The 57,671-nt window shown below is 61.7% G+C and carries 54 protein-coding genes (1 of these 54 cut by a window edge); 29 read left to right on the top strand and 25 right to left on the bottom strand.

The window, feature by feature from the left end; translation table 11 throughout:
• The first annotated feature begins 103 nt into the window (after positions 1-103).
• Positions 104-2,263 carry a phosphoribosylformylglycinamidine synthase subunit PurL gene (gene purL / locus K3762_RS08575; protein WP_120350930.1) on the top strand — a complete coding sequence of 720 codons (2,160 nt, stop codon included), beginning with the start codon at positions 104-106 and terminating at the stop codon, positions 2,261-2,263.
• Between the two features lie 209 nt (positions 2,264-2,472).
• Here the strand turns inward: purL and K3762_RS08570 are convergent, their stop codons facing one another.
• Both K3762_RS08570 and K3762_RS08565 read right to left on the bottom strand, forming a co-directional pair.
• The gene (locus tag K3762_RS08570) at positions 2,473-3,732 is read right to left on the bottom strand and encodes a VWA domain-containing protein (protein ID WP_260008908.1); all 1,260 of its coding nucleotides are present in this window, start codon (positions 3,730-3,732) and stop codon (positions 2,473-2,475) included.
• Between the two features lie 5 nt (positions 3,733-3,737).
• Positions 3,738-4,646 carry a MoxR family ATPase gene (locus tag K3762_RS08565; RefSeq protein WP_067629100.1) on the bottom strand — a complete coding sequence of 303 codons (909 nt, stop codon included), beginning with the start codon at positions 4,644-4,646 and terminating at the stop codon, positions 3,738-3,740.
• Positions 4,647-4,831: 185 nt separating this feature from the next.
• Here K3762_RS08565 and K3762_RS08560 point away from each other — a divergent pair, with 185 nt between their 5' ends.
• The 10 genes from K3762_RS08560 (at position 4,832) to K3762_RS08515 (ending at position 15,772) form a co-directional block, all read left to right on the top strand.
• Positions 4,832-5,851, top strand: a complete 1,020-nt coding sequence (locus K3762_RS08560; RefSeq protein ID WP_260012770.1) for a glycosyltransferase family 2 protein — start codon at positions 4,832-4,834, stop codon at positions 5,849-5,851.
• Positions 5,848-6,474 carry a sulfotransferase gene (locus K3762_RS08555; protein ID WP_132443513.1) on the top strand — a complete coding sequence of 209 codons (627 nt, stop codon included), beginning with the start codon at positions 5,848-5,850 and terminating at the stop codon, positions 6,472-6,474. The genes K3762_RS08560 and K3762_RS08555 overlap by 4 nt, the downstream gene beginning before the upstream one ends.
• A complete protein-coding gene (locus K3762_RS08550) occupies positions 6,474-8,828 on the top strand; it encodes a glycosyltransferase family 2 protein (RefSeq protein WP_132443728.1) in 2,355 nt (784 codons plus the stop codon). Before K3762_RS08555 ends, K3762_RS08550 begins: the two co-directional genes overlap by 1 nt.
• Before the next feature lie 3 nt (positions 8,829-8,831).
• Positions 8,832-9,521, top strand: a complete 690-nt coding sequence (locus K3762_RS08545) for an FkbM family methyltransferase (protein WP_132443514.1) — start codon at positions 8,832-8,834, stop codon at positions 9,519-9,521.
• On the top strand, positions 9,511-10,575 hold the full coding sequence (locus K3762_RS08540; protein ID WP_132443515.1) for a glycosyltransferase family 2 protein: 1,065 nt from the start codon (positions 9,511-9,513) through the stop codon (positions 10,573-10,575). The genes K3762_RS08545 and K3762_RS08540 overlap by 11 nt, the downstream gene beginning before the upstream one ends.
• Before the next feature lie 142 nt (positions 10,576-10,717).
• Positions 10,718-11,677, top strand: a complete 960-nt coding sequence (locus K3762_RS08535; protein ID WP_132443516.1) for a phosphoadenosine phosphosulfate reductase — start codon at positions 10,718-10,720, stop codon at positions 11,675-11,677.
• A gap of 46 nt (positions 11,678-11,723) precedes the next feature.
• Positions 11,724-12,755, top strand: coding sequence for a dihydroorotase (gene pyrC / locus K3762_RS08530; RefSeq protein WP_132443517.1), 1,032 nt, complete (start codon positions 11,724-11,726; stop codon positions 12,753-12,755).
• A 55-nt stretch (positions 12,756-12,810) separates the two neighbouring features.
• Positions 12,811-13,488, top strand: a complete 678-nt coding sequence (locus K3762_RS08525) for an orotate phosphoribosyltransferase (RefSeq protein ID WP_132443518.1) — start codon at positions 12,811-12,813, stop codon at positions 13,486-13,488.
• A 150-nt stretch (positions 13,489-13,638) separates the two neighbouring features.
• Positions 13,639-15,141 (top strand): replicative DNA helicase, encoded by a 1,503-nt coding sequence (locus tag K3762_RS08520; RefSeq protein ID WP_132443519.1) that lies wholly within the window; start codon positions 13,639-13,641, stop codon positions 15,139-15,141.
• A 175-nt stretch (positions 15,142-15,316) separates the two neighbouring features.
• Positions 15,317-15,772: a DsrE family protein gene (locus tag K3762_RS08515; protein WP_132443520.1), complete on the top strand. Its 456-nt coding sequence runs from the start codon at positions 15,317-15,319 to the stop codon at positions 15,770-15,772.
• 48 nt (positions 15,773-15,820) lie between these two features.
• On the opposite strand, the gene K3762_RS08510 is transcribed toward K3762_RS08515, so the two are convergent.
• Both K3762_RS08510 and K3762_RS08505 read right to left on the bottom strand, forming a co-directional pair.
• Positions 15,821-17,128, bottom strand: a complete 1,308-nt coding sequence (locus K3762_RS08510) for a dienelactone hydrolase (RefSeq protein WP_132443729.1) — start codon at positions 17,126-17,128, stop codon at positions 15,821-15,823.
• A 100-nt stretch (positions 17,129-17,228) separates the two neighbouring features.
• Complete coding sequence (locus K3762_RS08505; RefSeq protein WP_240791530.1) at positions 17,229-17,936, bottom strand: sterol desaturase family protein; 708 nt, start codon at positions 17,934-17,936, stop codon at positions 17,229-17,231.
• 147 nt (positions 17,937-18,083) lie between these two features.
• Between K3762_RS08505 and alr the strand changes: the two genes are divergently transcribed.
• The 5 genes from alr (at position 18,084) to purF (ending at position 23,991) form a co-directional block, all read left to right on the top strand.
• A complete protein-coding gene (alr, locus tag K3762_RS08500; protein WP_132443522.1) occupies positions 18,084-19,127 on the top strand; it encodes an alanine racemase in 1,044 nt (347 codons plus the stop codon).
• Between the two features lie 280 nt (positions 19,128-19,407).
• Positions 19,408-20,205 (top strand): DNA repair protein, encoded by a 798-nt coding sequence (locus K3762_RS08495; RefSeq protein WP_120350917.1) that lies wholly within the window; start codon positions 19,408-19,410, stop codon positions 20,203-20,205.
• A 104-nt stretch (positions 20,206-20,309) separates the two neighbouring features.
• Positions 20,310-21,677 (top strand): DNA repair protein RadA, encoded by a 1,368-nt coding sequence (radA, locus tag K3762_RS08490; protein ID WP_120350916.1) that lies wholly within the window; start codon positions 20,310-20,312, stop codon positions 21,675-21,677.
• Positions 21,678-21,706: 29 nt separating this feature from the next.
• The gene (locus tag K3762_RS08485) at positions 21,707-22,261 is read left to right on the top strand and encodes a CvpA family protein (protein ID WP_067629130.1); all 555 of its coding nucleotides are present in this window, start codon (positions 21,707-21,709) and stop codon (positions 22,259-22,261) included.
• A gap of 245 nt (positions 22,262-22,506) precedes the next feature.
• On the top strand, positions 22,507-23,991 hold the full coding sequence (gene purF / locus K3762_RS08480; RefSeq protein ID WP_067629132.1) for an amidophosphoribosyltransferase: 1,485 nt from the start codon (positions 22,507-22,509) through the stop codon (positions 23,989-23,991).
• 88 nt (positions 23,992-24,079) lie between these two features.
• Here purF and K3762_RS08475 read toward each other — a convergent pair whose 3' ends face one another.
• Positions 24,080-24,349, bottom strand: coding sequence for a hypothetical protein (locus K3762_RS08475; RefSeq protein WP_067629134.1), 270 nt, complete (start codon positions 24,347-24,349; stop codon positions 24,080-24,082).
• A gap of 199 nt (positions 24,350-24,548) precedes the next feature.
• On the opposite strand from K3762_RS08475, the gene infC reads away from it, so the two are divergent.
• Positions 24,549-25,097, top strand: a complete 549-nt coding sequence (infC, locus tag K3762_RS08470; RefSeq protein WP_067941840.1) for a translation initiation factor IF-3 — start codon at positions 24,549-24,551, stop codon at positions 25,095-25,097.
• Between the two features lie 111 nt (positions 25,098-25,208).
• Here the strand turns inward: infC and K3762_RS08465 are convergent, their stop codons facing one another.
• The 6 genes from K3762_RS08465 to K3762_RS08440 form a co-directional block, all read right to left on the bottom strand.
• Positions 25,209-27,152, bottom strand: coding sequence for an OmpA family protein (locus tag K3762_RS08465; RefSeq protein ID WP_132443523.1), 1,944 nt, complete (start codon positions 27,150-27,152; stop codon positions 25,209-25,211).
• A gap of 162 nt (positions 27,153-27,314) precedes the next feature.
• Positions 27,315-28,103 carry a xanthine dehydrogenase family protein subunit M gene (locus tag K3762_RS08460; protein ID WP_132443524.1) on the bottom strand — a complete coding sequence of 263 codons (789 nt, stop codon included), beginning with the start codon at positions 28,101-28,103 and terminating at the stop codon, positions 27,315-27,317.
• Positions 28,104-28,174: 71 nt separating this feature from the next.
• Positions 28,175-30,550 (bottom strand): xanthine dehydrogenase family protein molybdopterin-binding subunit, encoded by a 2,376-nt coding sequence (locus tag K3762_RS08455; RefSeq protein ID WP_260012760.1) that lies wholly within the window; start codon positions 30,548-30,550, stop codon positions 28,175-28,177.
• Positions 30,551-30,665: 115 nt separating this feature from the next.
• The gene (locus tag K3762_RS08450; protein WP_120350911.1) at positions 30,666-31,151 is read right to left on the bottom strand and encodes a (2Fe-2S)-binding protein; all 486 of its coding nucleotides are present in this window, start codon (positions 31,149-31,151) and stop codon (positions 30,666-30,668) included.
• A gap of 86 nt (positions 31,152-31,237) precedes the next feature.
• Positions 31,238-32,239, bottom strand: coding sequence for a molybdopterin-binding protein (locus tag K3762_RS08445; protein ID WP_132443526.1), 1,002 nt, complete (start codon positions 32,237-32,239; stop codon positions 31,238-31,240).
• Positions 32,236-33,195 carry an XdhC family protein gene (locus K3762_RS08440; RefSeq protein ID WP_132443527.1) on the bottom strand — a complete coding sequence of 320 codons (960 nt, stop codon included), beginning with the start codon at positions 33,193-33,195 and terminating at the stop codon, positions 32,236-32,238. The genes K3762_RS08445 and K3762_RS08440 overlap by 4 nt, the downstream gene beginning before the upstream one ends.
• Positions 33,196-33,337: 142 nt before the next feature.
• Between K3762_RS08440 and K3762_RS08435 the strand changes: the two genes are divergently transcribed.
• Genes K3762_RS08435 through grxD form a run of 3 tightly spaced genes read left to right on the top strand, consistent with a single transcriptional unit; the run spans position 33,338 to position 34,285 of the window.
• On the top strand, positions 33,338-33,574 hold the full coding sequence (locus K3762_RS08435) for a BolA family protein (RefSeq protein ID WP_067629149.1): 237 nt from the start codon (positions 33,338-33,340) through the stop codon (positions 33,572-33,574).
• 2 nt (positions 33,575-33,576) lie between these two features.
• A complete protein-coding gene (locus K3762_RS08430) occupies positions 33,577-33,921 on the top strand; it encodes a hypothetical protein (protein WP_260012755.1) in 345 nt (114 codons plus the stop codon).
• Position 33,922: 1 nt separating this feature from the next.
• Entirely contained in the window at positions 33,923-34,285 is a 363-nt protein-coding gene (gene grxD / locus K3762_RS08425) for a Grx4 family monothiol glutaredoxin (RefSeq protein ID WP_120350907.1), read from the top strand.
• Between the two features lie 176 nt (positions 34,286-34,461).
• Here grxD and rpiB read toward each other — a convergent pair whose 3' ends face one another.
• The 4 genes from rpiB to K3762_RS08405 form a co-directional block, all read right to left on the bottom strand.
• Complete coding sequence (rpiB, locus tag K3762_RS08420; protein WP_260012754.1) at positions 34,462-34,911, bottom strand: ribose 5-phosphate isomerase B; 450 nt, start codon at positions 34,909-34,911, stop codon at positions 34,462-34,464.
• Between the two features lie 102 nt (positions 34,912-35,013).
• Complete coding sequence (locus K3762_RS08415; RefSeq protein ID WP_260012753.1) at positions 35,014-35,349, bottom strand: MliC family protein; 336 nt, start codon at positions 35,347-35,349, stop codon at positions 35,014-35,016.
• Entirely contained in the window at positions 35,346-35,738 is a 393-nt protein-coding gene (locus tag K3762_RS08410) for a cell division protein ZapA (RefSeq protein WP_259981209.1), read from the bottom strand. Before K3762_RS08410 ends, K3762_RS08415 begins: the two co-directional genes overlap by 4 nt.
• A complete protein-coding gene (locus tag K3762_RS08405) occupies positions 35,738-36,274 on the bottom strand; it encodes a hypothetical protein (RefSeq protein ID WP_260012751.1) in 537 nt (178 codons plus the stop codon). The genes K3762_RS08410 and K3762_RS08405 overlap by 1 nt, the downstream gene beginning before the upstream one ends.
• A gap of 323 nt (positions 36,275-36,597) precedes the next feature.
• On the opposite strand from K3762_RS08405, the gene tkt reads away from it, so the two are divergent.
• Positions 36,598-38,613 (top strand): transketolase, encoded by a 2,016-nt coding sequence (gene tkt / locus K3762_RS08400; protein WP_132443531.1) that lies wholly within the window; start codon positions 36,598-36,600, stop codon positions 38,611-38,613.
• An 82-nt stretch (positions 38,614-38,695) separates the two neighbouring features.
• On the opposite strand, the gene K3762_RS08395 is transcribed toward tkt, so the two are convergent.
• Positions 38,696-39,670: a DUF808 domain-containing protein gene (locus K3762_RS08395; RefSeq protein WP_132443532.1), complete on the bottom strand. Its 975-nt coding sequence runs from the start codon at positions 39,668-39,670 to the stop codon at positions 38,696-38,698.
• A gap of 218 nt (positions 39,671-39,888) precedes the next feature.
• Between K3762_RS08395 and gap the strand changes: the two genes are divergently transcribed.
• A complete protein-coding gene (gap, locus tag K3762_RS08390; protein ID WP_120350902.1) occupies positions 39,889-40,890 on the top strand; it encodes a type I glyceraldehyde-3-phosphate dehydrogenase in 1,002 nt (333 codons plus the stop codon).
• A gap of 59 nt (positions 40,891-40,949) precedes the next feature.
• Positions 40,950-41,093, top strand: a complete 144-nt coding sequence (locus K3762_RS08385; RefSeq protein ID WP_162931831.1) for a hypothetical protein — start codon at positions 40,950-40,952, stop codon at positions 41,091-41,093.
• A gap of 318 nt (positions 41,094-41,411) precedes the next feature.
• Here the strand turns inward: K3762_RS08385 and coaD are convergent, their stop codons facing one another.
• From coaD to K3762_RS08370, 3 genes are all read right to left on the bottom strand, one after another.
• Complete coding sequence (coaD, locus tag K3762_RS08380) at positions 41,412-41,909, bottom strand: pantetheine-phosphate adenylyltransferase (RefSeq protein ID WP_067629160.1); 498 nt, start codon at positions 41,907-41,909, stop codon at positions 41,412-41,414.
• 132 nt (positions 41,910-42,041) lie between these two features.
• The gene (locus K3762_RS08375) at positions 42,042-42,476 is read right to left on the bottom strand and encodes a CBS domain-containing protein (protein ID WP_067941819.1); all 435 of its coding nucleotides are present in this window, start codon (positions 42,474-42,476) and stop codon (positions 42,042-42,044) included.
• A gap of 61 nt (positions 42,477-42,537) precedes the next feature.
• Positions 42,538-43,458 carry a LysR family transcriptional regulator gene (locus tag K3762_RS08370; RefSeq protein WP_132443533.1) on the bottom strand — a complete coding sequence of 307 codons (921 nt, stop codon included), beginning with the start codon at positions 43,456-43,458 and terminating at the stop codon, positions 42,538-42,540.
• A gap of 110 nt (positions 43,459-43,568) precedes the next feature.
• Here K3762_RS08370 and K3762_RS08365 point away from each other — a divergent pair, with 110 nt between their 5' ends.
• The 6 genes from K3762_RS08365 to K3762_RS08340 all read left to right on the top strand — a co-directional run bounded on the left by K3762_RS08365 (position 43,569) and on the right by K3762_RS08340 (position 50,540).
• Complete coding sequence (locus K3762_RS08365; protein WP_132443534.1) at positions 43,569-45,068, top strand: CoA-acylating methylmalonate-semialdehyde dehydrogenase; 1,500 nt, start codon at positions 43,569-43,571, stop codon at positions 45,066-45,068.
• Positions 45,069-45,120: 52 nt separating this feature from the next.
• Entirely contained in the window at positions 45,121-46,230 is a 1,110-nt protein-coding gene (locus K3762_RS08360) for a carboxylate-amine ligase (RefSeq protein WP_260012747.1), read from the top strand.
• A gap of 81 nt (positions 46,231-46,311) precedes the next feature.
• Positions 46,312-47,454 carry an acyl-CoA dehydrogenase family protein gene (locus K3762_RS08355; protein WP_260012745.1) on the top strand — a complete coding sequence of 381 codons (1,143 nt, stop codon included), beginning with the start codon at positions 46,312-46,314 and terminating at the stop codon, positions 47,452-47,454.
• Positions 47,455-47,461: 7 nt separating this feature from the next.
• On the top strand, positions 47,462-48,505 hold the full coding sequence (locus K3762_RS08350) for an enoyl-CoA hydratase/isomerase family protein (protein WP_132443537.1): 1,044 nt from the start codon (positions 47,462-47,464) through the stop codon (positions 48,503-48,505).
• Positions 48,409-49,386 carry a 3-hydroxyisobutyrate dehydrogenase gene (gene mmsB, locus K3762_RS08345; protein ID WP_260012743.1) on the top strand — a complete coding sequence of 326 codons (978 nt, stop codon included), beginning with the start codon at positions 48,409-48,411 and terminating at the stop codon, positions 49,384-49,386. The genes K3762_RS08350 and mmsB overlap by 97 nt, the downstream gene beginning before the upstream one ends.
• Before the next feature lie 80 nt (positions 49,387-49,466).
• A complete protein-coding gene (locus tag K3762_RS08340; protein WP_260012741.1) occupies positions 49,467-50,540 on the top strand; it encodes a transketolase in 1,074 nt (357 codons plus the stop codon).
• 37 nt (positions 50,541-50,577) lie between these two features.
• Here K3762_RS08340 and uvrA read toward each other — a convergent pair whose 3' ends face one another.
• The 6 genes from uvrA to K3762_RS08310 all read right to left on the bottom strand — a co-directional run.
• The gene (gene uvrA, locus K3762_RS08335) at positions 50,578-53,463 is read right to left on the bottom strand and encodes an excinuclease ABC subunit UvrA (protein ID WP_132443538.1); all 2,886 of its coding nucleotides are present in this window, start codon (positions 53,461-53,463) and stop codon (positions 50,578-50,580) included.
• Between the two features lie 66 nt (positions 53,464-53,529).
• Complete coding sequence (locus K3762_RS08330; protein WP_132443539.1) at positions 53,530-54,705, bottom strand: MFS transporter; 1,176 nt, start codon at positions 54,703-54,705, stop codon at positions 53,530-53,532.
• Positions 54,706-54,711: 6 nt separating this feature from the next.
• Complete coding sequence (locus K3762_RS08325; protein WP_240791531.1) at positions 54,712-55,275, bottom strand: methyltransferase domain-containing protein; 564 nt, start codon at positions 55,273-55,275, stop codon at positions 54,712-54,714.
• 72 nt (positions 55,276-55,347) lie between these two features.
• Complete coding sequence (gene lpdA, locus K3762_RS08320; protein ID WP_132443540.1) at positions 55,348-56,742, bottom strand: dihydrolipoyl dehydrogenase; 1,395 nt, start codon at positions 56,740-56,742, stop codon at positions 55,348-55,350.
• 97 nt (positions 56,743-56,839) lie between these two features.
• A complete protein-coding gene (locus K3762_RS08315; protein WP_067626556.1) occupies positions 56,840-57,439 on the bottom strand; it encodes a DUF924 family protein in 600 nt (199 codons plus the stop codon).
• A gap of 65 nt (positions 57,440-57,504) precedes the next feature.
• Positions 57,505-57,671, bottom strand: partial view of an MFS transporter gene (locus K3762_RS08310; RefSeq protein ID WP_067938394.1) — the end only. Its footprint extends 1,168 nt past the window's final position; 167 of the gene's 1,335 nt are visible here — the last part of the coding sequence; its start codon lies off the right edge, out of view; it ends in the stop codon at positions 57,505-57,507.

Below are 57,671 nucleotides of genomic sequence, written 5' to 3'. Positions count from 1 at the left end.
TTTTGGCCTATCGCCTTCTTTCAGCCCACAGGCTGCCAAAGCCACTTCCCCCCCGGCATTTCCCCTTGTATGAGGGCGCAAACGCGCCAGCCGGGGAATTTCCATGCAAGATCCAGCCATCACGCCCGACCTCATCGCCAGCCACGGGTTCACGCCCGAGGAATACACCGAGGTCGTCAACATCCTCGGGCGCGAGCCGAACTACACCGAGATGGGCATTTTCTCAGCAATGTGGAACGAGCATTGCTCTTATAAGTCTTCCAAGAAATGGCTGCGCACCCTGCCCACCGACGGCCCCCAAGTCATCTGCGGCCCCGGCGAAAACGCTGGCGTGGTCGATATCGGCGATGGCCAAGCGCTGGTCTTCAAGATGGAAAGCCACAACCACCCCTCCTACATCGAGCCCTACCAAGGTGCCGCGACCGGCGTGGGCGGCATTCTGCGCGATGTCTTCACCATGGGCGCGCGCCCGATTGCTGCGATGAACGCGCTCAGCTTTGGCCGCCCTGATCACCCCAAGACCCGCCAACTTGTACATGGCGTCGTCGAAGGCGTCGGTGGCTATGGCAACTGTTTCGGCGTGCCGACCGTCGGCGGCGAAGTGCGGTTCGACACAGCCTATGATGGCAACTGCCTCGTCAACGCCTTTGCGGCGGGCCTCGCGGATGCCGACAAAATCTTCTATTCCGCCGCATCCGGCGTCGGCATGCCGGTGGTCTACCTCGGTGCAAAAACTGGCCGCGACGGCGTCGGCGGCGCGACCATGGCCTCCGCCGAATTCGACGACACCATCGAAGAGAAACGCCCCACCGTCCAGGTCGGCGACCCCTTCACAGAAAAGCGCCTGATGGAAGCCACGCTTGAGCTGATGGCAACCGGCGCCGTGATCTCGATCCAAGACATGGGCGCTGCGGGCCTGACCTGCTCTGCCGTGGAAATGGGGGACAAAGGCGGCCTTGGCGTGCGTCTCGACCTTGAAAAAGTGCCGACGCGCGAACCGCATATGACGGCCTATGAAATGATGCTCAGCGAAAGCCAAGAGCGGATGCTCATGGTCCTGCGCCCCGAACTTGAGGCCGAAGCCAAAGCCGTCTTCGACAAATGGGACCTCGATTTCGCCATCGTCGGTGAAACACTCCCCGAGGACCGCTTCCTCATCTGCCTCAATGGCGAGGTCAAAGCCGACCTGCCGCTGTCGAAACTCGCCTCCACCGCGCCGGAATATGACCGTCCTTGGGTCGAAACCCCTGCCGCCGCCGCTTTGTCCGACGCGCCAACCATCGACCCCATCGACGGTCTCCGCGCCCTCATAGGCTCCGTGAACCACGCCTCCAAAGCGTGGGTCTATGAGCAATACGACACGATGGTCATGGGCGACACCGTCCGTCTGCCCGGCCTTGGCGCTGGCATCGTGCGGGTCCATGGCACCGACAAGGCGCTGGCCTTCACCTCCGACGTGACCCCGCGCTACGTCAAAGCCAACCCAACCGAGGGCGGCAAACAGGCCGTGGCCGAAGCCTATCGCAACCTCTGTGCGGTCGGTGCCAAACCACTGGCGACAACCGACAACCTCAACTTCGGCAACCCCGAAAAGCCCGAGATCATGGGCCAGTTCGTCGGCGCGATCAAAGGCATCGGCGAAGCCGTGGGCGCGCTCGACATGCCGATCGTGTCGGGCAACGTATCGCTTTATAACGAGACTGACGGCAAAGGCATCCTGCCCACGCCCACCATCGGCGCGGTCGGCCTGATCGACAATGTCGAGCAGATCATCTGCAACCAGCTGTGCGAGGGGCATGTGGCCCTCTTGATCGGCAGCGCGGGCAGCCACCTCGGCCAATCCGCCCTGCTCGCCGAAGCCTTCGGCCGGGCCGAGGGCGATGCGCCCCATGTCGACCTCGTGGCCGAACGCCGCCACGGGGAATTCATCCGCGCCCAGTCAGGCCAAATCTCCGCCTGCACCGACCTCGGCGATGGCGGCCTCGCCCTCGCCGCCTTCGAGCTGGCCGAGACCGCAGGTATCGGCATCGAGATCGAGAGCGATGACACAGCCACCCTCTTTGGCGAAGATCAGGCCCGCTACCTTGTGGCCTGTACCGCCGAGGCCGCTGAGGCCCTGATCGCCGCAGGCAAAGAGGCCGGTGTGCCCGTGGCCCAAGTCGGCGCATTCGGCGGCGAGAAGATCAGCTTCGGCGCGGCCTCTGCACTGCTGGCAGATCTGCGCGCCACTTACCGCAGCACCTTTGCGCAAGCCTTCGCCTGAACCTCTGGTTTCGGAGCCGCCCTTGCTTGAGACCAAACGGTCGCGCGCAGGGCGGCGGGGCAAGCTAAATCGCCGAGGGGCCCCTTCAGGGGATACGGCTATTTCGCTTGAGCCGACGACAGGCGGGTGACAGGCCGGGATCAATCAAGGGGGGTTCCGAAACCTTCTGGTTTTGGAGAGACCCGCAGCCGGCTCCCTCGGCCTCGCGCCTAGCCCTCCGCGTTCAACCCCGCCAACATCCGCGCCTTTTCACCCGGATCATCGGGGCACGAGATCGCCTCGGCCAAGGCCTCCAACGACGCAATGGAATGCCCCGCGCGAAAACTATCGACATGGGGCAACATCGCGCGAATGCCCGCCGCTTTGGGCGCAAACCCGTCCCACCTCAAAAGCGGATTTAGCCAGATCACCCGCCGCGCGGTCAAATGCAGCCGCTGCATCTGCCGCGCCAGTTCCGCCGGATCGTCCCGGTCCAACCCGTCGGTGATCAGCAAGACCACCGCGCCCTGTCCCATGACCCGCCGCGACCAGTCGCGGTTGAACGCTGCCAGCGCGGCCCCAATGCGCGTCCCCCCCTCCCAGTCCTGCGCCTGCGCGCCCGCCGCTGCCAGCGCCGCATCCACATCGCGGGTCGCAAGATGCCGGGTGATATTGGTCAGCCGTGTACCAAAGGTGAACCCGTGCACCTGTGCCCAGCCCGCGCCCTTGCTGTTGGCCACCGCGTGCAGGAAATGCAGGATCACCCGACTGTATTGGCTCATTGAGCCTGAGATATCACAGAGCACCACAAGGTTGGGATAGCGCGCGCGCGGAGTCATCCGGTAGAGGCGTTCCATCTCTCCCCCGCGCCGCAGCGCCGCTTTCATCGTGCGTGCCACATCAATCCGCCCCTGTGCCGCTGCCACATTCCGGCGGCTCGGCATCGGCGGCACCGGGAGTTCCAGCTTGGCCAACATCCGCTTCGCCTGAGCCATCTCGGAAAGGCTCATCTGTTCGAAATCCAGCTTCCGGAGCCGCTCGCGCGCCGACATCGTGAGGCTCGCATCGACTTCAATGAGGGTCTCTTCCGGCTCGGGCTGCTCTTCTCGTTCCGGCGCTTCGGCCCCGTCCAGCAGGGCTTCTGCCGCGCGTTTCTCTGCCGGGGTTGCGGGGCGGTCCTCTTGCACACTGCGGATGGCGGGCAGCATCGCGGCCATCATATGTTCCAGATAGCGCGGATCGCGCCAATAAAGCCGGAATATCTGCGCAAAAACCCGCGCCTGTTCAGGGCGGTTCACGAAACAAGCGTGCAGCGTCCAATAGAAATCACGGCGGCTGGTGAACCCCACGGCGGCGACCGCCTCCACCGCCTCCACCACGCGCCCCGGCCCGATGGACAACCCCGCCCGCCGCAGGGCGCGGGCGAAATGAGTGATATTCCCCGCCAGCTTCGGGTCGTCCGGCAGGTCGAGGGGGGTTTGCTCAGCCATCCTGCTTAGGCGGGCACCAGCGACGCGCGGGCCTGTTCGAGAATGCGCGCGGCCTCGGACCCTTGCAGCTTGGCGATGTCGTCTTGGTATTTCAGCACCGCTCCCAACGTATCGGCGATGACCTCAGGGCTTAGGGTCGTTACATCCAAGGCCAGCAAACATTTCGCCCAATCGATGGTCTCTGCCACACCGGGTTTTTTGAACAGATCCTCCGTCCGCAATTGCTGAACAAAAGCCACCACCTCGCGGCTGAGCGCCTCTGCCGCCTCGGGCGCGCGGGCCGAAAGGATCGCCATCTCACGCGCCACATCCGGGTAATCGACCCAATGGTAAAGGCACCGCCGCTTCAGCGCGTCATGCACCTCCCGCGTGCGGTTGGAGGTCAGGATCACGATCGGCGGCTCCGGCGCACGGATCGTGCCAAGCTCGGGGATCGTCACCTGAAAATCACTCAGCGCTTCTAACAAAAACGCCTCAAAAGGCGCGTCGGTGCGGTCCAACTCGTCGATGAGCAGCACCGGCGCGCCGTTCTCATCGGGGCGCAGCGCCTGCAAAAGCGGGCGTTCGATCAGGTAGTCGTCGCTGAACAACTCTTGGGTCAGCGCGCGCCGATCCGCGCCACCGCCCGCCTCCGCCGTGCGGATCGCCACCATCTGGGCGGGGAAATTCCACTCATAAACCGCGCTCGACGCATCAAGCCCTTCGTAGCATTGCAACCGGATCAACCGCCGCCCCAACCCGGCGGCCAGCGCCTTGGCTATCTCGGTCTTGCCGACACCCGCCTCGCCTTCCAGAAACAAAGGCCGCCCCAGCGTAAGGCTGAGGAAAACCACAACCCCAAGCGCGCGGTCGCAAACATAGCCCTCAGCGCTCAGCATCTCTTGGACCGCGTCGATCGTATCAATGTTTTTCATGGCCCCAGTGGTGCATTCCCGCCCCGCCCCGTCAAGGGGCCTGACAGGGCGCGGGCAGATTGACGTGATTTCCCCGCGCTGGCATAGTCTCAAGCAATAATCGACGGTCACCGAGAACAACGGGGCCACAGGGGCGGATATGGGACTGAGCATTTTCATCGCGATCCGGCGCGGCGGGGTCTGACATGCGCATCACCGCTGTCACCTGCGTCAAGAACGAAGGCCCGTTTCTGCTGGAATGGATTGCCTTCAATCGGGTGATCGGGGTCACGGATTTCCTATTCTATTCAAATGATTGCACCGATGGAACCGACCGCCTGCTGGGCGCGCTTGACGGGCACGGTATCGTCACCCATCTGCCCAACCCGGCCAGCAATCGAAACTACCAAATGCAGGCGCTGAAGGATGCCCGGCGCCAACCCGTCGTCACGCAGGCCGATTGGGTCTGGGTCGCGGATGTGGACGAGTTTCTAAACATCCATGTGGGCGACCACCGCCTGCCCGCGCTGATCACAGCCTGCGGCGATCCGCAGGCAATCTCGCTGCATTTCCAGTTCTTCGCCAATGGCGGGATCGAGGAGTTCGTCGATGAACCGATCATCGCGCAATTCACCCGCAGCCATAACCCCGACATCTGGTGCGCCGATACGGCGATTGAGGTTAAATCATTGGTCCGGCAAGATTTCCCCTTGGGCTATTACGGGGCGCACCGCCCTTTTCATGATGACAGCAAAGTTCAACCCCATTGGACGGACGGCGCAGGCAGGCAGGTGCCCGCGCCGTTTCGGACTGCCGCCAACAAGCGCCGCATCCGCGCCTTTCCCGCCCGCGGCGCGCGGCGTTTTGCGACGTTAAACCATTACGCGCTGCGCTCGCTCGACAGCTATCTGGTCAAGAATGATCGGGGTGACGTGAACCGCGAACACCGCGCCTTTGACGACACCTATTGGCGCGACCGCGATGATGCAGCTTGGGAGGATCGCTCGATCCAGCGTTACCTGCCCGCCCTGCGCGCCGAGATGGATCGCCTCAAAGCGCTGCCCGGCATCGCTGAACTTCACGCCAATGCCGTGGCCGCGCACCGCGCCCGCCGCGATGCCCTGCTGGCCGATCCGGCCTACCGCGCGATGCAGGCACAACTGCGCGAGGCCAGCCCCTACTCCGCCGCCGAAGCGCAGGTCCGTGCCCAGATTGGACTGAAATGACCGGCCCACGGATCATCAACCTTGGCCTGCCCAAGACCGGCACCACCACGCTCACCGATGCGCTGCGCCACGCGGGGCTTAGGGTCGCCGATTGGCGCATCCGCAAAGGGCAAAGCGCTCTGCCTGACATTACCGGAGAGCATGTCGGCCGGATCATCTATGCCGATTATTTTGCCAGCGGCGACCCGCTGGCGCGGCTGCAAGAATTCGACGCAATCAATGAGATGAGCGCCGTGCGCCATGACCGCAGCCTTTGGCCGCAGACCGATTGGGGGCTGCTGAGCGCCATTCAGCAGCACCACCCCGACATCAAGTTTTTGCTGTCGCACCGCAATCCGGCAAAGACGGCGAACAGCATGATGCGCTGGAACAATCTGGGCCGCCGCCGCCTGCCACAGGCCGATGTGCCGGGCCTGCCCCGCGGCTTTGGCCGCAGCGAGGCCGAGCTTGCCAAATGGGTTGAGGGGCATTTCACCTTTTGCCGCCGAGTCTTTGCCGGCTATGCCAACTTTCTGGAATTCGACATCGAAGACCCCGGCGCCCGCGACAAGATCGCCGCCCACCTCGGCATCGACCTGCCATGGTGGGGCCAAAGCAACACCGGCAAAGAAGTGGCCGAGTGATGCGCCTCACCCTGTTCATCGGCCCGACCGAGAAAGCCGCCGCGCGACTGCGCAATATCTTGCAGCAGGAAAAGGGCGCGCTGTTGAAACAAGGGGTTTTGGCCCCCGATTGGAACCACGTCCGCCTCTATGCCGCCTGCGCCGCGCCTGATGCGGTTGGACTGCTGCGCTATCGACGCGGGCTCGACAGTGCTTTGATCGGCGCCACGCTGCGTGATGAATTTCACGCACTGATCCCTCGCGATTTGGCCGAGAGCCGCGCCGATCATGTGGTGCTGAGCGCGGCACAACTGGGCAACCTGCTGTCGCGCCCCGAGGAGCTTGCCCGCCTGCGCGATCTGCTCTGCCCCTATTTCGACGACATTCGCATTATCGCGCATCTTGATGAACAGGCCCGACTTCTCACCGCGCATTATACCTTTGCCGTGACCGAAGGCCGCCGCCATTCGCTGACACAGGAACTCACCTTGGCGGAGCGTGGCAGGTGGTGGCAAGGCGCGCTCGAACCTGCTGAGGATGCCCCCGACTTTGGCCTATTCTCAGATGTACAAAACCCGCCCTTCTGGCTGGATTATCAGGCCCTTCACAGTCATTGGGCAGACGCCTTTGGGGCCGAAAAGGTCCAATTCCGTCCGCTCGACCTGCCGCAACTCCTGTCCAAAAACGGGGCGCGGGAAGTTTCCGATAGCCTTGACCTGACCACGCTCCTCGGTCCGGTTGATCCGGGCCGCGCGCTTGCCCCTCTGCCCGCGCCTTGGCTGGCCCGAATGCGCGCGTTTAACGATGTACTGATCCGTTATCTGCAAGCGCATGACCTCTCCTGCCCGCGCAGCACATGGAGCCAGATGTTGCAGGCGCTGCAGATCGGTGGCGCAGCGATTGCGCCCGGCAGTCTCGCCCCGATCTCCGACCATTTCGCCCGCGACAACGCAGCCCTCATCACCCGATATCCCGCGCTGGCTGCGGCGCTCACCCCCGACAGGCCAGAACCCCTTTGGACCGAAGCAGACCCCGAACGCGGCTTTCGCGCCACGCAGTACCTCGCCGCTTTCGCCCACCGCATCCGAACAACCGCGACCCCTCTGGCGCAGAAACACGCTGAGGCTGAGATGGCGCGCCAGTCGGCCGCGAAATTCGAGGCGATGCTATCGGACCCCGCCGCCTCAGAAGACGCCCGCGCGGCCAATGCCCAGCTTTTGAACCGGGTGAAGGTCAACCACGAGATGATCCTCAGCAGCCCCTTCCGCCCGCATAACGACGCGGCGTCCGAGGGTGCAGACCAGCCCGCGCCCGCCTATACCACCGTCCCGCCGCGCCAATTACCGCCCGGCAACAGCGGCAATGTCATCGTCGGCTGCATGAAGAACGAGGCCCCCTATATCCTTGAATGGGTCGCCTATCACCGCGCCGTGGGATTTGATAACTTCCTGATCTACACCAACGATTGCACCGATGGCACCGATGCCGTGCTCGGGCGGTTGCAAGACATGGGCATCCTGCAACACCGCAACAACGACGACTGGAAGGGCAATTCGCCCCAGCAGCATGCCCTGAACCAAGCGCTGAAAGAGCCGCTGATCCGGGACGCGGAATGGATCGCGCATATCGATGTTGACGAATTCGTGAACATCCGCACAGGCAACGGCACGCTCAACGATTTTTTCGCCGCAGCGCCCGAGGCGACCAATATCGCGATGACCTGGCGGCTCTTTGGCCATAACGGCGCGACGGCCCTGTCCGATGCGCCGGTGATCGGCCAATTCGACCACTGCGCACCCAGCTTTTGCCCGAAACCCCATACCGCATGGGGGTTCAAGACAATGTTCCGCAACATCGGCGCCTATGAAAAACTCTCCTGCCACCGGCCCAACAAATTGGACGACGCGCAGGCGGAACGGGTCAAATGGGTCAACGGCTCGGGCCGCGACATGACGCGCGATGCGCTGCGCAACGGGTGGCGGTCTTCCAAAAGCAACATCGGCTATGACCTGCTGCAATTGAACCACTACGCTCTGCGCTCAGCCGACTCCTTTCTTGTCAAACGCCAGCGCGGGCGCGCGCTGCATGTCGACCGCTCCATCGGTATCAACTACTGGATCCGCATGGATTGGAACGACCACCAAGATGTCTCAATCCAGCGCAACCTGCCGCGTCTGCATGCCGAGATGGCCCGCCTGCTGGCCGACGACCCGCTTCGCGCGCATCACGAAGCGGGCCTTGCCTGGCACCGCGCCAAGGCGGAAGAGCTGCACCAAACGCCAGAGTTCCGCGATCTCTACCGCCAAGCGCTTAACGTCAAGTTAAGCGCGACCGAGCGTGTCGCCTATGCCCTCGCTCTCGACATGGAAAGCTGACCCGTGACAGACACCAAGCCTGAGCCGAATTTCATCCACTCGCGCGGCATGAAATTCCCCGACGATCCAACGATCCTGCGCGGGCGGGTCCGCAAACTGCTGCGCCAAAACGCCTATGAGGCAAAAGAAAGCGAGGCCGCGCTGCGCGTGGTCCGCGAGGGCGACCGGGTGATCGAACTGGGTGGCGGCGTGGGCTATATGTCGACGCTGGTGGCCAGCAAACGCAACGTGGCTTCGGTTCATTCATTTGAGGCGAACCCGAACCTTATCCCCTATATCCGCCGGGTCCATGCGGCCAACGGGCTGAGCAATGCCCATGTCACCAACGCCATCCTCGGCCCCGCGCCGGGCAAGGTCGATTTCCACGTACGCGACCAGATCCTGTCCTCCTCCATGACCCGTTTCGAAGGCGAAGCCCCGCCCGAGACCCATCAAATCGACGTGCTGAGCGCGGCTGAGGTTTTCGCCGACATCGCCCCCAGCGTGCTGATCTGCGACATTGAAGGCGCTGAAGTTGACCTGATCCCGTCGCTGCCGCTCGACACTCTGCGCGCCGCCATCATCGAGTTGCACCCACAATGGATCGGCCCCGAGGGGGTCAACAAGGTCTTTGCCGCTTTCATGCAGGCGGGCATGGCCTATTACCACCGGGGCTCGCATAACAAAGTCGTGGCCTTCCGCCGTGAATGGTAAAGTCTCCCACCTCGCGATCCTTTGTGTGCGCAACGAAGGCGCGTTCTTGCTGGAATGGCTTGCCCATCACCGCGCTATCGGCTTCGATCATGTGCTGGTTTTTTCCAACGATTGCGACGACGGCACCGATGACATGCTTGACCGGCTGCAAGCGCTTGGCGGTGTCACCCACATCCGCAACGACGGCCCCTATGAGAAAGGCGGCATCCAGTTCACCGCGCTGAAGGCCGCTGCCGAACTAAAGATCGTGCAGCAGGCCGATTGGATCCTGCCGCTCGATGTCGATGAATTTGTAAACATCCATGTCGGCGATCACAGCCTCTCCGCGCTGCACGCCGCCCTGCCCGAAGCCACGGCGATCACCCTCACATGGCGGCTTTTCGGCAGTGGCGATCAGGTCCGCTACGAAGACCGCCCGGTGACCGAAGGCTTTACCCGCTGCGCCCCTGCGGTGATGCACTGGCCATGGCGGGCTGCCATGTTCAAAACCCTCTACCGCAACGATGGCACCTATGCGCAGCCGGGCGTGCACCGCCCCCGTGGCCCCAACCCCGCACGGCTGGACCAATCCCGCTGGTTTGACGGCCATGGCCGCGCCCTGCCCGATCTCTTCAAGACGCGGCGCATTTTTTCAACCTACGGTCGGCAGAACTATGGGCTGGCCCAGATCAATCACTACCCCTTGGGCGCGATGGAATCCTATGTGCTCAAAGCCGACCGCGGCCGCGCGGTGCACCGCGCAGACATGCTGGGGCTGGACTATTGGGTTGAGCGGAATTTCAACACCGAAACCGACACAACCATCAACGCCAGCGCCCCGGCGCGGGCCCGCGAACTTGCCGCCCTCAAGGCCGACGCACCCCTCACCGCCCTGCACGAAACGGCCGTCGCTTGGCGTCGCACCCGGTTCGACGCGCTAATGGCCCAAGAGCCATTCCGCGCCCTATTCGGACGCCTGCTGATGGCCCCGCCAAGCCGCCCGGTCACCGCCAAAGCGGCGCGTATCATGCTGGAATATGCGAGGCGCGCCCAAGCCGCCGAGCCATCCCAATAGCGCACAGCCACCACACCGCCCCCGGAAAACCGTCACATTCTCTTCAATTTCTCACGGATTTTCCGCATTTTCGCCCTATTATCCGGCTATACCCTGCTGAAACGGCGGTTCTGCCCCGCCCTGACAAGCCCGAGGATGCCCGATGCCGCGCGAGACGCCCACGATCGAAAGCTCACTGGCCGATATGCCCAAACGCGACTGGCTGCGCGCAATAGAGGCCGTGGCCGAAGAGGATGGCTATTTCCAGTCCTTGGGCAAACGCCATTTCTCTGCCTTCATTGAGCGTGAGACCACCCTGCTGGTCACGTTTGAGACCTATCAAGGCATGCACGCCCTTTCCGACAAGGCGCAGCCCTTGGGCTGGGACATGGTCCGCAATCACGACTGGTCGCATCTCTGCCTTGCCAGCGATGGCGACACATGGTTCCGCGCCGAAGAGGTCTATGCCTATTTCGACAGGCTGATCGACGACGGGTTCTTTGATGAATTCGATCGGGTGCTGTTCTACGGCGCTGGCCCCTGCGCCTATGCCGCCGCCGCCTACTCCGTCGCCTCCCCCGGTGCAGCGGTTGTGGCGATCCAACCGCAGGCCACGCTGAACCCGCGCATCACCGATTGGGACGACCGCTTCACCGATATGCGCATCCTCGATTTCACTTCCCGCTATGGCTATGCGCCCGATATGCTTGACGCCGCAGAACGGGTCTTTGTGCTCTACGACCCGCGAGAAAAACTCGACGCGATGCATGCCGCGCTCTTTACCCGCGCCAATGTCACCAAACTGCGCATGCCCTTCATGGGCGATGCGCTGCAAACCGACCTGCTGGAGATCGACCAGCTTGACCCGCTGCTGCAGGCCGCCGCCGACGGCACGCTGGACGCGGCCCGTTTCGCCGCCCTCTACCGCGCACGACGCGACTATCTGCCCTACCTGCGCAACCTCAGCCAAGCGGTCAACGCCCAAGGCCGCGAGAGACTGCTCGAAGCGGTCTGTGCCAATGTCAGCGCGCGGATGAGCGCCCCACGCTTTGCTCGCCGCCTTGAACGCATTCGCGCCCGCCGAGAAGCCGCCGTGACAGAGGTGGCGACCGCCACCGGATAGGTTTTCAATCTGGCGCGCGCCCCCGCTCTGTGCTAGCCCCGCGGCCATGACACAAAGCTTCACGATCCGCCGTCCCGACGACTGGCACCTGCACCTGCGCGACGGCGACATGCTGCGCGCCGTGCTGCCCCATAGCGCCCGCGACTTTGCCCGCGCCATCATCATGCCAAATCTCGTGCCCCCGGTGGTCACCGGCACCCAAGCCGCCGCCTACCGCGACCGCATCATGGCCGCCCTGCCTGCGGGTGCCGATTTCACCCCGCTGATGACCCTCTACCTGACCGAGGACACGGACCCTGACGACGTGGCCCGCGCCCATGCCGATGGCCTCATCCACGCGGTCAAACTCTACCCCGCCGGCGCCACCACCAACTCCGCCAGCGGCGTGTCCAACTTCGACAAGGTCGCCCCGGTGCTCGACCGTATGGCCGAGATTGGCCTGCCCCTTTGCACCCACGGCGAAGTCACCGACAGCGAGATCGACATCTTCGACCGCGAGGCCGTCTTCATCGACCGCGTGCTCGACCCAATTCGCCGCGCGCATCCTGCGCTGCGCGTGATCATGGAACATATCACCACCGCCGATGCCGCCGACTACGTGCGCAGCAACGACAGCGGCCTTGCGGCCACGATCACCACGCATCACCTCGTGATCAACCGCAACCACATCCTCGCTGGCGGCATCCGCCCGCATTACTACTGCCTGCCCGTGGCCAAACGCGAGACCCACCGCCTCGCCCTGCGCCAAGCGGCCACCTCTGGCGATCCGCGCTTCTTCCTCGGCACCGACAGCGCGCCCCATACCGATGGCGCCAAGCTGCAACCCTGCGGCTGCGCCGGCTGCTTCACCGCGCCCAACACAATGTCGATCCTCGCACAGGTTTTCGAAGAGGACGGCGCCCTCGACAAGCTCGAAGCCTTCACCTCGCTCAACGGCCCCGCCTTCTATGGCCTGCCGCCAAACGAGACTCGCATCACCCTGCGCCACGAAACACCGAAACACCCCACCAGCATCGACACCCCCGACGGCCCGGTCACGGTCTTCGACCCCGGCTTCGATCTGCACTGGACCACCTAATCTTCATCCTTTCTTAAATACCGATCCGACCTCTCCCCAGCCAAGGACGCCTGCCATGATCCCCACCAGCCACCCCAGCCCCGAAGAAATGGCCCGCCTCACCGCGCGCATGTTGCTGGAGATCGGCGCGGTGCATTTCAACGCGGATGAACCCTTCACACTGGCCTCGGGCCTGCCGTCCCCGACCTATATCGACTGCCGCAAGCTGATCTCCCACCCGCGCATCCGGTCGACGCTGATGGACTTCCTCACCGTCACCGTGATGCGCAACGCGGGGTTTGAGGCTTTCGACAATATCGCCGGTGGCGAGACCGCAGGCATCCCCTTCGCCGCCATGGTCGCCGAGCGGATGGCGCTGCCGATGACCTATGTGCGCAAAAAGCCCAAAGGCTATGGCCGCAACGCGCGGATCGAAGGTGACATGACCGAAGGCCAACGCGTGCTGCTGGTCGAGGATCTGACCACCGATGGTGGCTCAAAGCTCAGCTTTGTCGACGCGATTCGGGAAACCGGCGCAAGCTGCGCCCATACCGCCGTGATCTTCCACTACGGCATTTTCCCACAAACCGAAAAGACCCTTGGTGACCATGGCGTTACGCTTCATGCGCTGTGCACATGGTGGGATGTCTTGGCCGAAGCGCGCGCACAAGGCGCCTTTGACGCGGCAACATTGACCGAAGTCGAAGCCTTCCTGAACGCCCCGCGCGAATGGCAGGAATCCCGCAAAAGTTAACCGAATTTCCGCAAGATGTTGACCCAAGGCCCCTCCACAAGGCAAAATGTGGTGGGGCCGTTTGTTGATAAAGATATCCACAAAAGATACAATTTGCGCCGGACGACCCCACTGGCTATGACGACCATCTGGGTAGAAATGGGTGAGGTCATGAACGAAATTACATCGCTGAACGCGAACCAATTGGCCGTGCAGGCACCGGAATCGATGCCGCATTCGATCGAGGCCGAGCAGCAGTTGCTGGGTGCGATCCTCACCAACAACGACGTTTATGACCGCGTGGCCTCAGTCATTGGCCCCAAGCATTTCTACGAGCCGGTCCACGCGCGCATCTTCGACATCGCCTCCCAGCGGATCGCCAAGAACAACCTCGCCTCTCCGGTCACGCTCAAAGCCTTTATGGAGGACGACGAGGGGCTGAAGGAGCTGGGCGGCCCTGCCTATCTCGCCCGTCTTGCGGGGGCTGCGATCAGCGCCTTTGCGGTGCGCGACTACGCGCAGATGATCTATGACCTCGCCGTGCGCCGCGACCTGATCCAGCTGGGCCGCGACATTTCGGCCAAGGCCGCGCAGGTCGATGTCGCCTCCGAGCCGCGCGAGCAGATCGTCGAGGCCGAGCAAGAACTCTACAAGCTGGCCGAACAGGGTCAGGTCGAAAGCGGTTTCCAGTCTTTCCTCAAGGCCGTGACAGATGCGGTCAACGTGGCTAACGCCGCCTACCAGCGTGACGGCGGCCTCTCAGGCGTCTCCACCGGGCTGATCGACATGGACAAGAAACTGGGCGGTCTGCACCGCTCTGACCTTCTGATCCTTGCGGGCCGTCCATCGATGGGGAAAACCTCGCTTGCGACCAACATCGCCTTCAACGTGGCCAAAGCCTACAAACGCGGGATGAAGCCCGACGGCACCGAAGGCGCGGTCGACGGCGGCGTGGTGGGCTTCTACAGCCTTGAGATGAGCGCCGAACAGCTTGCCGCGCGGATCCTGTCGGAAGCCGCCGAGATCCCCAGCCAACAGATCCGTTCGGGCGACATGACCGAGACCGAGTTCCGCCGCTTCGTCGATGCCGCCAAAGCACTGGAAGCCTGCCCGCTGTTCATCGACGACACGCCCGCCCTGCCGATCAGCCAGCTTGCCGCCCGTGCGCGGCGGCTCAAACGGACCCACGGGCTTGATGTGCTGATCATCGACTACCTGCAGCTGGTCCGCGGCACCGGCAAATCGGAAAACCGGGTGAACGAAATCTCGGAAATCACCATGGGTCTCAAGGCCATCGCCAAGGAACTCGACATTCCGGTGATCGCGCTTTCGCAGCTCTCGCGTCAGGTGGAGAGCCGCGAAGATAAACGTCCGCAGCTGTCGGACCTGCGTGAATCCGGCTCGATCGAACAGGATGCTGATGTGGTGATGTTCGTCTACCGTGAGGAATACTATAAGGAACGTGAGAAGCCCGGCGATCACGAGTTGGACAAGATGGCCGCGTGGCAGGAAGAGATGGAACGCTTGCACGGCCGCGCCGAAGTGGTGATCGGCAAGCAGCGTCACGGCCCGATTGGGACGGTAGACCTTAGCTTTGAGGGCAAGTTTACCCGCTTCGGCAACCTTGTGCAGCCGTGGCAGCAAGGCGGCGGCAACGACGATCAGGAATTCTAATCTCTCGATTTATGGCCACTGCTCTTTTCGGGGCGGTGGCACTCTCCTATCGTTCCCCTCCTCATCAAATTCACATACTTGAATGAATGATTTGGATTGCCCCAAACTGCCGTTAGGCTAGATGGGCGGTTCTGCGCCTCGCGCCAGTACCGTCACTCACCTTGGGAGGACCAAAATGACCAATATCATCCGCGCCATCTGTCTGATGCTCGCCACCAGCTTTGCCTTCGCGCTCCACGCCGAAGAGACCGAGCGTTACGGCAAGCAGAAAGTCGTCTATCACATCAACTATAACGGCGGCGAAGGCTCCAAAGCGCATCTGGGGGCCATGCGCAACATTCAGAACCACATCAATGCCGTCGGGGCCGAGAATATCGACGTGAAGGTCGTGCTGCATGGCAATGGGCTGAGCCTCTTGGCCGATGCCAAGGGCATCGACAAGATGCAGACAACCGTATCATCGCTCAAAGGGCAGAACGTCAGCTTTCACGTCTGCAACAACACCCTGCGCGGCCGCGAGATCAGCTATGAGGATGATCTCTATGATGTGTGGGAGGAAGACATCGTGCCCTCCGGCGTGGCGGAACTGTCGCGCCTGCAACAGATGGGCTACACCTACATCAAACCTTGAACCGTACCGCCCGGGAGGGGGGAACACTCCCCCCGGGCGTTCGTTTTGTCACTCTCCCGCTGCGCGGGTCTCATACATCAGCCCCTTGGCGCTGCCTTCGGCGAAACCCTTCCAATAGCTGTGGTCGTCCTTTTCGGTCCCGTCGTCTTCGACAGACCAGACGCCAGCGTTGGAATCCTCTACCAGATCAAGGTAGCCCCCCTTCTCGGCATCATTCTTCAGATGGCTATCCATCCATGCGGTCACGAAATGCTGGGCGATATTGTTCATCCGCGCCGTGTCCCAAACCGCATCGGTGTAATGTTCTGAAATGTTGAACCCTTTGTCCTCGCTGAAGTAATAGGACTCCGTGGGCGCAGGCATCGGCGCGCCGGCGTTATGGCCTGCGTTCATATAGGTCAGCAGCGCACGGTCGACGTTTGAGGTGTTTTGCCAAATCGCGCGAATGCCGTCTTCGTAAAGCGATGTGTCATCCTGCGATCCGGCGATAAAGAGCATCGGGATCTGCACACCCGCCAGACCTTCGGCATCCCAAAAGCCCCGGTTCATGCCCCAAGGGCCAAAGGCCACGGCCGTCTTGATGCGCGGATCAGGCAGGGCGTCGTGGGTGTCTGACCCGGCCTGATGAATGCCCAATGTGCCATGCGGCCCACCCCATGTGTAGCCTACAGAAGCCTCGGTCACGCCACCGCCTGCGGTGATGATCGCGCCGTAGCCGCCCATGGAGTAGCCGATCAGCCCGGTGTTCTCGGCGTCATAAAGCCCTGCAAAATCGCCACCCTCCGCGGCTTTTTGCGCCATCTGCTCCAGCACAAAGAGTTGGTCCAGCGAGCGGTTCACCAGCGTCGAGCCAAAGGCCGCCTGCGTGCGGTAGGTGCTGTCGGTGTGGTCGATGGAGGCCACGACATAGCCCTTGGAGGCGAGGTTCTCGGCCAGATGCGACAGCAGATAGCGGTTGCCCGGATAGCCGTGGCTGATCAGGACCAGCGGAAAGGTCTCGCCCGAGGCCGGATCGACATCGCGCATCGCCTGTCCCTGCAACGTGACCTCGGTGGTGCCGTCGCGCAGATAGGCTTTGAAGGCGGTTTCGCCCTGCGCGCCCTCGGCGGCAGGGTAATACATCTCAACGGTCAAAGGTCGGTCATAGCGCGGCATCTCATCGGGCTTATCGGCGGCCGGGTCGATGGCGAGTATGTCGATCTGATCGCGGTTGACCATCTCAAGCGTGCGCACGCCCACCGCGTGGTCGCCATAGGCCGCGAGTTCGGGCGCGTTCGGCAATTGTCGGTCGATCCGATTCTCCGCCTGCGCCGCCCCTGCGGTAAGGCTGGCGGCAAGCAGGGCCGTGGTGGTCATATGTCTATGCATGGTTCGTCCTCCCTTGGATAGGCCCGAGCCTACCTGCGTTGCGGAGGCAAGCAAGCGCCCTAGCCGTGACGTTACGGAAGTTTCACACTTACCCCCGCGCGGCGCGGGCCACTTCTGCCTCAGAGAGCCCATACCTCCCGGCGAATTTGGCGCGGGCGGCCAACAGCCTTGGGTCATCGGGTTTCATGCCCAAGGTGCGGATAAAGGCGATGCGCTGCTGCTGTTTCAAGGCTTCGGTGTCGATATCCGTGCCCATGGCGCGGTCGATAATCTCTCCGCCGGGGCTGACGTGGAACCACTTGTTGAAGTCGCGGAAGTGATGCTGGTTGTGCAGCCGCGTGACATGCCGCTCGACCGCCGTTTTGGGGACCGTCAGATGCGCCGTCATGTGGAACCACTCATAGCCCAGAAAGGTCAGCACCCCACCCAAGGGTACGATTGCCGTGGCAATCCAAAGGCTTGCGTCAAACCCCAGCAGCGCCGCAATGCCCCAAACCAAAAGGAAATTACCCACAAGCATCGGCAAAGCGACCCAAAGCGGCACAAAGAACAGCCCGTGATTGGTGGGAAAATCATGATGCCCGTAATGCGCGCGGTAGAGCAGATCAAAGGCCCATTGCCGTTTCGGCGGATCAAGGTGAAAGACATGCCGGTGCAGGTTGTATTCATTGAGCATCTGCGCCGCGATCCCCAGCGGCACCAGCGCCCAGCACCACAGCGGCGCCCCCCAGAGCATCGCGCCAAAGGCAACCACACCGGCCAGCGCCATGAGCGATACCCCCGCGTGGCCAAACATGATCCTGATCCGTGACATCCGCCTGACCTCCCCATCCTGCGCATCCGGCAGGCAAAAGTGTAACAAATCCCCCTCGCCCCTGTCGCGCATGACGTTAGGTGCCCTTGGCCGCTTGACCTCCCCCCGCATTCTGGCCCACATCCGCCCATGAGCAAAGCGACCCTGACCATCGACCTGCAAGCCATCGCCGACAACTGGCGCGCCCTTGACCGCATGACGGGGGCCGAGACCGGCGCCGTGGTCAAAGCCGACAGCTATGGCCTTGGTGCGCCCCGTGTGGCGACAGCCTTGGCCGAGGCTGGCGCGCGGCAGTTCTTTGTGGCCTTGGCCGAAGAAGGCGTAGCACTGCGGCAGGCTTTGGGCGAAGGCCCGGTGATCAACGTCTTTTCCGGTCATATGGCAGGCGACGCCGAGGCAATTGCCGGTGCCGCCTTGACGCCGATGGTCAACTCGACCGAGCAGCTTTTGCGCCAGCTTGAGACCCTGCCCGGCCATGGCTTTGGCATTCAACTCGACAGCGGCATGAACCGGCTGGGGATGGAGCCTGCGGAATGGGCGGCCCTGCGCGACATCGCACTCAGCCAGAACCCCTCGCTGATCATGTCGCATCTGGCCTGCTCAGACGAACCGGGACACGAGATGAACGACGCGCAGCTGCGCAGCTTTCACGAGATGACCCAAGGGATCGACGTCCCGCGCTCGCTCTCTGCCACGGGGGGCATCCTGCTGGGCTCTGATTATCACTTCGATGTCACGCGGCCCGGGATTGGCCTTTATGGCGGGCGGCCCTTCACCGATGCGCGGCCTGTGGTCACCCTTGATGTGCCGGTGATCCAAACCCGCAACGTCACCCCGGGAGAGACTGTGGGATATGGCAACACATGGACGGCAGAGAGCACGGTGAAGCTCGCCACCGTCGCTGCGGGCTACGCCGACGGGCTCCAGCGCGCCATGGGCAATGCAGTCGGCGCGGCCTCTTTCCAACATGACGGCATTTCGCTGCCGATTGTCGGGCGCGTGTCGATGGATCTGATCACGGTGGATGTCTCTGCGTTGGATGAAGTCCCCGCGACTTTGCAATTGCTGGGGCCAAAGCAGGGTGTCGATGATCTGGCGGATTGGGCCGGGACGATCGGCTACGAAATGCTCACCTCGCTCGGGGCGAGATACGCGCGGACCTACGCCGAATAGTTCGGCGACTTTCCCCCGTTTCGTATTGAGTGGACTGCAGATCGGCGGCGCTTTAGCGTGGCTATTTTCCCACAGGCCTGCCCCGCCCGTCTTCGGCAGTCGACAGGTAAATCACCCCAATCACTGCAAAAAGTTTACGAAAAACCTGAGGTTGTGCCATAATGTGGGCAAAACTGCGTTAAATCCTCAGCATAATTCCGCACTGAATGGGAACAAAGAAGGATAAAGAGGCGTTGGTCGGCAGAAACTTGCTTAGTAGCTCTTCCAGGGGGGAGAAAGTATGTCCCAGCTTCGTTCATTCGCCTACCTCATCCAATTCGCCTTTCAACGGCTGGCCGTTGTGGTCTTTGCCCTCGCGGCCCTTGCCCTCACCATGGCCAGCATCATGGCCGGGATCGGCCTTTGGGATTGGATCAGTCTTGACCTTCGATATGGCGGCGAGCCTGTTGAAAACGCTGGGATGTACGCCCAGCTAACCTTGACCGCTCTTGCCGTGGGCCTGTGTTTTTTCCTGCCCACCAACCGTCGCGTCATGCAGCTTGAAACCTCGCACCGCCAGTTCAATGTTGGCATGCAGGACGTGGCCCGCGCCTACGGTGCCGTGCACGCTGCCGACCGTGCGGAAACCTTTCAGATGAGTTCGGAATTTGATTCGGTGCGCGAACGTCTGGCCTATCTGCGCGATCACCCCGACCTCAGCACGCTGGAGCCCGCCGTGCTGGAAATGGCCGCACAAATGAGCCACGTGGCCCGCGATCTGGCCGAAGTTTACTCGGATGAGAAACTGGCCCGTGCACGCAGCTTCCTGAAACAGCGCCAAGAAGAGGTCGAGTTGTTCAACAGCCGTCTGGATCAGGCCAAAGCCATCTCGACAGAGATGAAACATTGGCTCCACGAAGTCGAACTCGAAGAGAGCGTCGCCGTAGCCCAGCTTGAGCGCCTGCGTGACGAGATGCGTGAGATCATGCCGGAGCTTGGCCTCGAACGTGTGGTGCAAACCGAAGCCCCCGAGCGCCAGCCGGAGCCGACATCGCTCGACAATATCGTGATCGATCTGCCTCCCAAAGCTGCCGAGTAACACCGGCGGCAGCATCCGGCCCATTGGGTTCCCCCCCGGGATCATCACCCAAAGGCCGGATGCTTTTCCTTTGACGCCATCCGGCACCTGCGCGAAAAGGGCCCATGGCCAAATCCTCCTCCAGTTTTTCCTGCGCCGAATGCGGTGCGAAACATTCCAAATGGTCCGGGCGCTGTGACGCCTGTGGCGCTTGGAATTCGATCGTCGAAGACAAGGGCATCTCCGCAGGCCCGCCCAGCAAATCCTTGGGCGCACGGCGCGGCTCTGCCATTGAACTCACCGACCTTGCCACCCAAGAAACCCCGCCACCGCGCGCGCAATCCGGTATTGCCGAATTGGACCGCGTTCTGGGCGGCGGCTTGGTGCCCGCCTCGGCGATCCTTGTGGGCGGCGATCCGGGCATCGGCAAATCAACCCTCCTGCTTCAAGCCGCCGCCCATTTTGCGAATTCGGGTCTAAAGACGATTTACGTCAGCGGAGAGGAAGCCAGCGCGCAGGTCCGCATGCGCGCCCAACGGCTGGGCCTTTCCGAAGCGCCGGTCAAACTGGCGGCGGAAACCAACCTGCGCGATATCCTCACCACGTTGGAAGCCGAGCGGCCGCAGCTTGCCATCATCGATTCCATTCAAACCATGTGGGCCGATAACGTCGAAAGCGCGCCGGGCTCGGTCAGTCAGGTGCGCGCCGCGGCGCATGAGTTGACCAGTTTCGCCAAACGGCGCGGGGTTGCCGTGATCCTCGTGGGCCACGTCACCAAAGAAGGCCAGATCGCAGGGCCGCGGGTGGTTGAGCATATGGTCGACACCGTGCTTTATTTCGAAGGCGAACGGGGCCACCAATTCCGCATCCTGCGCGCGGTCAAAAACCGTTTTGGCCCGGCGGATGAAATCGGCGTGTTCGAGATGACGGGCGGCGGTCTGTCTGAGGTCCTCAACCCCTCGGCGCTGTTTTTGTCGGAACGCGGCCAACCCTCCCCCGGGTCGGTGGTCTTTGCGGGCATCGAAGGCACGCGGCCCGTCTTGGTCGAGCTTCAGGCGCTTGTTGCCCCCTCGCCCCATTCCCAGGCGCGCCGCACCGTGGTGGGGTGGGATTCGGGCCGTCTGGCGATGATCCTCGCGGTGTTGGAGGCGCGCTGCGGGATTCCTTTTGCGGGGCTGGATGTCTACCTCAATGTGGCCGGCGGCATGAAAATCTCGGAGCCTGCCGCCGATCTGGCCGTGGCTGCCGCGATCCTTTCGGCCCGAGAAGACGCGGCCCTGCCCGCCGAAACCGTTGTTTTCGGGGAAATCAGCCTGTCCGGTGCGCTGCGCCCCGCCAGCCAGACGGAAAACAGGTTGAAAGAGGCGCAAAAACTTGGTTTTACGAGCGCTATTGCACCGCGCGGCGGGAAAGCCGTGGGTGCGACCGGAATTGCGCTGAATACGATGAGCGATCTGACCGGATTTGTTGGCGAAATTTTCGGGGCGGGCTGATCCCCCCTTAGACGAGGGCGAGAACGCGCATGGACGGTTTTACCATTATTGACGGGGTGGTCGCGGTGGTCATCGTGCTATCGGCACTGCTGGCCTATGGCCGCGGGCTGGTGCGCGAGCTGATGGCGATTGTCGGCTGGATTGCAGCGGCAGTGCTGGCCTTTCTCTTTGCGCCGCAGGTTGAGCCGCTGGTGCGTGAGCTGCCCTATGTTGGCGAATTCCTTGCCGACAGTTGCGAATTGTCGGTGATCGGTGCATTCGCATTGGTCTTTGCCGCCGCGTTGATCGTGGTCTCACTTTTCACCCCGCTGTTCTCTTCGTTGGTGCATCGTTCGATGCTGGGCGGCCTTGATCAAGGGCTTGGCTTTATTTTCGGCGTCGTGCGCGGCGTGCTTTTGGTGGCGATTGCCTTCTTCGTCTACGACACGGTCATCACGGGTGAGCGCACGACAATGGTCGAAAACAGCCGCTCCGCTGCTGTATTCTCGCGCTTTACCGGCCAGATCGAAGAAAAAGACCCACAAGAGGCGCTTGGTTGGATCACCAACCGTTATGAGGCGCTCGTTGGGAAATGTAGCGCCTAAAGCGTTCACAAACTCTTAACACTATCGTTTTAGACAGGCGGCCAGAACAACGGGCCGCCTGTTTTGCGTTTGGGGCACATCCGGGACTGGCAGCGGTGCACCTGCTGCCCAGTTCTCGACCCCTCGGCACGCTTTATCGCGCCTGTCGCTCCTTGCGTGCGACATGCGGGGTGACAGTCGGGTGCGAAGCCCCTACATAGGCACCGACCCCACCCGGATTCGGAGTTGCCCCGTTGTCCAAGCTCATGCCACCCGCCCATCCCTTTGACACATCCTACCTGCGCGACAGCGGAGATGAGGATAAACTGAAGGAGGAATGCGGCGTTTTCGGCGTGGTTGGCGTTGCTGATGCCGCCACTTTCGTGGCCCTTGGCCTCCACGCCCTCCAGCACCGCGGACAAGAGGCAGGCGGCATCGTCAGCTACGATCCCGAAGCTGGTTTCCAATCGGCCCGCCGCTTTGGCTATGTCCGTGATAACTTCACCTCGCAGGATATCATGCAGACCCTGCCCGGCGAATTGTCCATCGGACATGTGCGCTATTCCACCTCCGGCAACAAAGGCCCCACCGCGATCCGCGATGTGCAGCCTTTCTTTGGCGAGTTTGCCATGGGCGGTGCCGCGATTGCGCATAACGGCAACATCACCAATGCCAACGCGCTGCGCCGCGAGCTGATCGAACGCGGTTCGATCTTTCAGTCTTCCTCGGACAGTGAGTGCATCATTCACCTGATGGCGCGGTCGTTGCAGCGCAACATTCCCGAACGGATGGAAGATGCGCTGCGCCGGGTCGAAGGGGCCTTTTCTGTCGTGGCAATGACCCGCACCAAGTTGATTGGCGTGCGCGATCCGCTGGGGGTTCGCCCGCTGGTTCTTGGCCGTGTCGGCGATGGATGGGCGCTGAGCTCTGAAACCTGCGCGCTTGACATCATCGGGGCCGAATTCGTGCGGGAGATCGAGCCGGGCGAGATGGTGGTAATCACTGAGAAAGGCGTCGAAAGCCACTTCCCCTTCCGGCGCGTCGCCTCGCGTTTCTGCATTTTTGAGCATGTGTATTTCAGCCGCCCCGACAGCATCCTCGGCGGTCGCTCGGTCTATGAAACGCGCGAGAATATTGGCCGCGAACTGGCCAAGGAAAGCCCGGTTGACGCCGATCTCGTCTGCCCCGTGCCCGACAGTGGCACCCCGGCAGCGATTGGTTTCAGTCTTGAATCCGGCATTCCCTACGCGATGGGCATCATCCGCAACCAATATATGGGCCGGACCTTCATCGAGCCGACAGAGCAGATCCGCAACATGGGTGTGCGCCTCAAGCTCAACGTCAACCGTGCGCTTATCAAGGGCAAGCGGGTGATCTTGGTCGACGACTCGGTGGTGCGCGGCACGACCTCGCGCAAGATCAAAGAGATGATCCTCGACGCTGGCGCCGCCGAGGTTCACTTCCGCATCGCCTCCCCGCCCACGGCTTGGCCTTGTTTCTACGGCGTCGACACCCCGCAGCGCGAAAAGCTGCTGGCGGCGACCATGTCCGAGGACGAGATGCGCGATCACCTACAGGTCGACAGCCTCAAGTTCATCTCGCTCGACGGTCTGTACCGCGCGGTGGGCGAAGCCGAAGGCCGCAAGGCCGAGTGCCCGCAGTATTGCGACGCCTGCTTCTCGGGCGACTACCCGGTCACCCCTGCCGATCAGGTCAAGGAAGGGTTCCAGATGAAGCCCGCCGCCGAATAACCTGCGAGACAGATTTTATCAAAGCAAAGGCCGCGCCCGGAACCCCGGACGCGGCCTTGTTTTTTACCACCCTCGCGGGGTCGCTTGCTTAGTTTTGCGCCGCAGGCTCGGCCGCATCATTGGCGCTGTCCGTCGCATCATCCACGGCGTCGCTGATCGCCTCTCCGGCGGCGTCGACCGTATCGGTGATCGCCTCTGCCGCGTCTTCGGCGGCATTGGTCACATCCTCGGCCACCTCTGGGGCATTTATCGCCTCAGAGGCTTCGATGGCCACTTCCTGCGGCCCTTTGCCGGTGAAAAGCATATAGCCCGCCAGCGCAATCAACGCCGCCACGACCAACCAGACCAGATTCTTCATTCCATTCCCCTTAATCTACGCCCCGCGACGTTAGAGATTACCCCCGGGGCCGCATAGCCGTCAATTGCGCCACATTCGCCCCAGATCAAGGGTAAATCGCCGCAAAGCCCACGCATAGCGCGATTTTGCGGCTTGAAGATGCCCCCCTGCGGGTTTACCTTGCATTCTCGAATTAGGTAACAATCAAAGGACCATCACCATCGCTCGCAGACCTCATAACGCGCCGCCCCAACGTGACACCGGCCCGCGCGTCAACGACAAGATCCGCTCCAATGAAATCCGCCTGATCGGGGCGGACGGCGAAAACGTCGGCGTTGTGACGCCTCAGCGTGCCATGGAAATGGCCGAAGAAGCTGGGCTCGACCTTGTCGAGATTTCGCCCAATGCCAAGCCGCCCGTGTGCAAGATCATGGATTTCGGCAAGTTCAAATATGAACAGCAAAAGCGCGAGAGCGAAGCCCGCAAGAAACAGAAGATCATCGAGATCAAAGAGGTCAAGTTCCGTCCCAATACGGATACGAATGACTACGATGTGAAGATGCGCAATGTCTTCAAGTTTCTCGAAGGTGGCGACAAGGTGAAGGTCACCCTACGGTTCCGTGGCCGTGAGATGGCGCACCAGAACCTGGGTCGTGAGCTTTTGGAGCGCGTTGCTGCGGATACCAAAGACATCGGCCGGGTTGAGAACTTCCCCAAGATGGAAGGCCGCCAGATGGTCATGGTGATCGGGCCCCTGCCCAACAAGTGATCCGCTCTGTGTCGGGTCCGCCCGGCGGGCCCGATTGATCAACTTACAGCCCATAACGCAAAACGCCCCCGGATCGCTCCGGGGGCGTTTTCATTTTAGGGGTAGGTCTGCTTAACGCAGCAGACCGGTAATGTTCCGCACGACCGCACGGCGGTTCGCAGGTTCCGCTGACGTCGTCGGCACGCGCAGCTGGCTTTCACCGTAGCCCTGCGTGATCAGGTTGGCAGGCGGTACATCGAAGTACTCCGTCAGAGCCAGTGCAACGGTCTCTGCACGGCGGTCCGACAGGGCGAGGTTGTAGCTCGCATCGCCAACCGCATCCGTATGCCCTTCGACAAGGATCACGGTGCGCGGATCTTTTTGGATCAAGTCACGCAGCGTGGTGCCGATATTGGCAAGCGAACGGGCCTGCTCAGGCTGGATCGCAGCGGAGCCTGTGGGGAAGCGCACGGCGTCCAATTCCAACTGCGGCGCGAGAGAGCGCACCTCACGGATTTCGCGCACCTGACGCAGGGAGAATGTCCGCCCCTGATCGTTGCGCAATTCCGTCTGCAGTGCCTGACGCAACGCCGCTTCGTCTTGCGTGCTGGCGCGCTGAGCTTGCTGGGTTTCCTGAACCTGCGGCAGGTCGTTCACCACAACTTCACGCTCTTCGACAAGGTCATCCACAAGTACGTACTCGCGGCCCTGTGCGTCAAAGTTGGTGCGGCGCAACACGGTACCATCGCGCGAACGAATGGTCTCGACCCGGCTGCCATCGCTCTTGGTCACGATGGTACGGGTGGAGCCGTCGTCGAAGGTCTGCGTTTGCACTTCATCGCCGGGGCGACGCAGCAGCGCATTGTCGTCCTTCAGAACACGCAGCTCACCAGTGTCGTCTTGAACAACCACACGGTCACCGGAACGGCTGACGATCTTTTCACCGTTGTTCAGCACCGACCCCACGGCCACGGCGCCAAGGCCAAGCAGCAAGGCTTTCTCGAAGTCCGACAGCCCGCTGTCGTCATCGTTTGAGGCCGCTGCTTCGGCTTCGCCGGCGGCGGTCACTTTGGTGTCGAAGTCTTCGTCCGAGGTACGCACGTCCTCTTCGGTGACTTCTTCGGTTACCACTTCTGCTTCCGCATCGTTTTCGGCAGCAGCGGCAGCCGCAGCTGCGGCGGCCTCACGCTCGGCACGGCGTTCCTCACGACGCTCTTCGCGGCGCTCGGCACGGCGGGCTTCGCGGCGCTCTTCACGGGCTTGGATCTGCTCTTCGGTCAGACCAGCGTTGTCTTCTTCGCCCACCGCTTCGCCGCTCATTTCGGCTTCGGTTTCGGCATCCTGAGCGGTTGTGGCAGCAGCTTCGTCATTCTGGACCGTTTCTGCTTCGGTCGCAGTTTCGGCCTCCAGCTCGCTTTCGACAGGCTCGGTGGTTTCTACCGGCTCGGTGGTCTCGACGGCTGTATCAGCAGTTTCTTCGGCTTCTGCAGTGGTTTCGGCCTCGGCCTCAACTTCCGCGTCCTGCATGGTCTCGGCTTCAACTTCAGCCTCTTGCTCGACGACGGGTTCGGCTTCGACCTCTTGCTCAACCTCTGCTTCTGCTTCCGCTTCGGCCTCTACCTCTTCGTCAACTTCGGCTTCAGCAGTCGCCTCGGCCTCGGCTTCCGACGCAGCTTCGGCGGCAGCTTCAGCTTGCGCCTCTGCGGCATCAGCAGCTTCGTCGGCCTGTTCAACCGCGCTGTCTACAGCGGCAGCGGCGGCATCGCCAGTGGACTCAACCGCATCAGCGGCTTGATCCAAGACAGAACCGGGTTCCGCTTCGGCCTCGGTTTCAGCTTCAGCTTCCGCTTCGGCTTCCACTTCCGCCGATGCATCCGCATCAGCGCTCAGCCCGGCGATGACGCGCAACTCTTCGGCGTTCTCTACCGTTTGATCGTCAAATGCGCAGGGAAACTCTGTCGCTTCGCCCACGGGGCCGCATTCGGCCAGATTCTGCTCCTGAGCGAAAGCGCCATGCGGGAAGGCCAATGCAAGGCTCAGACCCAGCGAAGTCGTAGATCTCAGTAGGTTTTTCATGTTCACGTCCTCATTATTACGGGAACGCCGTTCGGGCAGCGCTTGTCACCCAACGCATAATGGGGGCGCTGGTTCCGCTATCCAATATCAATACCTTATCCCATGAAAATACCGCGCCCCCATTCGGGGACGCGGCAAAGGTTTACAAAGTGTTATCGACTATCAGGCGATGGCTGCGACAGCGCGGCGGGTCATCACGCCGCAAAGATGCGCGCGGTAGGCGCCGCTGCCGTGCAGATCACTGATCATATCATCCGAACCGAGGGTGAGCCCCTCTAAGGCACCAGCCTCAAACCGGCCAGACAAAGCGGCTTCGGCCTCCGTCCAGCGGAAGACACCATCATTCGACGCGCCGGTGATCGCCACGCGCACCCCATCACTGAACCGGGCGACATAGGCCGCGACCAGCGGAAAGCGTGACGCGGGTTGGATGAACTTCTCGTAATGCGCGGCATGCGGAATGGGAAAGCGCACGCCGGTCACGATCTCCCCTTCTTCCAAGGCGGTGGTGAACATGCCCTGAAAATAGTCATCAGCCGCAATTTCGCGCCGGTCGGTTTCAATCGTCGCTCCGCTGGCCAAGGCCCCGGCGGGATAGCAGGCAGAGGGGTCGTTATTGGCAAGCGATCCGCCGATCGTGCCGCGGTTGCGTACCGCCGGGTCACCGATCCGCGCGGCGAGGCTGGCCAAGGCGGGATAGCTTTCCGCGGCCTCGCGCATGACGGTTGCGTGGGTCGTGCCGCCGCCAATCCAAAGCGCGCCATCGCGCATTTCCACGCCTTTCAACGCATCAATCCCCGCCAGCGACACCAGAACCGAGGGCATCGCCAGCCGCGCCTTCAGCGTGGGGATCAGCGTCTGCCCCCCGCTCAGCGGTTGCGCGTCTTCCTGCCCCAAGGCCTTGACCGCATCCGCCACGCTGCTGGGGCACTCTACTTCGAATTCATACATCTTTCATCCTTCCCAGAGGCCGCCCGTGCGTCGCCTCTTTGTCCAATACACTTTTCAGTAGGCCAAGGCGCTCAGCCATTCATCGCCTCCCAAACCCGCGCGGGGCTGACCGGCATGTCGATATGGCCAATGTCCTTCCCGCCCGAGCGCATGGCGTCGAGCACCGCGTTCACCACCGCCGGAGGTGAGCCAATCGCCCCCGCCTCCCCGCAGCCTTTCACGCCCAAGGGGTTGTGGGTGCAGGGCGTCTGACAGGAATGATCTACGTCATAGAACGGCAGATCGCTGGCGCGGGGCATGGCGTAATCCATGTAAGACGCGCTGAGCAATTGGCCGTCCTCGTCATAGGCGCAGTTTTCCAGCAGTGCCTGGCCGATGCCTTGTGCCAAACCGCCATGCACTTGGCCTGTGACGATCATCGGGTTCACGACGTTGCCAAAGTCATCGGCTGCGGTGAACCGCTCGACCGTGACATGCCCGGTTTCGGGATCAAGCTCGACCTCGCAGGCATAGGCGCCTGCGGGATAGGTAAAGTTCGACGGATCGTAGAAGGCCGTCTCCTCCAGCCCCGGTTCGATCTCCTCCAGCGGGTAATTATGTGGCACGTAGGCCGCCAGCGTCACATCGCCCCAAGCCACGGATTTGTCGGTGCCTGCCACGCTGAAGGCCCCATCCTTCAACTCGATATCCCCTTCCGAGGCTTCGAGCAGGTGGCTGGCGATCTTTTTGGCCTTGGCGATGATCTTTTCCGTCGCCCGAACCATGGCGCTGCCGCCCACGGCCAGCGAGCGTGAGCCATAGGTGCCCATGCCCATCGGTGTGCGCGCCGTGTCGCCATGGACGATCTCGACCATATTCTCATCGATGCCAATCATATCGGCCACCACTTGGGCAAAGGAGGTCTCATGCCCCTGCCCGTGGCTGTGGCTGCCGGTCATGACAACCAGCCCGCCGGTCGCGTTGACCCGCACCGTGGCGCTTTCATACAGGCCCGCACGTGCACCCAGTTGGCCGACAAGGTTCGAAGGTGCGATGCCGCAAGCCTCGATATAACAGTTCACACCGAAGCCGCGCAGCTTGCCTTTGGATTCGCTTTCCTTGCGCCGCGCCTCAAAGCCCGCGTGGTCAGCGATCTCTTCGAGCTTGTCCATCGTGGCGTTGTAGTCGCCCGTGTCATATTCCACCGCCACCGGAGTGGCATAGGGAAACTCCGTCACGAAGTTCTGACGGCGCAGTTTGATCGGGTCGACCTTCAGCTCATGTGCGGCCTTGTCGATCAGACGCTCCAGCTGATAGGTCGCCTCGGGCCTCCCGGCACCGCGGTAGGCGTCTACTGGCACGGTATTGGTAAAGACCGCCTTAACATTCACGTAGATCAGCGGTGTTTTATAGTTTCCGGCCATCAGTGTGCCATGCAGCCACGTCGGCACCGAAGGCGCGAAGGTCGAAAGATAGGCGCCCATATTGGCGTAGGTATCGGTGCGCAGCGCGGTGAAATTGTTGTCGGCATCCAGCGCCAGTTCAATCTTGGTCACATGGTCGCGGCCATGGGCATCCGACATGAAAGCCTCCGACCGGCTGGAGGTCCATTTCACCGGACGCCCCACCGCCTTAGCGGCGAAGGTGCAAAAGGCTTCTTCTTGGTAGTGGAAAATCTTGGTGCCGAAACCGCCGCCCACATCCGGGGCCACAACGCGCAGCTTATGCTCGGGGATGCCCAGCACAAAGGCGCCCATCAGCAGGCGGATCACATGCGGGTTCTGGCTGGTTGTATAAAGCGTATGGTCCCCCGCCGAACGGTCGTAATCGCCGATGGCCACGCGCGGCTCCATCGGGTTGGCCACAAGGCGGTTGTTGACCAGTTCCAGCGTGGTGACATGGTGGGCCTCCTCAAAGGCCTTGTTCACCGCGTCTTTGTTTTCCTCAACGAAACCCCAGTCATAGCACAGGTTGCTGGTCAGATCGTCATGCACCTTGGGCGCATCGTCTTTGACCGCCTCCTTCATGTTGACCACGGCGGGCAGCTCGTCGATGTCTACGACGATTGCCTCAGCAGCATCGCGCGCCTGTGCCAAAGTCTCCGCCACCACGGCGGCGATTGGTTCCCCCACATGGCGGACCTTTTCGTGGGCCAGCACCGGGTGCTTCGGCTCTTGCATGGGTTGGCCATGTTTATCGGTGATCTGCCAGCCACAGGGCATGCCGCCGATTTCGGCAAAATCCGCGCCGGTGAAAATCTTCAGCACGCCGGGCATGTCTTCGGCGGCAGAGGTATCGACCCCCGTTAGCCGCCCATGCGCCACGTCGGAGCGCAGGAAAAACACATGGGTCTGGCGGCGCAGGTTAATATCATCCGTGTAGCGCCCCGACCCGGTGAGAAAGCGAATGTCCTCCCGTCGTTTGCTGCTGGCACCAATTCCGCTGCTCGGTTCAAAATCCTTAGGCATAACGTCCTCCCGTTTGGTGGCGGTGCGGATGCACCTGATCTGTCACGCGGCGCCCGGTTCTGGTGGTCCTCCCTCCGCCATCACCGGTCTGCTCAGCATGACGCTGTTCTTGGATTTACTCTGCTGCCAGCGCGCTGACGTCCTGACCACTGGCGGCCATGATCGCTTTGACGATGTTATGATACCCGGTGCAGCGGCAAATATTGCCGTCAAGGTAATGGCGCACCTCGGCCTCCGAGGGCTTCGGGTTATCTTTGAGTAGGGCAGCCGCCGACATCACCATGCCCGGCGTGCAAAATCCGCATTGCAGCCCGTGGTGATCCTGAAACGCCTGCTGGATGGTGTTGAGCGTGCCATCTGGGGCCGCCTGCCCTTCGATGGTGTCGACTTCGGCGCCGTCAGCCTCAATCGCGAACATGGTGCAGGCTTTGACCGCATTGCCATTCACATGAACCACACAGGCCCCGCATTGGCTGGTGTCACAGCCCACATGAGTCCCGGTAAGTTCCAGATCATCGCGTAGGAAATGCACCAGCAGCGTGCGGCCTTCGACCTCCCCTGACGCGGGTTTGCCGTTCACGGTCATATTGACCTGTGTCATGTTCTTCCTCCCAGTCTGACGCTTGTTAGAGGCAGTTAAGCACGACAAGCCCTAGTTGAGAACATATATTTTCCTAGGGCTTTCTCTCAGCCCCCACCTGCGCTTTTGCCGGGGTTTCGCGGCTGCGGGCGGGTTGGAATTTCCTTGAGCAATCCGCCCACCCCCATGCTCGCGATATCCGCGCTGGTGACGGGAATGCCGCAGACCAGCCGCGACAGCACCCAATCCGCGCCGTTGAGCGCAGGCGAGCGGGCGCAGCCCGGCAGGCCAATCACCGCGCGGCCCCCAAGGTGGCCGAGAAAGAGCAGGTTGCCGGGGTCCACCGGCATGCCAAAACGCGTCACTTCGCCGCCTGCATGGCGCAAGGCCGACGGGGCGATGTCATTGATGTCTGAGGTGGCCGAGGCGGTGAGGATGAGGATCAGATCGGTCTGGGCTGCGGCAATGGCCTTGGCCAGCGGGGCGGTGCGATGAGGGACCGTTGTGGCATCTTTCAGCGTCACGTTCAGGGCTTTCAGCCGCCCCTCCACCGCCGCGCGGCCCTTCTCTCCGGCGCCGCCGGGGACATCGGTAATGATAAGTGTCGCATTGCGCAAGACGGGTGGCGCAAGGCGCAGCGCGCCCTCTCCCGCAGCCGCGCAGGCGGTCGCCACCGCCTCGGCAGGCACGGCGTAGGATATGATCTTGATTGTCGCCACCATGCCGTTCTCGCCCATCTGTTGATGGGGCGGTACCGTGGCCAGCGTGATCATCGGATGCACCGCGTTGACCGCTTCAAGCGCCGCGCGGTCCATCACCACCACACCCGGCCCATCGGAAAGCAGGTTTACCCGCCCGGTAAAGGGTTTCGACATGCGAAGACCCTGACCACAGAGCGATTGGGCCAGTCTGGCAGCACCGGCGTTTTCGTCAATGTCGCCGGGGTCGAGCCGGGCGACGATCACCTCTTCGATGCCAGCAGCCAAAAGCGCGTTGATATCGGGCTGCTCCAACACCCGCCCCTTGCGCAGACGCCCCTCTGCAACGGCCACGGAATGCGCCAGCGTCGCGCCAAGCGCATCGCTTAAGGGAACCGGGCCGAACCTCATGGGCGACGCAGGCTTTGGATCATTTGGGCGAGGATCGACACGGCGATCTCGGCGGGGCTGGCAGCACCAATGTCGAGACCGACCGGCCCGTGGATCCGTGCAGCCTGATCTGCGGCCACACCCGCGTCTTCCAACCGCGCAAGGCGGCTGGCCTGTGTTCGGGTCGAGCCGAGCGCGCCGATATAGAAGGCCTCTGACCCAAGCGCCACATGCAGCGCCGGATCGTCGAGTTTGGGGTCATGGGTCAGCAAAACAACGGCAGAGCGGGCATCGAGGCCAATCTCGCGCAGCGCGGCGTCGGGCCAGTCGTTCATCACCCGGCAGTCGGGGAAGCGCGCGGCTGAGCCAAAAGCTTCGCGCGGGTCGACGACAATCGGATCAAACCCAGCCTCCCCCGCCATATGCACCAGATGCTGCGCGATATGCACCGCGCCGACAATCACCAGCCGCAGCGGCGGGTTGTGGATGGCAATGAAACGCCTGCTGTCTTCCTCTACCCCTGAACGGTCTCGGCGGAAGCGGTCTTGGTGGCCGTCGTGGGTCAGGTGCCGGGTGCTGCCGTCAAGCGCAACCTCATAGGCCACGGCCTGCCGGCTTGCGCGTTTCGCGACCAATTCCCGCAACATCTCAAGGCTCAACGCCTCAGGCCCGACTGGCTCCACCAGCACTTTGATTGTGCCGCCGCAGGCCAGACCAACGGCAAAGGCATCACCGTCGCTGACACCGTATTCCAGCAGCCGCGTGCGCCCGTCCTCCAGCGCTTCCAGCGCCTCAACCACCACCGCGCCTTCGACACAACCGCCCGAGACCGAGCCCATCATCGTGCCATCGCCCGCCACCACCAGCTGCGCCCCCGCGCGGCGCGGGGCAGAGCCCCATGTCTCCACCACCGTGGCCAACGCCACGGGCTGTCCGGCCTCGGCCCAATTCAGCGCCTGCTCGGGGATCCGGTCCATCTGGTTTCCTTTCCTATCGGGGGCAGAGTGTGTTGCTTCGCGGCCAAAGGTCAATGCGAGAACGGCACAAGCCTTCGCCTTGCACGCAGCGCAGTGCGGCACTACATCTAGGCCAAGATATCACAACACTCGGAGCCACCCCATGCCCATGCAAGCCAGCGAAATCGAAGACCTGATCCGCGCTTCCTTTCCGGACGCCAAGATCACCGTCGAAGGCAATGACGGCGTGCATATGGCGGCCATGGTTGTTGACGAAAGCTTCCGTGGAATGAACCGGGTGCAACAACAGCGCGCTGTCTATGCGGCACTCAAGGGCAAGATGGACGGATCAAACGGCGATTTGCACGCGCTGGCGCTGACCACGCGGACGCCGGACTAACGATGTGGGGCTGGGCCGCAGCGGTTGTTGTGGGCGGGATCGCCGCCACCGCCTATGCCCAGCACCGTGCGCGGCGTGGGCGGCATGTGCCGCTCTCGCAACGCCAGCCTCCGCGCCCTGAGACCGGCAAAGTGCCGCTGGGAATGGAGGCACTGGATTTGGATGCCGTGGCCAGCACCGCGCGGCGCAATGAGAGCCTTGAGCGCGGGCAGACGAATTGGACGAAGAAACGGGGCGGGTTCTTTCTCGGCGGGGCCGAGTTGGATGTGAAGCCCTGGGCCGACGATGAAACCTATGCGCGGCGCTATCACGCTGCGTTCAAGAAATCAGATACGAAGGACAAATGACATGAGCGATGCCGCCAACCAGATCAAAGAACAAATCACGAAGAATGACGTGGTTCTGTTTATGAAAGGCACCAAGGAAATGCCGCAGTGCGGTTTCTCCAGCCGCGTGGCCGGGGTGCTGAACTACATGGGCGTTAACTTTGCCGATGTGAACGTTCTGGCCGACGAAGGCCTGCGTCAGGGCATCAAGGAATTTTCTGACTGGCCGACCATTCCCCAGCTTTACGTCAAGGGCGAGTTCGTCGGTGGCTGTGACATCATCACCGAGATGACGCTCTCGGGCGAGTTGGACACGCTCTTTGCCGAGAATGGCGTGACCTTTGATAAGGACGCTGCGGATAAGATCCGCGAAGCCAACGGTTAAAGCGACCACAGGTTAGACGAAAACACCCCGGAGCGGCTTGGCCCTCCGGGGTGTTTTTTTGTCCGGCACCTGCAGGCGCCCCGCGCAGCACCACCAGCGATAGCGCCCTGCAAAATCGGTGTCGAAAACCGCCCCGAACGCACCCCAAACGGGCGCGCCCCGGCAGCACCTTAACCTCAGTCTTCAATCGCCGTGATCATATCGACGCGGCGGCCATGACGCCCGCCTTCAAACTCGGTATCAAGAAAGGCATCCACGATCTCAAGCGCAAGCCCGCCCCCAATCACCCGCGCGCCCATCGACAGCATATTCGCGTCGTTATGCGCCCGGATCATCTTGGCCGAAAAGGTATCGGCACAGACGCCGCAGCGAATGCCCTTGACCTTATTGGCCGCCATCATGATGCCCTGCCCCGTGCCGCAGATCAGGATGCCAAGGTCGAACTCCCCCGCTGCGATGCGTCGTGCGGCGGCTTCGCCGTGTTTGGGGTAATCCGTGCTCTCTGCCGTTGCCGGGCCGATGTCTTCGACCTCAAAACCGCGCTCGGCCACATGGCGCACGATGTCTTGGCGCAGGGCGATGTCGGCATGGTCGCTTGAGATGATGATGCGGGGTTTCACGGTCATGGGAGGGTGTCCTGATTGTTAGGTCGCAAAAGCCAGCGCCCAAGGGGCACTTTTCGCGCCCCCCAGAGCATATTGCCGCCCGCGCCGCAATCCCGCATGGGGTCAATCTTGCGGCACACAGTCCGTATAGATCGGCGTCATCGCGTCACTGGCCCCCTCGTGCCAGCCAAGGCGCGCACGGCCCTGATGTTCCCACCATTCATAGGACGACCCATCCGAAGGCCAGCCGTATCGCGCGCCAGAGCCGGAGGGCATGGTCTGCAAATGGATGAGCCGCCCTTCGATATAAAGCACCGCAATAGCGGGATCGGCATCGGGGACATAGACCACCGGCACCGATACCCCACGGTCACAGAGATAGGTCATGGCGGTGGTCTCGGCCCCCGCGGGCGCGGCCCAGAGCAGCGCGCAGAGGGCTGCTCTGACCAAAGTGCTCACTTGTCCGACTTCTCTTCGATCTCGGCGGCCAGCGCTTCGGCCCGTGCGGCGATCTCGGCAAGCGTGTCTTTGACACCCTGCGGCACGACGGGCACTTCGATACGCTCCGGCTCGATCTTGGTGTTGCGTAGGCTGGTCAACTCGGCCTCACGCTCGGCCAATTCGGCGCGCACTTCTGCGATGCGGTCTTCGACGCTGGCGGTTTTGTCGGCCAAAAGCAGACCGGCCATCAGCAACATCCGCGCCTCGGGCATGCGGCCCACTTGATCGCTCAGCACGCGGGCTTCATCGTCCAGCATCTTGGCGGCGGCGTGCAGATAGCTCTCTTCACCTTCCTGACAGGCGACCTCGAACTGGCGGCCGCCAATGGTGATCCGTATTTCGGGCATCAGTCGGCCCCTCCTGACTTGGGTTCTTCTTCGGCGCGGTCATCCTCGGCGGGTGCTTCGGGTTCGGGCTCACCGTCTTCGACCAGAGGTGCCAGCGCCGTCAGCACGGCGTCAATCTCGGCCATCTCAATGGCGCGGGTGGCACGCAGGCTTTCCAGCTCGGCAATAACGGCGGTGTCGATCAACTTGGGGTCGGCCAGCCCTTCGGCATTGGCCAAGCGCAACTGTTCACAGGCCGCCGACAACTGCTCATTCGCCTGACGCAGACGCTGCACGTCCATATCCAGCTGGGTCACCCGGTCATTGTTGAATTCCATCTGATCGCGCAGGGCGGTCAATTCGTCCTGATGGCTTTCCTTCAGGGTTTTGACCCGGTCGGTCAGCTGAGCGTTGGCTTGCCGCTCGTCTTCCAGCGCCTGCACGATATCCTCATCCGGCTCGGCTGGGGCGGCGTTGAGCTGATCCAGCCCCTTCGCCATCCGGTCCATCGCGGCCGTGATGCGGCGTTGATATTCTTCAAGTTCACTCATCCGCATGAAGTCTCCTCGTTCGTCCTGCTCTATCGGCGGCGTTTTCGCCTGCCGTGCCCCGTGGCGGCGGCCCGTTATGGCTGCCATATTCGGCAGATAGCGCGCAGCCCACGCAATGTCACGCGCGCGAATCGCCCGGATCAGCCGGTTTCCGCAATCCTAGCCAAAGCGCAGGCAAATTGCGCCCCCCCTTTCGTTTCAGCGACTTGAGGCGCAGAGTTCACCTCTGCCCGTACCGCACACCGCTGCTGGCGCCCGGTTGTGCTTGAACTTTGCCCGATCGCTGGTATGCACAGGCCCAATCTGCCACAGCCGCAAAGGAACGCCCCGTGGATCTGACAGCCCTCGCACGCGCAAACCCCGATCACTGGTCCAAGGCCACCGCCATTCGCGCGCTGACCCTCGATGCCGTCGCCGCCGCCAATTCGGGCCACTCCGGCATGCCGATGGGCATGGCCGATGTGGCAACCGTGCTTTTCGAAAAGCACCTCAAGTTTGACGCGGCGAACCCGCTTTGGCCTGATCGTGACCGCTTCATCCTGTCTGCGGGCCACGGCTCCATGCTGATCTATTCACTGCTGCACCTGACGGGCTACGAGCAGTTCCCCATCGAAGAGCTGAAGAATTTCCGCCAGATGGGCGCGCGCACAGCCGGGCACCCGGAGAACTTTCTCGCCGACGCGATTGAAACCACCACCGGCCCGCTCGGCCAAGGTATCGCCAATTCGGTCGGTTTCGCCATGGCCGAAGAGATGCTGCGCGCCCAGTACGGGGCAAAGGTCGTGGATCACCACACCTATGTCATCGCGGGCGACGGCTGCTTGATGGAAGGCGTGAGCCAAGAGGCGATCACCCTCGCCGGCCGCCACAAACTGAGCAAGCTCATCGTGATGTGGGACAACAACAACATCACCATCGACGGCCCGGTGACCCTGTCGGACAACACCGATCAGGTCGCGCGTTTCAAAGCCGCGCAGTGGCATGTGATCGAGATCGACGGCCACAACCCCGATGAGATCGACGCGGCCCTGACCGAGGCGAAAGCCACTGACCTGCCGACGATGATCGCCTGCAAGACCCATATTGCTCTGGGCCACGCGGCGCAGGACACCTCGAAAGGCCACGGCGCTTTGACAGACGCCGACCAGATGGCCGAGGCCAAAAAGGCCTACGGCTGGACAACCGGCCCCTTCGAAGTGCCCGCTGACGTGAAATCCGCATGGGAAGAGATCGGCAAACGCGGCGCCGACACGCGCCGCGACTGGGAAGAGCGTTTCGACAAGATGCCCCGCGCCAAGCGCGAGACGTTTAACCGCGCCTTGGCTTTGGACGCGCCCAAAAAGATGAGCGCGACCGTCAAAGCCTTCAAAAAGCAGATCACCGAGAGCGCGCCCAAAATGGCGACCCGCGCAGCGAGCGAAAAAGCCCTCGAAGTGCTGAACCCGATCCTGCCCGAAACGGTTGGCGGCTCGGCGGACCTGACCGGCTCCAACAACACCAAGACCTCCGATCTGGGCGTCTTTGATGTGGACAACCGCGGCGGGCGCTATGTCTACTGGGGCATCCGCGAGCACGGCATGGCGGCGGCGATGAACGGCATGGCGCTGCACGGCGGCATCCGTCCCTATGGCGGCACCTTCATGTGCTTCACCGACTACGCGCGTCCTTCGATGCGTCTGGCGGCGCTGATGCAAATTCCCACGGCCTTTGTCATGACCCATGACAGCATCGGCCTTGGCGAAGATGGCCCGACCCACCAGCCGGTCGAGCATCTGGCGATCAGCCGCGCGACACCCAACACCTATGTCTTCCGCCCCGCCGACGCGGTGGAAACGGCGGAGGCTTGGGAGATTGCCTTCACCTCGAAAACCACGCCGTCGGTTCTGTCGCTGACCCGTCAGGGCCTGCCGACCGTGCGTCTTGAGCATAAGAACAACAACCTCACCGAAAAAGGCGCCTATGTCTTGGCCGATGCCGAGGGCAAGCGTCAGGTGATCCTGATCGCCACCGGTTCGGAAGTGCATGTGGCACTGGCTGCGCGTGATCTGCTGCAGGCCGAAGGCATCGGCACCCGCGTCGTCTCTATGCCTTGTATGGAACTTTTCGCCGCGCAGGATGAAGCCTATCGCAAGCGCGTGCTGCCCGGTGGTGCCGTGCGTGTTGGCGTTGAGGCAGGCATGCGTCAGGGCTGGGACCAGTGGCTCTTTGGCGAGCGCGGCAAATACGGCAAGGCCGATTTCGTCGGCATGGACCGTTTCGGTGCCTCTGCCCCGGCCGAAGAACTGTTCGAACGGTTCGGCTTTACTGCTGAGAATGTCGCTCAGAAAGCCAAAGCACTGCTCTGAGCCACGGATCATATGGTACAAAAAAGGGGGCGACGGACTATCCGTCGCCCCCTTTTCGTTGTTCTACCCTCTGGCCTGCGGTTTACACAGCGGCCTTGTGAAAGACCTTGCGCCATATCGGCGTGACGATCTTTTCCCCGATCGGGATCAGCACCAGACCAAGCGCCAGACCAAAGAGCCCATCAATCCCCGCCGTGGTGATCCATTCGACCGCCCCCTCGAACTGGGCCGGGACCGCGTGACCGACGGCGACCGCGATGTCGTGGATCCAGTTGTAGGGCGCGGCAAAGCCCATCTGCTCCAACCCGTGAATGATGATCGACCCGCCGACCCACAGCATGGCCGCCGTGCCAACAACAGTGAGCAGTTTCAGGAACCCCGGCATCCCGCGCACCAGCCCGCGGCCCACGCTACGCGTCAGGCCAAAACGCCCCCGGTTCGCCATCACCAGCCCCAGATCATCCATTTTGACGATCAAAGCGACGGAGCCATAGACCGCGATAGTGATCATCACCGCCACCGCCGCCAGCGTGGCCGCTTCCATCCAAAAGTTACTTTCGGGGATCGCGGACAGGGCGATGGTCATGATCTCCGCCGAGAGGATAAAGTCAGTCTTGATCGCGCCTGCTGCCTTCTTCTCTTCCAGCTGTGCGGGGTCTTCGACGACCTTCTCCTTATCGGGATAATCCTCGTGCCCGTGCCCCCAGCCAAGCGCATGGGCAACCTTCTCGGCCCCCTCGAAACACAGGTAAGCCCCGCCCAGCATCAACAAAGGCGGAATCGCCCATGGCGCGAAATTCGCCAACAGCAGCCCCACTGGGAGCAGATACACCAATTTGTTGCGCAAAGACCCTTTGGTGATCCGCCAGATCACCGGCAGCTCACGTTCGGCCTTGAACCCATGCAGATACTTCGGCGTCACGGCCGCGTCGTCGATCACCGCGCCCGCCGCCTTCGAGCCCGCCTTGGCCGCCTGCCCGATCACATCATCCACGCTTGCCGCCGCAACCTTGGCGATGGCCGCCACATCATCCACAAGTGCCAGTAAACCGCTCATTCCATGCCCCTTTTTGCGTGTTGCAACCGAAGTAGCATGTGCAGCCCATCTGGCAAGTCCGAAGCCGGAGCGACCTTTACCGCTAACATGCAGGTTTAACGCTAACATCCGGAAATCATTTAGCTTTGCCCCTTTCCCCTGACTGCCTACCCCAGATATAGAGCCCGCAACCCCGACATACGGCCCCCGATCGCGCGGCCCATGACAAGGAATGCACCATGACCATCAAAGTTGGCATCAACGGATTTGGCCGCATCGGCCGCTGCACCCTCAGCCATATCGCAGCCTCGGGGCGCGATGACATCGAAGTGATCAAGGTGAACGCCACTGGCCCGCTCAGCACCGCCGCGCATCTCATCAAATACGATTCCGTCCATGGCCGTTTTCCCGGCGAAGTCTCTGTCGACGGCGGCTATATGAACCTCGGCCAAAACGACATCGAGATGATGTCGAGCTATAACCTCGAAGAACTGGACTGGTCCGGCTGTGACGTGGTTCTGGAATGCACCGGCAAGTTCAACGACGGCAACAAAGCCAACGTTCACCTTAAGAACGGCGCCAAACGCGTACTGCTCTCCGCGCCCGGCAAAAATGTCGATAAGACAATCGTCTACGGCGTGAATGACGACCAGTTGACCGCTTCCGACCGAATGATCTCAAACGGGTCTTGCACCACCAACTGTCTCGCGCCCCTGGCCAAAGTCATGCACGACGCCGTGGGCATCGAAAGCGGCCTGATGACGACGATCCACAGCTACACCGGCGACCAGCCGACGCTCGACCGACGCCACGATGACCTTTACCGCGCCCGCGCCGCTGCCATGGCCCTGATCCCCACCTCCACCGGGGCTGCCAAAGCTCTAGGCGAAGTGCTTCCCGCGCTCAAAGGTAAGCTCGACGGCACCGCCATGCGCGTGCCCACCCCCAACGTCAGCGCCGTTGACCTGACCTTCCAAGCCAGCCGCGACGTAACGGTGGAAGAGATCAACGCCGCCGCCCGCGCCGCTGCCGATGGCCCGATGAAACGTGTGCTGGCCTATGATCCCGAACAGAAAGTCAGCATCGACTTCAACCATACGGAGCAAAGCTGCATCTTCGCCCCCGACCAGACCATCGTCGTCGCAGGCCGCACCGTGCGCGTGCTCGGTTGGTATGACAACGAATGGGCCTTCTCGGTCCGCATGGCCGATGTGGCCGTTGCCATGGGCCAGTTGGGCTAAGGCTTGCACGGCGGGGGCGTGGCTGTAATATCAGGCCAACCCCCGCCCGGAGCCGCGCCATGACCAATTCCATCGCCATCGTGCTGGCCCTCGTCATCGCCGGGGCGATGCTGGTCGACCTCTATGCCTATGGCGCGGACCATATGATCTATCTCGGCAAAAAACTCTTTGAATTGATCGAATGGGTTGCCTTCTGGCGGTAAGGCAAGCGGCGGCGCAAATTCCTTCTTTTCTGTCCCATCGCTATCGGTCACGAACCGAAAACTGGTCTCAACCGATTTCCACCACGCCACCGATCAAACGGCGCTGCACCAAGGCAATCTACTGTAGGTTTTGCCAAGGTTTGACAACGAAGGGGGCGTCTCCCACGGCATGCTGGCCCCAGCCGTTATCATAGCCGCCCAACGCCGCTGACGACAAAAAGACGCGGCCGCCACTCACGCGCCACGCCCCTCCCCTTCATCCTTTTAAAAATACCGCGCAGAACCGCGCCGCACACGGCCCGCTCTCTACTCAGGACGCTACTTCCGCGCAAAGCGCTCAATCAGCACTTCGTTCACCGCTGGGGTCACAAATTTGCTGACATCCCCATCAAGTCGCGCAATTTCTTTCACCAGTTTGCTGGCAATGGCCTGATGGGTGGCCTCGGCCATCAGAAAGACCGTCTCAATAGAATCGTCCAGCTGCCGGTTCATGCCAACCATCTGGAACTCATACTCAAAATCCGACACGGCCCGCAGACCGCGCACGATGGTCTGCGCCCCGACATCGCGCGCGCAGTCGATCAGCAGGTTCTCGAAAGGGTGCACCACGATCTCAACGCCGGTCTCTTCGGCCAATTGCACGCATTCCGCTTCAATCAGCGCGACACGTTCCTCAAGACTAAACAAGGGCCCCTTGTCGCGGTTGATTGCCACGCCGATCACCAGCCGATCGACCATACGAGCGGCGCGGCGGATGATATCGATATGCCCCAGCGTGATCGGGTCGAACGTACCGGGGTAGAGGGCTATGCGCATGTAATTGTCCTGCGTATCTGCTGCGTTGCGGCGCAGCCAAGCATTTCACCGCCGCAAGCGCAAGTCGGTTAGCGGTAGCACTGCCCCGCGGTCAGTCCGCAGAACCGCCCTGTCGTGGCTCCTGAAAACGCTTCAGTGGCCCATGATCATGCCTTCGAGGGCCTGCTTCTCCATCGACAGTTCCTGCAACTGCGCCTTGACCACGTCGCCGAGAGAGATCAGCCCCACGAGTTCCCCGTCTTCCAGAACGGGCATATGGCGAAACCGCCCGTCGGTCATCTGTTGCAACACCGCGTCAGAGCGATCATCCCGGCTACAGGTCACCAGTTTGCGGGTCATGATGCTCTCAGCCGCCTGCTGCAGGCAGCCCGCGCCCGAACGGCCCAGTTCGCGCACGATGTCCCGCTCAGACAGAATCCCATCCGGCGTCTTGCCATCGGCTGAGATCACCAGCGTCCCGATCCGCTTTTCAGCCAGCATCGCCGCCGCCTCAGAGATCGCCAATCCGGGTTTGGCCGTGACCACCTTGCCATCGGGCTTGGTCTTGAGAATCTGCGATACGAGCATCTGGCGCCTCCTTTGATGCAGGGCAAAGTCCCCTCCAGCGTCACCGCGAAATCCTTTCATGTCAAGCTTTTGGCGCAGTCTTCTGCGCGGCTTCGGCCTCCAGCCGGGCAGTCTCGGCCCGAAGCCCGGCGGCCAGCGCCTCGGCAAAAGCCGCCAGCCGGGCGTTGCGACGGTCGTCGGCATGGCGGATCAGGTAAAAGGCCCGCTTGAGGCTGACGGCCTGCGTCAGAATGCGCCGCACGCCTTGGGTTGCGGCAAGCGAGAAGTCATGCGCGATGCCGATCCCGCCCCCCTGTTGGATCATCCGCACCTGAACGGAGACGGAATTTGATGCCAAGGCCACGCGGCTGATGCCGAGGTCGGCGAGGTAGTCCAACTCCCGATCAAAGATCATATCCGGGATATAGCCGACCATCCGGTGCCCTTGCAGATCGCCGACCGAGGTCACCTCGGGGTAGCGTGCGAGATAGCTTTCCGCGGCCGCAAGATGGAGATGGTAATCCGTCACTTTCTGCACCACCAGCCGCCCCGCCGTGGGCGCGCTCACCCCGATCGCCATATCCGCCTCGCGCCGGGACAGGTTAAAGACGCGCGGCAATGCGATGATCTGCACGTCCAGATCGGGGTTTTTTGCCGCAATGGCCGCACAGACCTGCGGCAACAGATAGTTCGCCGCCCCATCGGGCGCGCCGACCCGGATCTGCCCCGAGAGTTGATCGCTTTGCACCGGTACCCCGGCGGTGGCGGCGCGCATCGCCTGCTCGGCCCGCTCGGCCCGTTGCATCAGATCACTGCCTGCTTCGGTCAGCATATAGCCCTGTGGCGATTTGACGAAGAGCACGGTCTGCAACGCCTTTTCCAAACGCGCCATGCGGCGGCCCAGCGTTGCCGGATCCAGCCGCAGCAATTTGCCCGCGCCCGACAGGCTCTCTTCCCGCGCCACGGCCAGAAACAGCCGCAGGTCGTCCCAGTTCTGATCCAATGGCCTGCTTTCTTTGGTTTTGCAAAAATGCAAGACGGTTTTGCCATCCTTCCTCTGTTCCATTGCTTTTTGCAAGGCTATCGTGCCGCCAACCAAAGAGGAGACCGATCATGCAAGAGATGACCCACTACCTGAACGGCGAACACGTCAAAGGCACCTCCGGGCGCTTTGCCGATGTGATGAACCCCGCCACCGGCGAAGTGCAGGCGAAAGTGCCGCTGGCCAATGGCGAAGAGCTGAACAAAGCCGTCGAATACGCCGCCGCCGCCCAGCCCAAATGGGCCGCGACCAACCCACAGCGCCGCGCCCGCGTGCTGATGAAGTTCGTCTCCCTGCTGAACCGCGACATGGACAAGCTGGCCGAGGCGCTGAGCCGTGAGCACGGCAAGACCCTGCCCGACGCTGCAGGCGACGTGCAGCGTGGTCTTGAAGTGGTGGAATACTGCATCGGCGCACCCGAACTGCTGAAAGGTGATTTCACCGACAGCGCCGGCCCCGGCATCGACATGTACTCCATGCGCCAAGCGCTTGGTGTGACCGCAGGCATCACGCCCTTCAACTTCCCCGCCATGATCCCGATGTGGATGTTCGCCCCCGCCATCGCTTGCGGCAACGCCTTCATCCTCAAGCCGTCCGAGCGTGACCCCTCCGTCCCTCTGATGCTGGCCGAACTGCTGGAAGAAGCCGGTCTGCCCAAGGGCATCATCCAAGTCGTCAATGGCGACAAAGAAGCGGTCGATGCGATCCTGCACCATGACGTGATCCAGTCGGTGGGCTTTGTGGGCTCGACCCCGATTGCCGAATACATCTATGCCACCGGCTGTGCCAACGGCAAGCGCGTGCAGTGTTTCGGCGGTGCCAAGAACCACATGATCATCATGCCCGACGCAGATATGGACCAAGCCGCAGACGCGCTGATCGGCGCGGGCTACGGTGCCGCTGGCGAACGCTGCATGGCGATTTCCGTGGCCGTGCCGGTGGGCGATGAGACCGCCGACCGCTTGATTGAAAAGCTGGTGCCGCGCATCGAAAAACTGAAAGTCGGCCCCTACACCGCGGGCAACGATGTGGACTATGGCCCCGTCGTGACCGCCGCTGCTAAGGCCAACATCGAGCGTCTGGTTCAGACCGGCATCGATCAGGGTGCTGAACTGGTCGTCGACGGGCGTGACTTCAAACTGCAGGGCTATGAGAACGGCTATTTCGTCGGCCCGCACCTGTTTGACCGCGCGACTAAGGACATGGACATCTACAAGCAGGAAATCTTTGGCCCCGTGCTGACCTGTGTGCGTGCCCAGACCTACGAAGAGGCCATCGGCCTTGCCATGGACCACGAGTACGGCAACGGCACCGCGATCTATACCCGCGACGGTGACGCCGCGCGTGACTTTGCCAACCGGATCAACGTCGGCATGGTCGGCATCAACGTACCGATCCCGGTGCCGCTGGCCTATCACACCTTCGGCGGCTGGAAGAAATCCGTCTTTGGCGATTTGAACCAGCACGGCCCGGATGCGTTTAAATTCTACACCCGCACCAAGACCGTGACGGCCCGCTGGCCGTCGGGCATTAAAGAGGGTGGCGAGTTCTCCATCCCCGTGATGGAGTGATCCATCCCGCCGGCCGCCTTCGGGCGGCCGGCCCCTGCCGGAGGCCAGAGCCATGCAGTCCACGTTCACCATCGGAATCGAAGAAGAATACCTGCTCGTTGATAAGGATTCATTGGCACTGGCCGATGTGCCCGACGCTCTGATGACCGCCTGCCGAGAGGCGCTGCAAGATCAGGTCAGCCCCGAGTTTCTTGCCTGCCAGATCGAGATCGGCACCAAACCCTGCGAGACTGTGGCCGAGGCCCGCGAAGATTTGCGCCACCTGCGCCGCACAATTGCCGAACTGTCAGACAAGCACAATCTCGCACCGATCGCCGCGGGTTGCCATCCGTTCTCAGATTGGAAGGCGCAGGAAACTACGGAAAAACAACGCTATACCCAGCTTGAAAGCGAATTGGAAAACATCGCTCGGCGGATGCTGATCTGTGGCATGCATGTCCATGTTGGCCTCGAAGGCGACGATCTGCGGATCGACCTGATGCCGCAGCTTTCCTATTTCCTGCCGCATCTGCTTGCGCTTTCCGCGTCCTCCCCCCTTTGGCAGGGCGAAGACAGCGGACTTGCCTCCTACCGCATGTCGGTGATGGACAACATGCCCCGCACCGGGCTGCCGCCGCAGTTTGACAGCTGGGCGGAATATCAGCGCACGACCGATACGCTCGTTGACTTGGATATTATCGAAGACGCTTCGAAAGTCTGGTGGGATCTACGCCCGTCGGTTCATTACCCGACGCTGGAGACGCGTATTTTCGACGTGCAGCCGCGCATGGCCCATAGCTTGGGCTTGGCCGGACTGACCCAAGCGCTGTGCCGAATGCTCCTTAGGCTGCGCGACGCGAACCAGAGCTGGCGCAAATATGACCGTTTTCTGATCTCCGAAAACCGCTGGCGTGCCCAACGGTATGGCACGCGTGACAGCCTAATCGATTTTGGCGATCAAAAGATGAAGGGCTTTGACACCCTTTTCGAAGAGATCGTCGAACTGCTGGCCGAGGACGCCGAAGCGCTTCGCTGTCTCGATGAGGTCTGCGCCCTGCGCGATGTCGTCGCTAAGGGCACATCGGCTGAGCGGCAGCGCAAGGTCTGGGCCGACGCAGCCGAGGGAAAGGGCGGCGAGGCCGTCGTCCGCCATCTGATCGAGGAATACCACGCCGATCTGTGACGCTTGTTGCGGCACCTTTCGGCTGATAGAATTAAACAAGTGTTCAGTTCCAAGGACACATGACTTCAGGGAGGAGCCGCGATGGATTTCGCATTGAACGAGGAACAGACCGCCATTTTCGACATGGCCCATGCATTCGGGCAGGAGAATATCGCGCCCCACGCCCACCAATGGGAGAAAGACGGCACCATCCCCAAAGAGCTTTGGCCAGAGATCGGCGCATTGGGGTTCGGCGGGCTTTATGTCTCTGAAGAGACCGGCGGCGCGGGGCTCACACGTCTGGACGCCACGCTGGTCTTTGAGGCGCTGTCGATGGCCTGCCCCTCGGTCGCGGCGTTCCTGTCGATCCACAACATGTGCGCCAAGATGCTCGACACCTTTGCCAGTGACGAGATGAAAGAACGCGTGATGCCCAAGGTGCTCACGATGGAAACCGTGCTGAGCTATTGCCTGACCGAACCGGGCTCCGGCTCAGATGCGGCGGCGCTCAAGACCCGTTGCGCGCGCACAAACGACGGCTACACGCTGAACGGCACCAAGGCTTTCATCTCAGGCGGGGGCTATTCGGATGCCTATGTCACCATGGTGCGTACGTCGGATGACGGCGCTAAGGGTGTCTCGACAGTCTATGTCGAGGATGGCACGCCGGGTCTCAGCTTTGGCGGGCTAGAAGACAAGATGGGCTGGCGCAGCCAACCGACGGCGCTGGTGCAGTTTGATGACTGCAAGGTCGGTGCGGAGAACCTTGTTGGCGAAGAGGGCAAAGGCTTCAAATACGCGATGGCGGGCCTCGACGGTGGGCGGCTGAACATCTCGGCCTGCTCGCTCGGGGCCGCGCAAACTGCGCTGACCAAGACGCTGGAGTACATGGGCGACCGCAAAGCCTTTGGCCAGAGCATCGACCAGTTCCAAGGGCTGCAATTCCGCCTTGCCGATATGGAGATCGAGTTGCAAGCCGCGCGCACCTTCCTGCGCCAAGCGGCGTGGAAGCTCGACACTGGCGCGCCGGATGCGACCAAGTTCTGCGCTATGGCCAAGAAATTCGTGACTGAGACCGGCAGCAAGGTCGTCGACCAATGTCTGCAGTTGCACGGCGGCTATGGCTACCTTGCCGACTACGGGATCGAGAAACTGGTCCGCGACCTGCGGGTGCACCAGATCCTTGAGGGCACGAATGAGATCATGCGCGTGATCGTTGCCCGCGACATGCTCAAGAACCGCTGAGGCCCCCATGAGTGATATCCACATCCGCAAAGCGGGCCGCGCCGGACGCATCACACTCACCCGGCCCAAAGCGCTGAACGCGCTGAGCTACGACATGTGCATCGCCATCGAAAAGGCGATCGACGACTGGCGCGATGACCCTGAGGTCGCCGTGATCGTTCTGAATGCCGAGGGTGAAAAAGCCTTTTGCGCGGGCGGTGACGTGGCGCAGCTCTACCAAACGGGCAAGGATGGGGATTTCGACTTCGCCCGCCGTTTTTGGGCCGATGAATACCGGCTTAATAACAAGCTGCACGGCTTTCCCAAGCCGGTGATCTCCTTCATGCAGGGCTTCACCATGGGCGGCGGGGTCGGCATCGGCTGCCACGGCTCGCACCGGGTGGTGAGCGAAAGCAGCAAGATCGCCATGCCCGAATGCGGCATCGGTCTGGTGCCCGACGTGGGCGGCACACTGCTGCTGGCACAGGCACCGGGACGGATGGGCGAATACCTTGGCCTCACCGGTGCGCGGATGGGCGCGGGCGACGTGCTCCACGCCGGTTTCGCGGATTATTTTATCGCGCAAGCCGAATGGCCCGATCTTATCGCGCAACTGGAAGAGAACGGTGATCCCTTCATTCTCGACCGCGCGGCAAGCACCCCGCCCCCGTCCACGCTCGCAGAGGTTCAAGAGGAGGTGGACCGCCTCTTTCATGCCGAAAGCCTCAGTGAAATCGACGCGGCGCTTGCGATGTCCGACAGCGGTTTCGCCGCAGAAACAGTGAAAACCCTGCGCCGCAACTCCCCCCTGTCGATGGCCTGCACGCTTGAGATGCTGCGCCGCCTGCGCGGCCCCGACATCGGCATGGTCCCGGCACTGGAACAGGAATACCGTTTCACCGCGCGGTCACTGGAAAAAGGCGATTTCATCGAAGGTGTGCGCGCCGCGATCATCGACAAGGACCGCAGCCCCAAATGGCAACACGCCGACTGGGACGTGCCGCAGGCCGATATCGACGCCATGCTCGCCCCCTTGGGCGACAACGAATTGAAGTTGGAGGAAAATTCATGAGCAATCTTACAATCGGTTTCATCGGTCTGGGCAATATGGGCGGGCCCATGGCCGCCAATCTCGCCGCCGCTGGTCATACCGTGCGCGGCAATGACGTGGCCGGCACCACCGCCGGAGGGGTCGCCGAGGCCAAGACCATCGCCGAGGCGGTCGGGGATGCCGATGTGGTCATCACCATGCTGCCCAACGGCGCAATCCTGCGCCAAGTGGCCGAAGAAGCGGTCGCACATATGGCAGCGGGCGCGCTGCTGATCGATTGCTCCACCGTCGACGTCGAAAGCGCGCGTTTCGCGGCAGAGGCGGCGCAGAAGGCCGGATTGCTCTTTGTGGATGCCCCCGTCTCTGGCGGGATCGGCGGCGCGCAGGGCGGCACGCTCACCTTTATGGCGGGCGGCGCGGAGGCGGCCTTTGAAAAGGCCAAACCGCTGTTCGACATCATGGGTCAGAAAGCCGTTCATTGCGGCGATGCGGGCGCAGGCCAAGCGGCGAAAATCTGCAACAACATGATCCTTGGCGCCACGATGATCGCCACCTGCGAAGCCTTTGCACTGGCTGACAAACTGGGCCTTGATCGCGAACGGATGTTCGATGTGGTCAGCACGTCTTCGGGCTATTCTTGGTCGATGAACGCCTATTGCCCGGCCCCCGGCGTCGGCCCCCAATCGCCTGCCGACAACGACTACAAACCGGGGTTCGCGGCAGAGCTGATGCTCAAAGATCTGGGGCTGTCCCAACAGGCCGCGGAAATGGCCAATGCCGACACGCCGATGGGCGCGCTGGCCAAGGAACTCTACACCCGTTTCGTCGAGGAAGAAGGCGGCAAGGGCAAAGACTTCTCTGCCATGCTGCCCCGTTTTGAGCAGCGCGGCTGGCAAGGTTAAGCCGACCGCCCCCCACGCGGGAACGACATGACCCGAGCAGGCGTTAACTTCAGAATGACCCCATCTGAGGAAATCACCTGATGCGACGCCTGCTCATTACCACAATCCTGACCACCGCCTGCGCGACCGGCCCGCTGGCCGCCGCCGGAACCGGCTTTGCCCCGGCCCAGCCCGCGGTTGCCTTTGACAGCAGCGGCCCTGAGACGCTTTGGCTCGCCAAAGACGACAAGGGCGATAAGGGCAAAGACAAGAAAGACAAAAAGGCCAAGAAGAAGGACAAGCAGGAAAAGAAGGCCGAGAAGAAGAGAGAAAAGCGCGAGGAAAAGGCCGAGAAGCACAAAGAGAAGAAAGCCAAAAAAGACAAGAAAGACGATAAGATCGAGATCAAAATCAACGGTGATAAGGTCAAGATCAAAGGCGATGAGGTCAAACTGCCCAAGGGCATGGACCGCGCCGACTTTGATGAGCGCGTGACCCGCTTTACGCAGGACCGCGAGACTGTGGTCACCCGTCTTTTGAACACCCCGGCGCCCGAAGGGCGTGACATGGCCGCTATCCTCGGTGCGGCGGCGCTTGCCTTGGCCGCGCCTGAATTGAACGCAGCCGCCGTGCCCGAGGACGAGCTGATTACCTATCGCAACTGCCCCCCCGGTCTGGCCAAGAAAGACCCGCCCTGCGTGCCCCCCGGACTGGCAAAACAGGGCGTGACCTATGAACAATGGGCCAGCTATTCCGACGACGAGCTGGACACTCTGCTGGAAGCGCGGCGGCAACCCTATCTTGAGGCCGATCCGCTGACCGAACGCGAGTTGCTCCTACTGGAGTCCAACCAGATCGCACAGCTCTACAGCCTTGATGCCGCGCCTGCTGGCCATCGCTACGCGCTGATCGATGGTCAGCCGGTGCTGCTCAGCAACGAAGATCACACCGCCCTGCTGCGTATCAACGAATTGGCGCGGGTGCCCACCATTGGCTCAGGTGTGAACATCGCTCCGACCGCCGCGCTGACGCAGGCGGACCTCATCAATCTCTACCGTCTGGCCGAGCCGGAAGAAGGCTATAACTACGCGGTACTGAATGGGCAGGTGATTTCGCTGCGCGATAGCGCTTATGAGACGCTGCAACTGATCCGCATCGCCCGTGCCGTGTTGTAAGGACACGCCGCAGGCCAAGCCAACCAAGTGGCGGCGGTTATTCCGCCGCCACTTTTGTTTGCTTATACAGCATCGGCTTGAGGTACTTGCCGGTATGGCTTTCGGCCACGTCCGCGACCTTTTCGGGCGTCCCTGTAGCCACAACCCGGCCACCGCCGTTACCGCCTTCAGGGCCGATATCAATAATATGATCGGCGGTTTTCACCACATCTAGGTTATGCTCAATCACAACCACGGAATTGCCCTGATCGACCAATTCGTGCAGCACTTCCAACAGCTTGCGCACGTCTTCGAAATGCAGACCCGTTGTCGGTTCATCAAGGATATAAAGCGTGCGCCCGGTGGAGCGTTTGCTCAACTCCTTGCTGAGCTTCACCCGCTGCGCCTCACCGCCCGACAGGGTCGTGGCCTGCTGTCCGACCTTGATATAACCCAGCCCCACGCGCATCAGCGCATCCATCTTTTCACGGATCGACGGCACGGCGGCAAAGAAGCTTTGCGCATCTTCCACCGTCATATCGAGAACATCGGCGATGCTCTTACCCTTGAACCTCACCTCCAGCGTCTCGCGGTTATAGCGCGCGCCTTTGCAGGTCTCGCATTCCACGTAAACATCAGGGAGGAAGTGCATCTCAATCTTAATGACCCCGTCACCCTGACAGGCCTCGCAACGCCCGCCTTTGACGTTGAAAGAGAAACGCCCGGGCTTATAGCCGCGCTCTTTCGCTTCCGGCAAACCGGCGAACCAATCCCGGATCGGCGTGAAGGCCCCGGTGTAGGTCGCTGGGTTCGAACGCGGAGTCCGACCGATGGGCCGCTGGTCAATATCGATGACCTTGTCGAGATGTTCCAACCCTTTGATGGTCTGACAAGGCGCAGGTGTCTGCCGCGCGCCGTTCAGGTTCATCGAAGCGGTTTTGAACAGGGTTTCGATCGTGAGGGTGGATTTGCCGCCCCCCGACACGCCCGTAACACAGACGAATTTACCCAGCGGGAAATCTACTGTCACATTCTGCAAATTGTTGCCGGTGGCCTTCACGACCTGCAGCTTCTTCTTGTTCCCCTTGCGCCGCTTCGCCGGGACCGAGATTTCACGAACGCCGGTAAGATACTGACCAGTAACAGAATTCGGATCATTAGCCACCTGTTCAGGCGTGCCATGGCTTACCACTTGCCCGCCGTGAACCCCAGCACCCGGCCCAATGTCGAACACATAATCAGCCTCGCGGATGGCCTCTTCGTCGTGCTCTACAACGATCACCGTATTTCCCTGATCCCGCAGGTTCTTCAAGGTATCCAGCAATCGGTCATTATCGCGCTGATGCAGCCCGATCGACGGTTCATCAAGCACGTAAAGCACGCCCGTCAGGCCAGAGCCAATCTGGCTTGCCAAGCGGATTCGCTGGCTCTCGCCACCACTTAAAGTACCACTTGAACGCGACATCGTAAGGTACTCAAGACCCACGTTATTTAGAAACCCAAGACGTTCCCGGATTTCCTTTAGAATGGCTTTCGCGATTTCATTCTTTTGCGGGGTCAGATGGTCTGGTACCGCCTTGCACCAGTCAAAGGCTTCACGGATCGACATCTCCACCACCTTACCGATGTGGAGCAACTCGTTCTCATTGCCAGTCGTGGGGCCAATCCGTACCGCAAGCGCTTCGGGCCGCAAGCGATAGCCGCCACAGGTGCCACAGGGGCGGTTGTTCTGATAGCGCTCAAACTCCTCGCGGACCCAGTTGCTGTCCGTTTCGCGGTAGCGGCGCTGCATATTGGGGATCACCCCCTCAAACACGCGCTTGACCTCATAAACGCGCCCGCCTTCGTCATAGCGGAAGGTAATCTCTTCTTTGCCGGAACCACGAAGGAACACCTCTTGCACCTTCTCAGGCAAGTCTTTCCAGCGGGTCTTTTGGTCAAAATTATAATGTTTCGCAATGGCTTCGATGGTTTGCTTAAAGTACGGGGACTTCCCCTTACGCCAAGGCGCCAAGGCCCCGTCATAGATTTTCAGGTTCTGATCCGGCACCACCAAACGCTCGTCAAAAAAGAGCTCGACCCCAAGGCCATCACAAGAGGGGCAAGCCCCAAAAGGCGCGTTGAAGGAAAACAGTCGCGGCTCAATCTCGGGAATGGTGAAGCCACTGACAGGGCAGGCAAATTTTTCCGAAAACGTATGACGCTCGGGCTCGCCTTCACTGGGCGCCGTTTCGAGAATGGCGATGCCATCGGCAAGGTCGAGCGCCGTGCGCAGCGAGTCCGCCAGGCGCGTTTCCAGCCCTTCGCGCACCACGATCCGGTCGACGACAACATCAATGTCATGGCGGAATTTCTTGTCCAACGTCGGCGGCTCATCCAGATCGTAGAATTCACCGTTCACCTTGACCCGTTGAAAGCCTTGCTTGCGCAATTCTATGAACTCTTTGCGGTATTCGCCTTTGCGGTCGCGAATAATCGGCGCCAGCAGATAGGCCCGCGTGCCCTCTTCCATGGTCATGATCCGGTCGACCATGTCCTGCACCTGCTGGGCTTCGATGGGTTTGCCGGTGGCCGGGCTATAGGGGGTGCCGACGCGGGCGAACAACAGCCGCAGATAGTCGTAAATCTCGGTCACCGTGCCGACGGTGGATCGGGGGTTCTTTGAGGTGGTCTTCTGTTCGATTGAAATCGCGGGGCTGAGACCGGAAATGTGATCCACATCCGGTTTTTGCATCATATCAAGGAACTGCCGCGCGTAGGCCGACAGTGATTCCACATAGCGCCGCTGCCCTTCGGCATAGATCGTGTCGAAGGCAAGGCTCGACTTGCCCGAGCCGGAAAGCCCGGTAATTACAACCAGTTGGTCACGCGGAATATCCACGTCGATGTTCTTTAGATTGTGCTCGCGCGCGCCGCGCACTTCGATGTTCTTCAGCTCAGCCATGACATGCCCCTCTTAACGGTTTGTACATAGGTGCTGATGCAGTGTTTTCCAACGGAAAAGTGAGAACTAAACAGGAACGCACCGACTGCGACGTCGGGCCGCACCAAGGAGGAGATGTGCCACCAGCCCCATAACAAAGGCCCCACCCGCCAATAAAGGCAAGGCCGCGCCGCCAAAGCTCGCTAACCCGAACGCCATGACCGGTGTGCCAAGGCTGTTTCCAAGGTTCCCCATCTGCGCCACTGCGCCGTTTGCCTGCGCCTGCGCGGCGGGGCCGCTGTTGAGTTGCGCGACCGCGGTAAAACTTGCGCCTTGGATCAGCCCCATGGCCCCAGCCAGTGCCAAACAGGCCAAGGGCGCGCCGGGCGCGAGCCAGAGCCAAAGCATAGAAAGGGCGGAAAGGGCAAAACCAGTTTGCACAACAGAGACCGCCGGTAGACGGCGGAGCAACGCGACGCCGATGGTCATCGAGACCGCGATGCTGGTCAGCGGCATGGCCGCCATGGTGGGCGCGCGCCATGCTTCCGGGAGGTAGGGCGGCAAGACAGTGAGGATGGAAACGAAACTGAATGTATAGAACAGCCAACCCACCGCCGGGGCGGAAAGGAAGGGAGAGCGGTAGATCGCGAGGTGATCACGCAGTATCTGCGGCAAAGAGAATGGCGGCTGAGGGCCCTCGTCCGGCAGACTGCGTAAGCTGCCGGAAAGCACCAGCGCACAGCCCGCCATATAGAGCGCGTGGACGGCGAAAAGCGCAGGCACGCCCCATGTCAGCGCAAGCGGGCGGCCTATGAGGGTCAGGATCGCGAAAGCCACGCCAAAGAAGGTGCCCCAGAGGGTCAGGGTAAACCCACGGTCCTTCACGGTACTGAGTTGCGCAATCAACGTCGGCGCGGCAACGACGATGGCCAGATGCGACAGCCCTTCGACCACGCGGCTGGCCAGCATCCAACCAAACCCCGGCAGCAGCGCCTGAAAGGCCGATACAGCCGCGCCCAGCCACAGGGCAAATAGCAGCGCGCGACGGTAGCGGATACGGGCGACCACCAGCCCCGCCACAACGCCAAGGAGGATACCGACACCGCCCACCATTGAAACCAAGAAGCCCAGCGACGCTCCGGCCTGCGGATAAATCTTTGGAAGCAGGTCGAAGATGACGCTCATCTTACCATATTGCGCCGCCGCCCCCAGGCCCGCGGCCCAAAGCGCGAACACGCGCGGAAAGGAGGTTTGGTCAGCCATTAGCTCTCAGTTCTTCTGGGCCAGCGCCCAAGCGCAAAGCGGCATTTCGGGATCGTTAGTCAGGTCATCCGTGTTTTTATCGAAACGCGGCGGCCAGTCGGGTTCAAGATTGCGGGCGGCGGCGGCACGGTTACCCCATTGTCGCGCGATGACCCGGCTCTCGTCGAAGCCGGCTTCGATCAGCAAGTTCTTCAGCCCCCGTGCGGACCAGCGCGAATTGTCATTGGGGGCCGCATGAAAGGGGATGAAAAACGGAACAGCGATCCAGAAATACCCGCCCGCTCTGAGCATCTGTTGCACATGGGCCAGCGCCGTATAAGGCCGGTCAAGATGCTCCCAGACCTGATTGGCGAGGATCAGATCAAACTGCCGCACGGCACTGGTTTCGGGGTCGGTAAATGGACCTGCGCAGATGTCATAAGCCGGGTAGCCAAACTGGATATAGCTCTTGAATGCGAAGCGCTTACCGAACCTGCCAGAGATTTCGGCGGCATCCAGCGTCGCCGGGTTCAAACGGCCAATCAGCCGACGGCTGCTGCGGTGCATGACGACACGGTTAAGGCTGACCACGACATGGCTCCCGACGGATTGGCCAAATTGCGGCGGGGCGAGGCGCGGTCAATGCACCCTGCCCCGCCCGCGTTACATGTGGATCACGCGGTCAAAGGCGTCGAGCACGGATTCGTGCATCATCTCGCTGAGTGTTGGATGCGGGAAGACGGTGTTCATCAGGTCTTCTTCGGTGGTCTCCAACTGGCGGCCCACGACGTAGCCTTGGATCAGCTCGGTCACCTCGGCCCCGACCATATGCGCGCCCAGAAGTTCGCCAGTTTTGGCATCAAAGATGGTTTTCACCAGCCCTTCCGGCTCCCCCAAGGCCACGGCCTTGCCATTGCCGATAAAGGGGAAGCGACCAACCTTGATGTCATAGCCTTGCTCTTTGGCCTTCGCCTCGGTCAGGCCGACAGAGGCGACCTGCGGATGGCAATAGGTGCAACCGGCGATGCTTTCGGGTTTGACGGGATGTGGTTTCTGGCCCGCGATGAGTTCGGCCACCATCACCCCTTCATGGCTCGCTTTATGCGCAAGCCACGGCGCACCAGCGATGTCGCCGATGGCATAGAGCCCGTCGACACCTGTGCGGCAATATTTGTCCGTCACCACATGGGTCCGGTCAACTTTGACGCCAAGTTCTTCCAGGCCCAGACCTTCGGTATTGCCGACAATGCCAACCGCAGAGATCACGGTGTCGAACTCAAGCTTTTCGACTTTGCCGTCACGTTCGATATGGGCGGTAACCTTGTCGTCCGCACGGTCGAGTTTCTTGACCGTGGCCTTTTGCATGATGGTCATGCCCTGCTTCTCAAACGCCTTCTTGGCGAATTTAGAGATTTCTTCATCTTCTACTGGCAGAACACGGTCCATCACCTCGACCACGGTCGTGTCAGCGCCGAGTGTGTTGTAGAAGCTGGCGAATTCGATCCCGATGGCGCCGGAGCCGATGACCAGTAGCTTCTTGGGGTCATGGACGGGCTGCAAGGCGTGGCGGTAGGTCCAGACGCGCTTGCCATCCGCCTCGAGCCCCGGCAGTTCGCGGGCGCGGGCGCCGGTTGCCAGAACGATGTTCTTGGCCGTCAACTCTTCGCTGCCCTTGTCAGTTTTGACAGAGACCTTGCCCTTTGCCGGGATCGAGGCTTCGCCCATGAAGACGTCGACCTTGTTCTTCTTCAGCAGATGTTTGACCCCGCCTTCCATCTGCTTGGCGACGCCACGCGAGCGTTTGACCACCGCTTCGAGATCATAGTCGATCTTATCCGCTGCCAGACCAAAGTCCTTGGCGCGGTGCATCAGGTGAAACACTTCGGCAGAGCGCAGCAGCGCCTTGGTGGGGATACAGCCCCAGTTGAGGCAGATGCCGCCCAGATTTTCTCGCTCAACAACCGCGACCTTCAGGCCTAGCTGTGCGCCACGGATGGCGGCGACATAGCCGCCCGGCCCCGCACCGATCACGATCAGATCAAAGGATTTGGCAGCCATGGCAAGGACCTCGCGTTAGGGTTTGCAAATATAGTTTACCGCTAAACCATATTTGCAATCGCCACAACCACGCGAATTTACCCTGCCCTGCCGAAGCTCAGGCCGCTTGCAGATTTTCACGCAGCTGTTTGACGGTCCGGCCATATCCGCCCTCGTCGATATAAGAGGTCTCCTGCGCGGTGAAACTGCGCGACAGCGCCGCGTTTCGGTAGGGAAAGCGGCCAAACTGACGGATCACTTCGCGGTGCGCGCGGGCGTGCAGCAGGTTGCTGCCATTGCTTTCCGGCATCCGTTCGCACATCAAACGCACGCAACGGTCCTGATCGCAGAGGTTCTCTGAATGCATCAGCGGCAGGTAGAAAAACTGCCGCTCGGGCGCTTCCACGCGCATGTCCCAGCCCTTCTCGATCCCCAGCTTCGCGGCCGCGAGCGCGATACGATCGCTGGCAAATGCCTTGCCGGTATCGCGGAACATATTGCGCGGGAATTGATCGGTCACGATCAAAAAGGCCAGCGCGTCGGTAGGATTGGTCAGCCAATGGTTCAGCTTGCCCGCCTCTGCCTCACTCCAGAGCCCCTCGAAACGGCTGCGGATCTCGGCGTCCAGCGCATCGGAACTATTGTACCATCCCGCCGGACCCACGTCCTTGAGCCAGAAATTCAGTACATCTTGGGGTTCTGCATTTGTGGCAGCCATCCCGCACACTCCTTTGCCGTCATCTGGGCGTTTCGTTAAAGTTAAGAACGTCTTACCCCAAAAGCCTAGTCACGTTTTATGTCATCCGCGACATCGTTATCGCTATCAGGGGCGTTTTTGTCAGCTTCGGCGTTTTCTTGGGCAGCTTCTTCGGCGGCTTCCTGTTCCGATTCAATGGCATACTCTTGCGCGATTTCCACGGCCACCGCGGTGGCAGAGGGGTAAATCGGCA

This window comes from Sulfitobacter sp. W074, assembly GCF_025142275.1.
Taxonomy (GTDB): domain Bacteria; phylum Pseudomonadota; class Alphaproteobacteria; order Rhodobacterales; family Rhodobacteraceae; genus Sulfitobacter; species Sulfitobacter profundi.
This window is presented reverse-complemented; position numbering and strand designations above follow the sequence as displayed.

Bases quoted from the DNA above. Each gene is read 5' to 3' on its own strand.
- purL (WP_120350930.1), top strand. From the start codon at position 104: ATGCAAGATCCAGCCATCACGCCCGACCTCATCGCCAGCCACGGGTTC.
- K3762_RS08570 (WP_260008908.1), bottom strand. From the start codon at position 3,732: ATGGCTGAGCAAACCCCCCTCGACCTGCCGGACGACCCGAAGCTGGCG.
- K3762_RS08565 (WP_067629100.1), bottom strand. From the start codon at position 4,646: ATGAAAAACATTGATACGATCGACGCGGTCCAAGAGATGCTGAGCGCT.
- K3762_RS08560 (WP_260012770.1), top strand. From the start codon at position 4,832: ATGCGCATCACCGCTGTCACCTGCGTCAAGAACGAAGGCCCGTTTCTG.
- K3762_RS08555 (WP_132443513.1), top strand. From the start codon at position 5,848: ATGACCGGCCCACGGATCATCAACCTTGGCCTGCCCAAGACCGGCACC.
- K3762_RS08550 (WP_132443728.1), top strand. From the start codon at position 6,474: ATGCGCCTCACCCTGTTCATCGGCCCGACCGAGAAAGCCGCCGCGCGA.
- K3762_RS08535 (WP_132443516.1), top strand. From the start codon at position 10,718: ATGCCGCGCGAGACGCCCACGATCGAAAGCTCACTGGCCGATATGCCC.
- pyrC (WP_132443517.1), top strand. From the start codon at position 11,724: ATGACACAAAGCTTCACGATCCGCCGTCCCGACGACTGGCACCTGCAC.
- K3762_RS08525 (WP_132443518.1), top strand. From the start codon at position 12,811: ATGATCCCCACCAGCCACCCCAGCCCCGAAGAAATGGCCCGCCTCACC.
- K3762_RS08520 (WP_132443519.1), top strand. From the start codon at position 13,639: ATGAACGAAATTACATCGCTGAACGCGAACCAATTGGCCGTGCAGGCA.
- K3762_RS08515 (WP_132443520.1), top strand. From the start codon at position 15,317: ATGACCAATATCATCCGCGCCATCTGTCTGATGCTCGCCACCAGCTTT.
- K3762_RS08510 (WP_132443729.1), bottom strand. From the start codon at position 17,128: ATGACCACCACGGCCCTGCTTGCCGCCAGCCTTACCGCAGGGGCGGCG.
- K3762_RS08505 (WP_240791530.1), bottom strand. From the start codon at position 17,936: ATGTTTGGCCACGCGGGGGTATCGCTCATGGCGCTGGCCGGTGTGGTT.
- alr (WP_132443522.1), top strand. From the start codon at position 18,084: ATGAGCAAAGCGACCCTGACCATCGACCTGCAAGCCATCGCCGACAAC.
- K3762_RS08495 (WP_120350917.1), top strand. From the start codon at position 19,408: ATGTCCCAGCTTCGTTCATTCGCCTACCTCATCCAATTCGCCTTTCAA.
- radA (WP_120350916.1), top strand. From the start codon at position 20,310: ATGGCCAAATCCTCCTCCAGTTTTTCCTGCGCCGAATGCGGTGCGAAA.
- K3762_RS08485 (WP_067629130.1), top strand. From the start codon at position 21,707: ATGGACGGTTTTACCATTATTGACGGGGTGGTCGCGGTGGTCATCGTG.
- purF (WP_067629132.1), top strand. From the start codon at position 22,507: ATGCCACCCGCCCATCCCTTTGACACATCCTACCTGCGCGACAGCGGA.
- K3762_RS08475 (WP_067629134.1), bottom strand. From the start codon at position 24,349: ATGAAGAATCTGGTCTGGTTGGTCGTGGCGGCGTTGATTGCGCTGGCG.
- K3762_RS08465 (WP_132443523.1), bottom strand. From the start codon at position 27,152: ATGAAAAACCTACTGAGATCTACGACTTCGCTGGGTCTGAGCCTTGCA.
- K3762_RS08460 (WP_132443524.1), bottom strand. From the start codon at position 28,103: ATGTATGAATTCGAAGTAGAGTGCCCCAGCAGCGTGGCGGATGCGGTC.
- K3762_RS08455 (WP_260012760.1), bottom strand. From the start codon at position 30,550: ATGCCTAAGGATTTTGAACCGAGCAGCGGAATTGGTGCCAGCAGCAAA.
- K3762_RS08450 (WP_120350911.1), bottom strand. From the start codon at position 31,151: ATGACACAGGTCAATATGACCGTGAACGGCAAACCCGCGTCAGGGGAG.
- K3762_RS08445 (WP_132443526.1), bottom strand. From the start codon at position 32,239: ATGAGGTTCGGCCCGGTTCCCTTAAGCGATGCGCTTGGCGCGACGCTG.
- K3762_RS08440 (WP_132443527.1), bottom strand. From the start codon at position 33,195: ATGGACCGGATCCCCGAGCAGGCGCTGAATTGGGCCGAGGCCGGACAG.
- K3762_RS08435 (WP_067629149.1), top strand. From the start codon at position 33,338: ATGCCCATGCAAGCCAGCGAAATCGAAGACCTGATCCGCGCTTCCTTT.
- K3762_RS08430 (WP_260012755.1), top strand. From the start codon at position 33,577: ATGTGGGGCTGGGCCGCAGCGGTTGTTGTGGGCGGGATCGCCGCCACC.
- grxD (WP_120350907.1), top strand. From the start codon at position 33,923: ATGAGCGATGCCGCCAACCAGATCAAAGAACAAATCACGAAGAATGAC.
- rpiB (WP_260012754.1), bottom strand. From the start codon at position 34,911: ATGACCGTGAAACCCCGCATCATCATCTCAAGCGACCATGCCGACATC.
- K3762_RS08410 (WP_259981209.1), bottom strand. From the start codon at position 35,738: ATGCCCGAAATACGGATCACCATTGGCGGCCGCCAGTTCGAGGTCGCC.
- K3762_RS08405 (WP_260012751.1), bottom strand. From the start codon at position 36,274: ATGCGGATGAGTGAACTTGAAGAATATCAACGCCGCATCACGGCCGCG.
- K3762_RS08395 (WP_132443532.1), bottom strand. From the start codon at position 39,670: ATGAGCGGTTTACTGGCACTTGTGGATGATGTGGCGGCCATCGCCAAG.
- gap (WP_120350902.1), top strand. From the start codon at position 39,889: ATGACCATCAAAGTTGGCATCAACGGATTTGGCCGCATCGGCCGCTGC.
- K3762_RS08385 (WP_162931831.1), top strand. From the start codon at position 40,950: ATGACCAATTCCATCGCCATCGTGCTGGCCCTCGTCATCGCCGGGGCG.
- coaD (WP_067629160.1), bottom strand. From the start codon at position 41,909: ATGCGCATAGCCCTCTACCCCGGTACGTTCGACCCGATCACGCTGGGG.
- K3762_RS08375 (WP_067941819.1), bottom strand. From the start codon at position 42,476: ATGCTCGTATCGCAGATTCTCAAGACCAAGCCCGATGGCAAGGTGGTC.
- K3762_RS08365 (WP_132443534.1), top strand. From the start codon at position 43,569: ATGCAAGAGATGACCCACTACCTGAACGGCGAACACGTCAAAGGCACC.
- K3762_RS08360 (WP_260012747.1), top strand. From the start codon at position 45,121: ATGCAGTCCACGTTCACCATCGGAATCGAAGAAGAATACCTGCTCGTT.
- K3762_RS08355 (WP_260012745.1), top strand. From the start codon at position 46,312: ATGGATTTCGCATTGAACGAGGAACAGACCGCCATTTTCGACATGGCC.
- K3762_RS08350 (WP_132443537.1), top strand. From the start codon at position 47,462: ATGAGTGATATCCACATCCGCAAAGCGGGCCGCGCCGGACGCATCACA.
- mmsB (WP_260012743.1), top strand. From the start codon at position 48,409: ATGGCAACACGCCGACTGGGACGTGCCGCAGGCCGATATCGACGCCAT.
- K3762_RS08340 (WP_260012741.1), top strand. From the start codon at position 49,467: ATGCGACGCCTGCTCATTACCACAATCCTGACCACCGCCTGCGCGACC.
- uvrA (WP_132443538.1), bottom strand. From the start codon at position 53,463: ATGGCTGAGCTGAAGAACATCGAAGTGCGCGGCGCGCGCGAGCACAAT.
- K3762_RS08330 (WP_132443539.1), bottom strand. From the start codon at position 54,705: ATGGCTGACCAAACCTCCTTTCCGCGCGTGTTCGCGCTTTGGGCCGCG.
- lpdA (WP_132443540.1), bottom strand. From the start codon at position 56,742: ATGGCTGCCAAATCCTTTGATCTGATCGTGATCGGTGCGGGGCCGGGC.
- K3762_RS08315 (WP_067626556.1), bottom strand. From the start codon at position 57,439: ATGGCTGCCACAAATGCAGAACCCCAAGATGTACTGAATTTCTGGCTC.